A 56,372-nucleotide genomic window follows, 5' to 3' on the forward strand; every position below is an offset into this window, starting at 1 on the left:
CGGATGGGAGCGTAGCGCACTCCCGCTCAAGCAGGGTGTCAGGACTTCACCTAACGCCAACTCTCTTTCACCGCCCCACGTCGCCCACCCAGTATCAGCCGACCTATCCCCAACAACAGGCTTTCAACCACGAACGCCAGCACGAACCCGGCACCGACGCCCCAGCCGATGGCCTCAGGCGCCAGCAAAATCTGATAGCCGTAGCCGTTGAGCGTTTCTTCTCGCAGCCGCGGGTCGGCTTGCACCAGGACGTGCCAGGTACGCTGCGCCCATGAACCTTGCAGCGCTTGCCATTCGTCTTCAAGCAGCTGGTTGCGAATCATCAGGCTTTCGATGCTGTTGGCGTCACTGAGAAAGACCGGGTCGTCACTGCTGCGGTAGTGTCGCAACAAGGCTTGCAGATCGCCGTTGAAAAAGCGCTCGGCTGTCTGGCGGAAGCCGTCCAGCGCCTCGCGTGATTCAAACAGGTGCGCCTCCACGCGCTGGCTGTAATCCTTGACCAGCCCCGGGACCTGGATGCCGGCCAATAGCCCGAAGGTGAACAGCAGCAACCGCAGGTAACTTCTGAACATGCAGCATCCTTAGCTTTGTCCGTGCGCGGTGCACTCGCCGTGCCGCCACAGGGCCCACTGACCTGGCGCGTAGCGGTTCCAGGTTTCGTTCTCGGTCAAGGCCTCGGTGGCGATCACCGTGACCACGTCGTTGGGGGTGGTTTGGGTATGGAAATCGACGATCAGGTCGACATCCTTCAGCCGTGCCGCGCCAAACGGCGCGCGACGGGTAATGTGGACCAGTTTCGTCGAACAGAAGCAGAACAGCCAGTCACCATCGCTGAGCATGCAGTTGAACACGCCGCGGGCGCGATAACCGGCACAGGCTTCGACCAGCACCGGCAGTAACTGTTCCACCGGCACCGGCTCCGGGAAGGCGCCGCGGATGCGATTGAGCAGGTCACAGAAGGCCGCCTCGCTGTCGGTATCGCCAATAGGCTGGTAAAAGCTCGTGGAGCCGGTGAAGTCACCCAGCTGGCCGTTGTGGGCAAAGCACCAGTTGCGCCCCCACATCTCGCGCATGAAGGGGTGGGTGTTGGCCAGGCAGACCTTGCCCACATTGGCCTGACGGATGTGGCCGATCACTACTTCGCTCTTGATCGGGTAGCGCCTTACCAGGTTGGCCACCTCGGACTCGCTGCTGGCGGCCGGGTCCTGGAACAGGCGCAGGCCGCGCCCTTCGTAGAAGCCGATGCCCCAGCCGTCACGGTGCGGGCCGGTGCGACCGCCGCGCTGTATCAGGCCGGTGAAGCTGAAGACGATGTCGGTGGGGACGTTGGCACTCATGCCCAGCAGTTCGCACATGGCGGTGTCTCCGTTTACAGGCGGGGCTCGACCCGGCCGGCGCCAGCAGGCAGCACAGGCGGGTCGTCACGGTAACGATCGCTACGCTCGGCGGCCAAGGGCTCCCCCGGCGCCAGCGCCTGCGCTTCGGCGGCCTCGCGCTGGGCGGCGGCTTCGGCCCGCAGGCGGCGCTCGCGGGCGCGTTTCTCCAGCGGCCAACGCACTAGCACGAACAGGAAATACAGCACGAAGGCGATCATGCCGTACATGGCGAAGTCCGACACTGCGCGCCAGGCGTTGTTACCCACCTTGAAGGCGACGTCCAGCACCGTGATGGCAATGGCCGGAGCGAAGCTGTCCTTGACCGGGTCGACCACGGTCGGCGTAAACAGCAGCACCGCCAGCACGACGCACAGCGGTTCGCGCAGCCAGCGCCACATCCAGCCGGTGAGCTTGAAGCCCACCAGAAGGCAGCCCAGGGCGGCCACGGCGTAGAGGCCCCAGGCCAGGGTGTAGTCGTTCTCGATCATGGTAATCGTGCAAGCCAGGCAAAGAGGTGCCTATGATAAACACATTTCCTGGCGCACACAGTGTTTGCCTGTACCGGTGCGCCGCCGAAGCTGCCGGTAGCGCCCCTCAAGAACCGAGAGAAATTCGATGCCAAGCACCCACTTGCCGCCCCTGGCCAGAGCCGACGATGCGACCGACCCCTACGCGTGGTTGCAACAGCGTGACGATCCCCAGGTACTGGCTTACCTCGAAGCGGAAAATGCCTATCAGCAAGCCTGTCTGGCCGATCAGGCCCCCTTGCGCGAACAGTTGTTCGAGGAGATCAAAGGCCGCATCCAGGAAACCGATCTGTCCCTGCCATCGCCGTGGGGGCCCTACCTGTACTACACCCGCACCACCGCAGGCGACGAATACCCCCGCCATTACCGCTGCCCACGCCCTGCCGATGATTCCAACACGGTCGATGAAGGCCAGGAGCAACTGTTGCTCGACCCAAACGCCCTGGCAGGCGGCGGCTTTCTCTCGCTGGGGGCGTTCAACGTCAGTCCCGACCATCGCCTGTTGGCCTATAGCCTGGACACCAGCGGCGACGAAATCTACACCTTGTACGTCAAGGATCTGGCCACGGGCGCTGTAACGGCCCTGCCCTTCGACGACTGCGATGGCAGCCTGACCTGGGCCAATGACAGCCGCACGCTGTTCTTTGCCGAACTCGACGATACCCACCGCCCTTGGCGGCTGTACCGGCATACGTTGGGTCAGCACGGTGCCCAGCGGGTATTCGAGGAGCCCGATGGCCGGTTCTTCCTGCACTGTTACCGCACCAGCTCCGAACGCCAGTTGGTGCTGCTGCTCAACAGCAAGACCACCAGCGAAGCCTGGGTGCTGGACGCGGCCACGCCGCAAGCGCCGTTCACCTGCCTGGCACCGCGTGTGGAAGGCCATGAGTACTTCCCCGATCATGGCCTGCTCGATGGGCAGTGGCGGTGGTTCATCCGCACCAACCAGGACGGTATCAACTTCGCCCTGTATCACGCCCCGGTCGACCCCGTGCCAAGCCGTGCCCAGTGGCAACTGCTGGTCGCACATCGCGATGACATCATGCTCGAAGGACTGAGCCTCAATGCCAGCGCATTGACCCTGAGCCTGCGTGATGGCGGGTTGCCGATCATCGAAGTGCGCCCACAGGGTCTGTCGCCCTACCGGGTGGATTTACCCGACGCGGCCTACAGCCTGTACGTGCAGGACAGCCTGGAATTCGACAGCCCTCGGGTACGCTTGCGCTACGAAGCGCTGAACCGGCCGGCCCAGGTACGTCAGCTGGCGCTGGCCACTGGCGCGCAGGAGGTGCTCAAGCAGACGCCGGTGTTGGGGCCCTTTAATGCCGACGCCTATGTCAGCGAGCGCCTGTGGGCCACCGCGGCAGACGGTACCCAAGTGCCGATCAGCCTGGTGCGACGGCGCCAGGATGTGGGTCGCACCACACCGCTCTACCTATACGGGTACGGCGCCTATGGCGAGAGCCTGGACCCATGGTTCTCCCATGCGCGGCTGAGCCTGCTGGAACGTGGTGTAGCGTTTGCCATCGCCCATGTGCGCGGCGGTGGCGAGCTGGGCGAGGCCTGGTACCGTGCCGGCAAGCAGGAACACAAGCAAAATTCCTTCAGCGATTTCATCGCGTGCGCCGAACACCTGATCAACGCAGGCGTGACATCCTCTGCAACCCTGGCCATCAGTGGGGGCAGTGCCGGCGGGCTGCTGATCGGCGCCGTGTTGAACCTGCGTCCCGAGCTGTTTCGCTGCGCCATCGCCGAGGTGCCCTTCGTGGATGTGCTCAACACCATGCTCGACCCTGAGCTGCCGTTGACGGTGACCGAGTATGACGAATGGGGCAATCCCGCGGAGCCTGAGGTGTACGAGCGCATCAAGGCCTATGCGCCGTATGAGAACGTGAAAGCCCAGCCCTACCCGGCCATGCTGGTGGTGGCAGGCTACAACGACAGCCGGGTGCAGTACTGGGAAGCGGCCAAGTGGGTCGCCCGCCTGCGTACGCGCAAGACCGATGACAACCTGCTGCTGCTCAAGACCGAGATGGGTGCCGGGCATGGGGGTATGAGCGGGCGCTACCAGGGGTTGAAGGACGCGGCCTTGGAGTATGGGTTTGTGCTGGGTGAGCTGGGGGTTGTCTGAGGTGCCGGGCTGTTTTTTGCGCGCAGCGGCCCCAGCGATCTGGGTTCATGCATGACGGCAAGCCGCAAGGCGAGGTGTGGACAGCCGCCTTCGATCACTCCTGATCCCGCCCCGGCTTCTCTAGATCCTGCCGCAACCCTGGCAGTGGCTGGTCCTTGGGCGGGCCGGGCACTGGCATTGGCATTGGCGGTAGCAAGGGTGCCCCTTGGGAGGTGCCGGTGGCTTTGGGCGGGCTGCTTGGGGTGATCTGCGGATACGGCGTGGGTGTGGGTGTACCCGGCGCACCGGGTACAGGCGTGGTCAACCGCGGCGGCGTGCTGGCAGCGTGAGCCGCAGGCACGCCCGCCACCAAGACCACGGCGAGAATCGCAGCAAGCATCGGCAACCTCCTGTTCAGAATCTTCCTACAGGCTACGCCCATATGACATTTTTCGCCTGTGCGCCGATCATGCAGCCGCGCTAGACTCGACGGCATAACCGTCATTTGCCTGATCAGAACGAAGGAAACACCATGACCTCCTCTACTTCCGCCGCCACTGCGCGCCTGGACCGCATCCTCGCCGATGCCAAGCGCGACAAGGAAATGGGCTACCGCGACAAGGCCCTGAGGATGTACCCGCACGTGTGCGGGCGTTGTGCACGCGAGTTCGCCGGCAAGCGCCTGAGTGAGCTTACCGTGCACCACCGTGACCACAACCACGACAACAACCCCCAGGACGGCTCCAACTGGGAGCTGCTGTGCCTGTACTGCCATGACAACGAACACTCGCGCTACACCGATCAGCAATACTTCAGCGAAGGCTCCACCAGCACCCCAAGCATTGCCAAGGCCACCCACAACCCGTTCGCGGCACTGGCAGGCATGCTGAAGAAGGACTGACCAGCAGCCCCCCACCATGACCGGGCAACCCGTATAATCGCGTCTTTTTTGCGAAGGGCCCCGGTTCGTGGCTAACAAACGATACACTTGCATCGGCCTGTTCAACCCCAAGTCGGCCGAAAACGTAGGCTCGGTAATGCGTGCGGCTGGCTGCTACGGGGTCAACTCGGTGTTCTATACCGGCAAGCGCTACGAGCGCGCGCGGGACTTCGTGACCGACACCAAGCGCGTGCACTACGACATTCCACTGATCGGCATCGATGACCTGCAACGCATCATCCCGCTGGGCTGTACCCCGGTGGCCGTGGAACTGGTCGAAGGCGCCCGCCCCCTGCCCGACTACACCCACCCGGACCGCGCCATCTACATCTTCGGCCCCGAAGACGGCAGCCTCAGCCCTGAAGTGAGGGCCTGGTGCGAGGAAACCATCTACATTCCCACCACCGGCTGCATGAACCTGGCGGCCACGGTGAACGTGGTGCTGTACGACCGTCTGGCCAAGGGCCTGAATACCCGCTCGGGCCCAAAGTTCAAGTGATGCGTGCGCTGTCATGACCGCCAGGAGGTTCGCCCTCCACGTGGAGTGAACGTCGCCCCCCGCAGGCAGGTCAGCTGCTTACACATCACCAAGAGGGCTTACCAATGCTTGATAATCACTCTGATGCACCGTTGCAGGAAAAGAACGTCCATGGCATGGAACGCGCCACGTCGTTGGCCGGCGGTGCTTTGCTGGTGGGCAAAGGGCTGAGCCAGGGCGGTATCGTAGGGCTGTTCAAGATAGCCGTCGGTGGCCTGGCGCTGGTGCGCGGCTTCACTGGGCATTGCGCCACCAAGGCGTGGTTGCAGCACCACCGCGATCAGTACAACCAGCTGAAATCGGACCTCAAGCGTACTGGGGACGAGCTGACTGCACTGAAGGACAGTGCCAAAGCGGCCACCGAAGGCGTGACGGTGACCGGCAAGGATCCTGTCGCTGGAGTGTGATGCCCTGGACTGTATCCTGGTCTTGCCGTGGCGGCGTTGCGGCAAGGCGTACCCAGGACGTCCTGCGATATGGTTAATGTAGTCGTCACACGTTCGACTTGAGGACGGCCGGGGCGACGGATCTTCGCCGAGAGTCTGCGCCAGATTTTCAGGCGTTCAGCTTTGCAGCATCTATCACCGGGGCCGCTTCGCGCCCCATCGCGGCACGAGCACCGCTCCTGCAGGTTTACGCGGTTGATCCTGTAGGAGCGGTCCTCGTGCCGCGATGGGCCGCGCAGCAGACCCATAATCAAAAGTTGCGCAAAGCGTGGCTCCCACCGGGCATTGTGTAGCGCATCAATGCAGTACCTTGCTCTGCAACGCCTCCGACCGACGTCCGAGTACGTTTTCGCTGATCTGCACGAAGTCCTCGAGGCTGACGCTGGGCAGTCGCATGAGCCCGCGCGCCACGTCGTCGAGCGATTGCCGGGCCTGGGTATGAATGCGGATCTCCTTGTCCAGTGCCTGCAACAGCATTACCCCTCGCGCCACCTGGGCAGGCGTCGCCTGGTGCCCCTTGAGGTGCTTGACGCTTGCGCCCTGTTTGCTCAAGCGCGCCTGCCAGGCCTGATAACGATCATCACTCATGCCACCTGATCGGCGCAGCAGCTCGGTGGCGTAGTAGTCGGTCAAGCTCTCGATCAACCAGTCATTGCCCTCACGCCCACGCAGGTGAGTGAACAACTGGACCACTTCGCGCAGCAGCGGGCTGCTGCCGCTCTCGCTGACCATGGCCTGGCCACTGTGCAGGTAGAGCGAGCCGTGGGCTGCCATCGCCCCGCGCCACATGTGGTCGCGTGCGCCCACCACCAGCAGTTTGGGCGGGTTTCTCGGGAAGGTGGCCTGCAGTTGCGGCCAGATGTAGGTCAGCAAGGTCAGGTTGTCCAACCGGCGCATCCCTTCCCCAACCGGCGCCGCCACCGTCACGTCGGTTTCGCCCAAGCGCGCACGGCGGCTACCCAGGTTGCCAGCCAGCATCCAGCCCGTGGGGCGGTCGAACAGGCGCGAGACGTTGTCGATGCGGAACTTGTCCTTGCCAATACGTGGCCAGGCGGTCTCGACGCTTTTCCAGCCTTCGGGCAGGTCGAATGCCAGGCGGGCGACCAACTCGGTGCCGTCCTGCTGGTCCAGCCGTCCGGGTGGGACCAGTTGGTCGCCCATGAACAGTGCCCAGTGCGCTGTCATGCGGGTGTTGTACACCCCAGGCCCGTGGAGCTGGTTCAACTGCACGCGGTAGCTCAGGCTGGTCTTGCCGGGCGCTGGCTGCCATACCCCGCGCTGGCCGCGAAGCTGCCAGTGGCCATCTGCCTGGAAGCCGCTGTAGGCCCCCACCTTGCCCAGGTCGAAGTCCAAACTGCGCACAGCACTGCCATCGGCCAGCGTAAGGCGCACTTCGGCCTGCCCGGTCGCAGGCAACAGCCGAACCTGATAGTCAAGATCGACTTTCTTCGCCCAGGCCGGTGCCCCCGCCATCAACCCCAACACGGCCACCAGCACAGTCAAACGGCTACGCATACCGACACTCCTTGTTCACCAGCGGGTAAAGCGCCTGGTTAGCTGGCGCGAAAGATCAGGTGGTCTTCCCAGTCGTCCTCGTGCACGTCGCGCTCGCTGAGCATGCGCCCTGCCTGGGATATACGCTGCTCATGCACTTGCTGACGGTCACCGCATACCAGGTGGTGCCAGACCGGCAAGTCCTTGCCTTCGCTGACCAGGCGGTAACCGCAGGTCGCTGGCAACCAACGAAACTGGTCAGCCTTGCCCGGGGTGAGCTGAATGCAGTCGGGCACCTGGGCGAAGCGATTGGGATAGTCGCTGCACTGGCAAGTGTCGAGGTCCAGCAACTTGCAGGCGATGCGGGTGTAGTAGACGCTGTTGTCGTCCTCGTCCTCGAGCTTTTGCAAGCAGCACAGCCCGCAGCCGTCGCACAGCGACTCCCATTCCTGCGGGTTGAGTTGCTCTAGGGTCTTGCGCCGCCAGAACGGGGCGTTATCAGCGATCATGACGCGATTTCCTGCAAGGGATCAGCAGCGCGTGTCCGACATCGGGCCCGAGGCAGACAGCGCCTGAAACGGTTCGTTAAGGCGTGCAGCATGGAGCTGGTGGCCGTGGCGGCGCCAGTCTAGGGCCTGGCATGCAGCAATACCAGACCGCTTGTCAGCCATGGCCGAACTCAGGCCTATAGCAGGGCGATACGCCTGAAGGGCACCCCGAGGGCGCCACCTGCGGGCAATGCGCTCTGATACAGGCCGGTCGATCAATACCCGCGGTCGAAGTTCACCTCGCCACGCAGCGCCTGGTCGGCTTCGAACGCCTGCAGGTTGTCGAGGAACAACCGCACCATGGCCGCAGGCGTGGTGGGCGCTGCGCTGTGTCCGGTCAGCAACAGGCCCCAGGCGGTCCAGAATGGATGCTGCCTGGGCAGAGGTTCCTGGCGGCATACGTCGATCACCGCCCCGACCAGGTGCCCCTCCTTCAGCGCCTCCACCAGGTCGGCGTCGACGACGGCCACACCGCGCCCGGCATTGACGAACAACGCAGTGGGCTGGAAACGCCGGAACATCGCCGCGTCAAAGATATCGTGCGTGGCCGGCGTGTCGGGCAGCAGGTTCAGCACATAATCGACCTCGCCCACCAGGCGCGCGAGATCGTCCAGGGCTGCTACCTCGGCGAATGGCGGCTGTTCACGGGCCTGGCTGGCCACACCGTACAGCACCACCCCGAACGGGCGCAGGAACTCGGCCACGGCCTGGCCGATATCGCCGGTGCCGACGATCAATACCTTGCGGCCCTGCAGCGAGCAACCAGGGCGCTCATCCCAGCGCCGCTCCACCTGGCTGACCAGGCGCGACAGGACGTGCCGTTCATGGCCCAGCATGTAGGTGAGCATGTATTCGGCCATGACCTGGCCGAAAATGCCCACGGCGCGGGTCAGGCGATACGCGCGGGGCAGCCCCGTGGCCAGCAGGGGCGTGATGCCGGCCCAGGTCGACTGCATCCAGTGGGGGCGATGCCCCTGGCGCAACAAGCTGGCCAGCACGTCGGGCTGGCCGAGCCAGACTGGGCACTGCGGCGCCAGCCGGGCCAGTTGCGCGGAGTCGTCGCTGGTCAGGACTTCAAGGTGCGGTGCCGCCTGGTGCAACAGGTCGGCGTAGCGGGCGTGGTCATGCTCGGCAATCAGTACGCGCATGATCAGGCGGGATCGTTTCGGTGCAGCAACTCGTCGGGCAGGTGCTCGATGTACTCGTCATCCGGCGGCGGCATCTGCAGGTGATAACCCTGATTGTCGAGGTTCTCCAGCACCTTGGTGATGTCTTCGCGGGCCAGCTTGCGTTCGGGGCTGAGCACCAGGTCGAAGGCGTGCTGGGGCGTGCCGAAGAACGGCAGCAAGCCTTCGGGTACGCGTTGCAAGCCATCGGCCTTGAGCACATACAGGTACATTTCGTTCTTGCGGGGGCTCTTGTAGATCGAGCAGATGCGTTTCATTGAGGGTCTCCGGCACCGGCCAGGCTGTCCAGCAGTGCCTGGCCCATCCGCTCACGGCGCCAGCCGCGCAGCGAATCGGGCAAGGTGTAAGGGCCGTCGGGGTAACCGCTTTTAAGCAGGGCCTCGAGGGTTTTCTTGCGCAGCATCAGCTCGGGCGCGATGCCCAGTCGTTGCCCTTCGGCCTGACCGACAGCGCGCAGTTGCTTGAGAATGCCCGAGGCTTCGATCGGCAGCGGCTCAGGCAATGGCTCGGGCCATTGTTCGGCCGGAAGGCTAGCGGCGTGCTTGATCAGTTGCAGCAAGGTTTCGCCATCCTGGCGCAAGGTGCGCGGGTGCATGTCGTCGATGCGGGCCAAGGCCGCCAGGTTGGTCGGCTGGCTTTTGGCGATGGGCCACAGCGCATGCTCCTTGAGGATGCGGTTGCGCGGAACGTCACGCAGGCGGGCCTCGCGCTCGCGCCAGGCGCACAGGGCGCGCAGCACCGCCAACTGCTGGGGCGCCAGCTTCCACGCCAGCTTGACCTCACGGTACAGGCTGTCGGGCTGCACCTCGCGGCGCAACTGGGCCACCAGTTCAGCACCGTCTTCCAACACCCAGGCGTACTTGTCGTCGGACAGGCGCGCATGCAAGGCGCTGAACAGCTCGGCCAGGTGCACGGCGTCCTCGGCGGCATAGCTGACCTGGGTCTCGGACAGTGGGCGTTGCAACCAGTCGGAGCGGGTCTCGCCTTTGGGCAGGTCGATGCCCAGCACCTCCTGTACCAGCCGCGAATAGCCCATGGAGAAGCCAAGGTTGAGGTAGCCGGCAGCCAGCTGGGTGTCGAACAACGGCTGGGGCAGCTTGCCGGTCAGGCGCAGCAGCACCTCCAGGTCCTCGCTGCAGGCATGCAGCACCTTGACCACGTTACGGTCTTCGATCAGCTCGGCCAGCGGCTGCCAGTTGGCGATCAACAGCGGGTCGATCAGGAACGCGCACTTGCCATCGCCAATCTGGATCAGCCCTGCCTTGGGGTAGAAGGTATCGACGCGCATGAATTCGGTATCGACCGCGACAAACGGCAATTGGCGCCAGTCGCGGCAGTGTTCGGCCAGGCTCAGGTCGTCACGGATCCAGTGAATTTCGATGGCCACAAGGCTCTCCCACTAACATTGGCGCGCAGTATATACGGCGCGGGCACTGCTGGTGAAACCCGGGCCATCCTTGATGTCGATCAATGGTGCAATTTCATTGACTGTGCAACCAGGCCGGCGCCAAGCTCCAGACAATGTCCCCCCACTGCGCGTTGACGACGTTCGCCAGGCAAGCCCACCCTCGCCTGCTCAGCGCCTGGCGGTGAGCCAGGGCCGGCAGCTGGCGAACAGGTCCAGGGATCGCTCGTACACCTGGGTGTGAACCTGCAACAACCCCAGCATCGAGTGGAACAGGTTGTCCTGGGACAAAGGCGCATCGTTCAACTTGGCCAGGCAACCGGTATCGACACCGAAGTCCTGCTGATAGCTGTCGGAAAACCAGGCCAGCAGCGGTACATGCTTTTGCTGTTCCGGGGCGATGGCGTACGGCGTCCCGTGCAGGAACAGGTTGTACTCGCCCAGCGATTCGCCATGGTCGGACAGGTAGATCATGGCCGTATCGACCTTGTCCTGCCGGCTGCGCAGGGTGTCGATCAAGCTGGCCAGGACCCGGTCGGTGTAGGCCAGGGTATTGTCGTAGCCATTAGTGATCTGCTCCTGGCTGCACTGGTCCAGGGCATTGCTCTGGCACACCGGGGCAAAGCGCTGGTCGGCCTTGGGGTAGCGTTTGAAGTAATCGGGGCCGTGGCTGCCCATCTGGTGCAGCACCAGCACGGTGTCCTTGTCCAAGTGGTCGATCAGCTCGCCCAGGCCCTGCAGCAGGATTTCGTCGTGGCACTCGCCTTCGCCGCAGAACTGCGGGTCCTTGAGCTTGCTCATATTGATGAACTGCACGCGGTCGCAGGTGCCCTTGCACCCGGACTGATTGTCGCGCCACTGCACGTCCAGGCCCGCCCGCTTGAGAATATCGAGCAGCCCTTCGCGGTTCTTGGCGATGCGCGCATCGTAGGCTTTGCGGGGCATGCCGGAAAACATGCAGGGTACCGACACAGCCGTTTCAGTGCCGCAGGAATGAACGTCCGAGAACGCCAGCAACCCTTGCTCGGCGGCAAGCCTGGGGGTGGTATCGCGGTTGTAGCCCAGCACGCCGAAGTGATCGGCGCGCGCGCTTTCACCCACCACCAGCACCGTCAGGGACTTGCGCTGATGGTGCTGCCAGTCCGGGGTGCGGGCGGCATCTTCGCCATAGTGGGCAAAGGGGCGTGCACTGGTGACCACGCGCTCGCTCACGTACGCCATGGAGGCACCGACGATATTGCTGGGGGTCAGCATCAGGCGCAGTTCGTGGTGATTGCGAAACAGCGACGACAGACCCTGGTAATTGGCCAACCCCACCGAGCCCAGGCCTACCACACAGGCCGCCGTGACCACCAGCTTGCCGAACAGCTCGCGCTGCCACGGCCGATACACCACCGGCGCTCGCCACAGCAGTACCGAGGGCAATACCCCGAGGCCAAGCATGTACAAGCCGAACTTCAGCGACAGCAGGTCGCGCACTTCTGCCACGTTGGTTTCGGCGATGTTGGCGAACATGCCTGCATCGATCAGCACGCCATAGCGGTTCATGAAATACGCCACCGCCGCACCACTGACGAACAGCAGCACCAGCAAAGGCTTGAGCACATAGCGGAAGGCAATGAGGGTCAGGATGAGGTTGAAGGCGAACAACATCAGCACCGCAAATGCCAGGGTCAACCACAGGCCGGGCAAGCCGGGGGGCACTACCTGTTCCAGGTGCTCCCAAAGGAAGACATTCAAGCCGATCAACAGGTACAGGCTGGCCAGCAGCGTGACCCATTCGGTGCGCAGGGGTTTGATGTTGAGCATTCAGGTTCGCAACCAAGAGAAGTGACCACCAGCGCCGGATGGCACTGGGAGCAAGCTGGGCGAACTCTAGAAACCGAGCCATCAATTTTCTGTGAAAAATAACGTAACAATTTAGTGAAAGCGCTGATTTCGACGCCTACCCGTAAGTCGTTCAGCAGGGGTTCAGGATTCGCGGCCTCCCTCCCCGAGACAAACGCGGCTATCCTCAGAGGTCAGGACCTTAACCAATCCCCCTGACAGAGGTGAAGAAATGCCTGTTCCGCACGATCTGCTCGCTGACTTGCACGTTACCGCTGACGCATTCCAGGCACTCATTGACAAGGACCAGACGCTGCATGGCTTGCACAAGGAGTACAACGCCAAGGACAAGGAAGTGGTCGCTGCCGAGAAGAACGGCACCAACGACGAGGCCGTGACGCGCTTGCGCCGCGAGCGGCTGCTGATCAAGGACAAGATCGAGCGCATCATCCACCCGCCCAAATAATCACCGGCCTCTTTGCAAGCGCCAGCCCGTCATCGCTTCGCATGACGGGCTGGCGCTGAACCGCTCGCCGCTACAGCCCTGCCATCATTACCCGGCCAAAGCGCCCAGCGCCGTTTCCAGGTCATCGATCAGATCGGCGACCGCCTCGATACCCACCGACAGGCGCAACAGGTTCTCACTGATGCCCATTGCCCCTTTCTGCTCGGGGCTCATGGAGCAGTGGGACATGGTCCAGGAATGGTTGATCATGCTTTCGACCCCACCCAGCGAGTCGGCCAGCACGAAAATCTGCAGCGCTTCGACCAGCCGATTGAGCGCCGCCCGATCACCCTTGACCTTCATGGCAACCACCGCCCCGCCGCTGCGCATCTGACGCTTGCACAGTTCATGCTGCGGATGGCTTGGCAGCCCTGGGTAGTACACCTGCTCGACCTGCGGGTGGCCTTCGAGCCTGCGGGCCACTTCCAGCGCGTTGGCACACTGGCGCTCCATGCGCACGTCCAGGGTCTTGAGGCCGCGCAACGCCAGGTAGCAATCGAACGGCCCTTGCACCGCGCCGATGGCCATGCTGATGCGGCGCAGCTGTCGGTGCAGGTCTTCGCTGGCCGCCACCACCACCCCACCGGTGAGATCGGAATGGCCACCGATGTACTTGCTGGCCGAGTGCATGACCAGGTCCACGCCCAGGGTGATCGGGCGCTGGTTCCACGGTGAGCAGAAGGTATTGTCGATGCAGGTCAGGATGCCCCGGGTGCGGGCAAGGTCGCATACGGCCTTGATGTCGACCAGGTGCAGTAACGGGTTGGTCGGTGATTCGATCCAGATCAGCCGGGTTTCGGGCTTGATGGCAGCAGCCACGGCATCGAGGTCGTTGAGGTCGACGTACGTGGTGGTCAGGCCGGACGTGCGGCTGCGGTAGTCCTCCAGAATTCGGAAGGTGCCGCCGTATACACCGTTCATCACCACCACATGGGCGTCCTTGGGCAGCAGTTCGAGCACGGTGGCCGTGGCATTCACCCCTGACGCACAGGCCACCGCCCCTACGCCTTCCTCCAGGGCTGCAACACAGGTCTCGTAGGCGTGGCGGGTGGGGTTGCCTACACGGCTGTAGGAGTAGTCCGGCGTGTCGTCCAGGCCGCGTTTGATGAACGAACTGGCCGTGACGATGGCTGGAAAAATGGCATTATCGGCGACTTCGAACTGCTCGCCGGCATGAATGGTTCGGGTGGCGAAATGGCGCGGCTTGTCGGACATGGTCGGGCTCGTTGGCAGAGGTAAGGTTGCCACTATCGCACAACGCAAAAGCCCTGACCTTGGGGTACCCTGTGAAAACTTCTTCGCCACGGCCCACGCCCCCTATGGACAGCTTCGACCGACACATTCTGACCCTCTTGCAGCGCGATGCCGCGCTCTCGCTCAAGGCCTTGGCCGAGGCCGTCAACCTGTCCACCACCCCTTGCTGGAAGCGGGTCAAGCGCCTGGAAGACGAAGGCTATATCGTCGGTCGTGTGGCCCTGCTGGATCCTGGCCTGCTAGGGCTGGGCCTGACCGTGTTCGTGCAGGTCAAGACCCAGCGCCATGACAGTGCATGGCTGGAGCAGTTCGCCGCCACGGTCACGGCGTTCGAGGAGGTGATGGAGTGCTACCGCATGTCCGGCGACTGGGACTACATGCTGCGGGTGGTGGTGGGCGATATCGCGGCGTATGACCGGTTCTACAAGAAGCTGATTACCAGCACCGATGGGTTGTCCAACATTACCTCGAGCTTTGCCATGGAGCAGATGAAGTACACCACGGCCTTTCCAGTGAACCGCGGTTGACGCGGGTTTTGCACGGGCGGCCCTGTTGCACACTGAGGCTCAGTCGGTCGCCAGGGCCGCTGCAATGCGATTATCCGCCTTGGCCTTCTCGACCTTGATCGCCACGAACTTGGAGGTCGGGGTGTAGGTCCCTTCACCATAACTTTCCAGCGGCACCAGGGGGTTGGTTTCCGGGTAATAGGCGGCAGCCTGCCCCTGCGGCACGTCATAGGCCACCAGACGAAAACCCGACACCCGTCGCTCGACGCCGTCGTCCCACAGCGACACCAGGTCGACGTGTTCACCGGGCTCGAAGCCCATGCGCCGAATGTCGGCCTCGTTGACGAACACCACTTCGCGCAGCCCGAACACACCGCGGTAACGGTCATCCAGGCCATAGAGGGTGGTGTTGTACTGGTCATGGGAGCGCAGGGTTTGCAGGATCAGGTCCGGTTTGTCGCCACGGGCCAGCACCTGGGCGTTGACCAGTTCAGCGGGTAGCGCATTGGGGCTGAATTGCGCCTTGCCGGTAGCCGTGCGCCAGGTGCGGTCGGCAGCGTGGTTACCCAGGTGGAAGCCCCCGGGTTGCTGCAGGCGTTCGTTGAAATGTTCGAAGCCTGGAATCACGTCGGCAATCAGGCTGCGGATATGGGCGTAATCGGCCACGGCGTGCTCCCAATCGATGGGGTGCTTGCCCAGGGTGGCCTGGGCCATGCCGGCAATGATCCAGGGTTCGGAGCGCATGTGGGGCGAACGTGGCCGTAACTGGCCGTGGGAGATGTGCACCATGCTGAAGGTGTCTTCGACTGTTACACCTTGCGGCCCGCTGGCCTGCAGGTCGATTTCGGTGCGGCCCAGGCAGGGCAGGATCAAGGCATCGCTACCGGTCACCAGGTGCGAGCGGTTGAGTTTGGTGGAAATCTGCACGGTCAGTGCGCAGTTGCGCAGGGCGGCATGGGTGCGTGCGGTGTCTGGGGTGGCCTGGGCAAAATTGCCCCCAAGGCCGATGAACACCTTCGCCCGACCTTCTTCCATGGCCTTGATCGCCAGTACGGCGTTGTGCCCGTGGGTGCGCGGCACCTGGAACTCAAAGCGAGCTTGCAAGGCATCGAGCAAGGCGGTCTTGGGCTTCTCGTCGATGCCCATGGTCCGGTCACCCTGCACGTTGCTGTGCCCGCGCACCGGCGAGAGCCCCGCGCCGGGTTTGCCGACATTGCCACGCAGCAATTGCAGGTTGACGATTTCCTGGACGATGGCCACCGAATGACGATGCTGGGTAACGCCCATGGCCCAGCACATGATCACGCGTTCGGCCTTGCGGTACATGCGCGCGGCCTGTTCGATCTCGGCCTGGGTCAGCCCGGACTGCGCCACGAGGGCCGGCCAGGGTGTGGCATCCAAGGCCTGCAGGTAGGCCTCGATGCCGCTGGTGTGCTCGGCGATGAACGCATGATCGAACACCGCAGGTTCGCCCTTGGCCTTGGCTTCGCGTTCCCACTGCAGCAGGTACTTGGCGATGCCGCGCATGACCGCCATGTCCCCGCCCAGTGCCGGGCGGAAGTAGGCGGTATTGGTGGGCTCGGAGCCGTTGCTGAGCATCTCCAGGGGATGCTGCGGGTGCTGGAAGCGCTCAAGGCCCCGCTCCTTGAGGGGGTTGAAACACACCACCTGGGCACCGCGCTTCACGGCTTCGCGCAGCGGTTCGAGCATGCGCGGGTGGTTGGTGCCAGGGTTCTGGCCAATGACGAAGATGGCGTCGGCCAGCTCCAGGTCGTGAAAGACCACGGTGCCTTTGCCTACGCCCAGGGTCTGCGCCATCCCGACGCCGCTGGCCTCGTGACACATGTTCGAGCAGTCCGGGAAGTTGTTGGTGCCGTAGGCGCGCACGAACAACTGATAAAGGAAGGCCGCTTCGTTGCTGGCCCGGCCCGAGGTATAGAACTCGGCCTGATCGGGAGATTCCAGGGCGTGCAGGTGCTTGGCGATCAGCGCGAAGGCCTCTGCCCAGCTCGTCTCGACATAGTGGTCGGTGGCCGCGTCGTAGCGCATAGGATGAGTCAGGCGGCCCTGGAACTCGAGCCAGTAATCGGTCTGATCGGCCAGGGCACTGACGCTGTAGCGGGCAAAGAAGGCCGGATCGACCGAGCGCCCGGTGGCCTCCCAATTGACGGCCTTGGCGCCATTCTCGCAAAACTTGACCGTGTCGTTTTCCGGCGACTCGCCCCAGGCGCAACCGGGGCAGTCGAAGCCGCCATTCTGGTTGGTCTTGAGCATGGCGCGCAAATTCTTGAAGGCGTTGTCACTGCCCAGCCAGCTCTTGGTCACGCTCTTGAGCGCGCCCCAGCCGGCAGCGGCGCCTTTGTAGTCGCGGATGTGTGGGTCCTGGCTCATGGGTGAAATCCTCGCCCTGCTATGACTTTTGTCCAGCCTATGAAGCCTTGTGCAGAGCCGTCCAATCGAAAGATCCTACGAGGTGATAAGCGCCTTCGATGACCCCCGTAAACGCGGGGGCTGAGCAGTGATAGAGAGCATTTATCGGTCAGTCGGCCAAAGCCATTTGACGGCTCGGCCCGCCAGGCGCTAGCTTGGAGGCCATTCCCCTGATTCGAGCGCATACGTGGAACAGAGCAGCCGGGCACTGATCGACGGCTTCAACCGGAAAATCGACTACCTGCGGATGTCGGTCACAGACCGCTGCGACTTCCGTTGCGTGTACTGCATGGCCGAGGACATGCAGTTTCTGCCCCGCCAGCAGATCCTGAGCCTTGAAGAGCTGTTCCAGGTGGCCGAGCGTTTCGTGGCGCTGGGCACCCGCAAGATTCGCCTGACCGGGGGCGAGCCGCTGGTACGCCAAGGCATCGTCGACCTGTGCGGGCGCATCGCTGCCCTGCCAGGGCTGCGCGAGTTGTGCCTGACCAGCAACGGCTCGCAGTTGGGGCGCCTGGCGCAACCGCTCTTCGATGCGGGTGTGACGCGGCTGAACATCAGCCTCGACAGCCTGGATGCCGACCGTTTCAAGCAACTGACCCGTACCGGCGACCTGCACCAGGTAATCGCCGGCATCGACGCGGCACGTAAAGCCGGCTTTCGCCGTACCAAGCTCAACTGCGTGGTACTGAAGGGCCGCAATGACCATGAGCTGGTCGACCTGGTGCGCTTTGCGATCGATCGCGAACTGGACATCACCTTCATCGAGGAAATGCCGCTGGGGGAGATCAGCGAGCACGCCCGTGGAGAGTCGTTTTTCTCCAGCGACGAGGTCCGCGCGAGGCTGGCCGAGCAATTCAGCCTGATCGAGTCGACCGAGTCTTCCCAGGGCCCTGCGCGGTACTGGCGCCTGGCCGATGCCCCGCAAACCCGGGTGGGGTTCATTTCGCCCCACAGCCACAATTTCTGCGCCACCTGCAACCGCGTACGCCTCACCGTAGAGGGTCGCTTGTTGCTGTGCCTGGGCAATGAGCACTCGGTCGACCTCAAGCATGTGCTGCGGGCCCATCCCGGCAACGCTGAACGGCTGGAAAAAGCCATTCGCGACTCGTTACACCTCAAGCCATACCGCCATCACTTCGAGGTGGGCGGCGACGTTCAGATCCTGCGCTTCATGAACATGACCGGCGGCTGATCAGCCGTCTCTGGATTGCCATGATCGTTCATCCCACCCAGGGTGTGCTGCGAGTGCTGTTCACCCTCAAAGGGTCGATCATCAAGCAGATCGCCCTGCGCTGCCTGATGGTCACCTTGCTCGCGGCAGTCATCGTCCTGGTGGAACGGCATTACCCGGCATTCTTCTATCCGGTCAGCGCTACGCCGTTCACACTGCTCGGCTTGTCGCTGTCGATCTTCATGAGCTTTCGCAACAACGCGTGTTATGACCGTTGGTGGGAGGGGCGCAAGGCCTGGGGCCGGTTGATCGTCGAGATTCGGTCGTTCACTCGCGAAAGCGTGGTGATCGCCGATGCCGCGCTGCGCGCCGACATGCTGCGCAGCCTGTGCGGGTTCGCCCATGGGCTCAATGCCAGGCTGCGAGACGAGGACGACCTGGCCGCCGCGCGGCCCTGGCTGGGAAGTGCCGAAGCGATCAGCCCCCACAACGTGTGTAACGGCATCCTCTTGCACCTGGGCGAGCAGTGTTCGCGGCTGACCGAGCAGCAGGGCCTGTCCGAGTGGCGCTACAACCTCTTGGCGCAGCGGTTGGCGGGGCTTGGGGAGGTTCAGGCCACCTGCGAGCGGATCAAGGGGACACCGTTGCCCTTCCCCTATACCTTGCTGCTGCATCGCACCATCTACATCTTCTGCCTGTTGCTGCCTTTCGCCCTGGCCGAACCGCTAGGCTGGCTGGCGCCGCTGTTCACGACCATCGTTGGGTATACCTTCTTTGGGCTCGATGCCATTGGCAACGAGTTGGAAGACCCGTTCGGCCGCGACGAGAACGACCTGCCTACCGATGCCATGGTGCGAACGGTAGAGCGTGATGTATTGGCCGCCCTGGGGCAGACGCCGCTACCGCCAGCGCTGTTGCCGGTGGGGTATGTGTTGAGTTGAAGGCGCTGCGAAGCTCAAAGGAAGCGGTCACCCTCAATCGCTGAGACAGGTGCACGTGTTGAGATTCGCTGCAGTCAGGCTACCGAAGCCAGGCTTGCCTTGGCCTGGTTCAGGCCCTTTTCATGGAAATCTCCGCTCATGTTCAGGCCTTCGGCATGAATGAACGTCACGTCGTGAATGCCAATGAAGCCCAGCACCTGCCGCAGGTAGGGTTCCTGGTGGTCGCTGCCAGCCCCTGCATGGATGCCGCCGCGTGCGGTCAGTACAATGGCACGCTTGCCGTTCAACAGGCCCTGGGGGCCGGTGGGCGTGTATTTGAAGGTGATGCCGGCGCGCAGCACATGGTCCAGCCAGGCCTTGAGGGTACTTGGGATGGTGAAGTTGTACATGGGCGCTGCCAACACCAGCACATCGGCTGCCAGCAACTCGTCGGTCAGCACGTTGGAGCGGGCCAGGGCTTGGTGCTGGGCAGCACTGCGCTGGTCTTCAGGGTTCATCCAGCCGCCGAGCAGGTCGGCGTCCAGGTGCGGCACCGGGTTGGCCGCCACGTCACGCACCGTAATCTGGTCGGCCGGGTGGGCGGCGCGCCACTGCGCAGTGAAGTCCTGGGTCAGTTGGCGGGAAATCGAATCCTGCTGGCGTGCACTGCTTTCGACGATCAGAACATGGGACATGACGGCCTCCATCGGGCTGGGGTAGATGCGATGGAGGAAGGTTAACGCTTGACCTATCGATGAAAAAGCGTAAATAGTCGGTACGATTTATCGATTAATTAGTTTATTCAGCTGAGCAGCTTACGGTGATGCGCAGCTTGATGATCTGCCGGTTGAACTTGGCGGTAACATCGGCGCGCTTGCTGGCCGGTACATTTACCCGGCGCACCCGCGGGGCTTCAGGGCCGTTGCGAAAGGTCACCTTGCAGGCGGCGGGCACCTGGCCGTAGTTCTCGAGGGTAATCGCCCCCAGGTCATAGGCCGTGTCGTAGGCAGTGGCGTCTACCTTCACCCCGTCCATGTGTTTCTCCATGTCGATGGGATAGGCAAAAGCGGTCACCGGCAGGCATAGCAGCAATGCCGCACAATATTTCTTCATGGGGCGTTCTCCTTGTGTAGAGCGCAGCTTAGGCCAACAGGAGCAGGACATGAAAGCGCCACGCGTGACGCTGGATCAATGGCGGACCTTGCAAGCTGTAGTCGATCATGGCGGGTTTGCCCAAGCAGCCGAGGTGCTGCACCGCTCGCAATCGTCGGTCAGTTACACCGTGGCGCGCATGCAGGAACAGCTGGGTGTCCCGTTGCTACGCATCGACGGCCGCAAGGCGGTGCTGACCGAGGCAGGCAGTGTGCTGCTGCGCCGCTCGCGGCACCTGGTCAAGCAGGCCAGTCAACTCGAGGACCTGGCGCACCACATGGAACAGGGTTGGGAAGCCGAGGTGCGCCTTGTGGTCGATGCGGCCTACCCCAGCGCGCGCCTGGTGCGTGCCCTGGCCGCCTTCATGCCGCAAAGCCGCGGCTGCCGCGTGCGCCTGCGCGAGGAAGTGCTGTCCGGGGTCGAGGAAGTGATGCTCGATGGCATCGCCGACCTTGCCATCAGCAGCTACAACATTGGCGGCTACCTGGGCGCGGAGTTGAGCGCCGTGGAATTCGTGGCCGTGGCCCACCCTGACCACAGCCTGCACCGGCTGGGACGCGAACTGACTTTCCAGGACCTTGAAAGCCAGTTGCAGGTGGTGATTCGAGATTCGGGCCGCTCGCAGCCACGCGATGTGGGCTGGCTTGGCGCCGAACAGCGCTGGACGGTCGGCAGCCTGGGCACGGCTGCCACCTTCGTCAGCAGCGGGCTGGGCTTTGCGTGGTTGCCGCGGCACATGATCGAGCGCGAGCTGCGTGACGGTGTGCTCAAACCCCTGCCGCTGGACCAGGGCGGTAGCCGCCATCCACTGTTCTATCTTTACGCGAGCAAGGAGAAGTCCCTGGGCCCGGCCACGCAGATCCTCATCGACCTGCTGCGCAACTTCGACACGGCACCGTTGGATGTGCCCTTCGCAGCCCCGGCCCAGGTGTAAGTGTGATAGTCAGGGCTGGCTGCGAACGCGGGCCCCGGCTGGCCGTCCGAGCTGGGTGTCAAACCTCGCGATCAGGCCCTGACACAATTTCAAACGCTGCGCCTGTGCCTGGCCTACCACCTGTACTGGCAGCCGTCGAAAATTCACGGCACGCTATTACTCCTTGTACATTGCGATGTATCCACCGTACCGGCGGCCCTCGAAAGCAGCCGCCTCCACTTTGAAGGACCTTTGCGCCCATGCTGAAAAAATTGCTGCTTACCGCCTGTTCCGTCGCGTTCGCCACCAGCGTCATGGCTTCCGACAAGACGCCGCACGTTGTGCTGGACACCAGCTTCGGCCAGGTGGAAATCGAGCTCAATGCCGAGAAGGCACCCGTCAGCACCAAGAACTTCCTGCAGTACGTGGACAGCGGCTTCTACAACAACACCATCTTCCATCGAGTAATCCCGGGCTTCATGGTGCAAGGCGGCGGCTTCACCGAGCAGATGGTACAGAAGGACACCAAGGACCCGATCCGCAACGAAGCCAGCAATGGCCTGCAAAACACCCGCGGCACCCTGGCCATGGCCCGCACCTCGAACCCGAACTCGGCCACCAGCCAGTTCTTCATCAACGTGGCCGACAACGATTTCCTCAACCCAGGCCGTGACGCGGGTTATGCCGTGTTCGGCAAGGTGACCAAAGGCATGGAAGTGGTCGACCAGATCGTCAATTCGCCCACCACCGTCAAGAAAGGCATGCGTGACGTGCCCGCCGACCCTGTGTTCATCAAATCGGCTAAACGCATCGATTGATCGCGGGTCTCACAGGGACGTGACCCGATTACCGGTCGGTTGAACAGGAGTTTCAACGCTGATGCTGTACCGTCGTTTCGAGCAACTGATCGACATCTTCCGTGACGCCCCCAGCGAAGCGCCGCCCAGCGGCGTGTGGGCGTTCTATTTCTATTATCTGCGCCAGGTATGGCCAAGCTTTCTGGCTTTGCTGGTGGTTGGCCTGATCGCTTCGTTGATCGAAGTGGCCATGTTCAGCTTCCTGAGCCGCATCATCGACCTGGCCCAGGGCACGCCCAGCGCCAGTATTTTCAGCGAGCACAGCGGCGAGTTGATCTGGATGCTGGTGGTGGTGCTGTTGCTGCGTCCGTTGTTCTTCGGGCTGCATGACCTGCTGGTGCATCAGGCCATCAACCCAGGCATGACCAGCATGATCCGCTGGCAGAACCACAGCTATGTGCTCAAGCAAAGCCTGAACTTCTTCCAAAGCGACTTCGCCGGGCGCATCGCCCAGCGCATCATGCAGACCGGCAACTCGCTGCGCGACTCGGCGGTGCAGGCGGTGGATGCGTTATGGCATGTGCTGATCTACGCCATCACGTCGCTGGTGTTGTTTGCCGAGGCTGATTGGCGGTTGATGTTGCCCCTGGTGATCTGGATCGTGTGTTTCATTGCCGCCTTGGCGTATTTCGTGCCACGCGTCAAAGCGCGCTCGGTGGTGTCGTCCGATGCCCGCTCCAAGCTGATGGGCCGCATCGTCGATGGCTATACCAACATTGCCACGCTCAAGCTGTTTGCCCACACCGATCACGAACAGCAGTACGCCCGCGAGGCCATCAGCGAGCAGACCGAGAAAACCCAGCTGGCTTCGCGGGTGATCACCAGCATGGACGTGGTCATCACCACGTTGAACGGCTTGCTGGTGGTCGGCACCACCGGGCTTGCCCTGTGGCTGTGGAGCCAGTCGCTGATCACGGTGGGGGCCATTGCCTTGGCGACTGGTCTGGTCATCCGCATCGTGAACATGTCGGGGTGGATCATGTGGGTGGTCAACGGCATTTTCGAGAACATTGGCATGGTGCAGGATGGCCTGCAGACCATAGCCCAGCCCGTCACCGTCACCGACCGCCCTGCTGCCCCGGCCTTGAAGGTTACCCAGGGCGCCGTGCGGTTCGAGAACGTGCGCTTTCACTATGGTGAAGCGAGGAATGTGATCGAGGGGCTGAACCTGGCGATTCGGCCCGGGGAAAAGATCGGCCTGATCGGACCGTCTGGTGCCGGGAAGTCGACCTTGGTGAATTTGCTGTTGCGTCTGTACGACGTGCAAGGTGGGCAGATTCTGATCGATGACCAGGACATTGCGCAGGTGAGCCAGGCAAGCCTGCGTGCGCAGATCGGCATGATCACCCAGGACACCTCGCTGCTGCACCGCTCGATCCGCGAGAACCTGCTGTACGGCCGCCCGGAGGCGACTGACGCCCAGTTGCAGGAAGCAGTGCGCCGCGCCCGGGCTGATGAGTTCATCCCGCACCTGTCGGACGCCCAGGGCCGTACCGGTCTGGATGCGCATGTAGGTGAGCGTGGAGTGAAGCTGTCCGGCGGCCAGCGCCAGCGCATCGCGATTGCCCGGGTGCTGCTGAAGAATGCGCCGATTCTGATCATGGACGAGGCCACGTCGGCGCTGGATTCGGAGGTGGAGGCGGCGATCCAGGAGAGCCTGGAAACGCTGATGCAGGGCAAGACCGTGATCGCCATCGCCCACCGGCTGTCCACCATTGCCCGCATGGACCGGCTGGTGGTGCTGGACAAGGGCCGGGTCGTGGAGGTGGGTAGCCATACTGAGTTGCTGGAGCAGCGGGGGCTGTATGCGCGGCTTTGGCAGCATCAGACAGGTGGGTTTGTGGGGGTTGATTAGCTGAGGTCCAGGCTTTAAGAGGGGGATGAAATCTCGCGCCTGCTCAAAACCCGGAGCCGCTTTGCGGCCCAAGCCATAGGCTGTAAAACTATCTCTCTCAAAAGCCGGGGCCGCAAAGCGGCCCCAAGTCATAGGCTGTAAAACTGTCTTACTCTACTCACCTCAATGGCCAGCTACCCTTGCAATGACTACGCAAGGAGGTCGCCATGATAGGCCGAGGTTCTCACCGCTTACGTCTGGGCAGGTTCTCCGAGCCCGGGCGGTTATACCTACTGACCACCGCCACCCGAAACCGTACCCCACTTTTCACACACCTGCACTAGGCCAGGGCCGTGATCCAGCAGCTGCAACTCACTGCTACGCAACGACAGTGCCAGAGCCTCGCCTGGGTACTGATGCCCGATCACCTGCACTGGCTAATCACGCTAGGCCCCTGCAGCCTCGACGAGCTGATGCGTGAATTCAAATCACGCAGCAGTTGCGCGCTTTATACACGAGGCGCCGAGCACCAGCGAATCTGACAACCTGGCTTCCATGACCGCGCCCTTCGCCGTGACGAACAGGTACGCAGCGTCGCTCGCTACATCATCGCCAATCCAATCCGCGCCGGCCTGGTAACACGAGCGAGCGATTACCCGCATTGGGAATGTGTCTGGCTCAATGGCCCTCTTCCCGGCGATAAGGCAACATCTCCCGTGCCTGGGCGGCATACGCCATTACCCCTTCACGCTCCTGAAGCAGAAAATCGGCCACCGCCGTGCGCAACCCGGGATGCAGCAGGTAATGCCACGAGCGCGTGATCACCGGCTCGAACCCGCGAATCAACTTGTGCTCACCCTGGGCGCCAGCATCGAAACGTTGCAGCCCTTGGGCAATGGCCAAGTCCATGCCCTGATAGAAACACGTCTCGAAGTGCAGGCGATCGAACTCGGCCAGGCAGCCCCAGTAACGGCCAAACAGGCTGTCCCCACCTACCAGGCTCAGCGCCATTGCCACGTCCCGCCCGGCCTGGCGCGCCATTACCACGCGCAGAGCATGGGGCATGCGCTCGGCCAGCAAGCTGAAGAACTCACGCGTCAGGTAAGGCGCCCGGCCGCGCACGGCGTAGGTGTTGGCGTAACACAGGTAGACGAAATCCCACTGGGCTTGGTCCAGTTCGTCACCCCGGTACCAGCGAAAATCAATCCCCTGCCCCGCTACCTGCTCACGCTCCTTGCGCATCTGCTTGCGCTTGCGGGAGCTGAGGGTGTCGAGAAAATCCTGGAAATCGCGGTAGCCGCGGTTCTGCCAGTGAAACTGGCAACCCAGGCGCTCCATCCAGCCCGGCAGGCGCGCCAACTGTTCGTCCAGCGCAGGGTCGGTGAAGTTGATGTGGGCGCCAGACAGCCCGGCTTTGCTCAGGTACTCGGGCAAGGCCTGCAGTAACAAGTGCCCGGCTGCCGCATCGGCCGTCAGCAAGCGCGGGCCACTGACCGGGCTGAACGGCACGGCCCCCAGCAGCTTGGGATAGTAAGCGATGCCAGCTCGTTTACAGGCATCCGCCCAACCATGGTCGAACACGTACTCACCGTACGAATGCCACTTGCGGTAACCCGGCAGCAGCGCTTGCACCTTGCCCTCGTGCTCGAGCACCAGATGTTCGGCCGCCCACCCGTTGTTGCGCGCGACACTGCCGCTGTCTTCCATCGCACTGAGAAAGGCATGGCTGAGAAACGGCTGGCCTTCGGGCACCAGGGCGTCCCAGGTGGCGGCTGGCATATCACGCAAATGAGCAAGGCTATACAGACTGGTCACAGGGTCGGCTCGCGGCATCAAGGCCCCCAGTATCACCAAGCTGGGCGCCGGACTCAAATGACGATCGCCTGGCAGCTTTCACTTCACAGCAGTGACATCATTGCGACATTAATCTGTCACTCGCCCTCGCAATACTTGCGCCTGTTTTCTGGAACCGCAGAACCTGTCTATTCAGGCCCTTCCGGAGACATGTCAACACAGGGGCGGACGCTCGGCGTCCCCCATCTTATTCAGTAGGGAGAACCGTATGCGTCTTGTTTCTACACTTACCGGAGCAAGCCTGACCGGCATGGTGCTGGCCATGAGCACCACTCCGGCCAGTGCGGCCGTTGACGCCAAGCTGCTCGAAATGCTCCGCGCCAATGGCTCGATCAACCAGGCGCAATACAGCGAGCTGCAGGCTGACCTGGCCCAGGAAACCAAGGAAAAGGCCGCTCAGAAAGCCCAGTCCGAGCGCATGAGTTCGTTCGAGCAAAAAGTGGCCTGGGCGGCTAAGACTCAGATCAAAGGCGACGTGCGCCTGCGTTATGAAGACGTCAACGTGGACAACCCGATTTCCCGCAGCGGCAACCAGGACCGGGAGCGTGTGCGTGCCCGTGTCGGTTTCTACAGCGAGATCAACCCGCAAGTGGACGCCGGGGTGCGGGTCGCCACCGGCAGCAGCGCCGATGCGCGCTCGACCAACCAGAGCCTGGACAACTACTTCGAGAAGAAATCGTTGTGGGTGGACCTGGCCTACCTGGACTGGCACCCCACCGCCGTGCCGAACCTGCACCTGATCGGCGGCAAGATGATGCAGCCCTGGGTGAGCATGGGCGACATCATCTGGGACAGCGACATCAACCCCGAAGGCGTAGCCGCCACCTACAAGACCAACCTGGGCCCTGCCGAGGTGTTCGGCAGCATCGGCCACTACAACCTCAAGGACAACGTCGACGGCGACGGCGTGCAGTTCAAGCACGATGCACAGCTCTACGCGGCGCAGTTGGGGACCAAGTTCAACGCAGCCGACACCGTTAAGGTCACGGTGGGCGGCAGCGTGTACGGCTACGACAACGACAAGTCGTCTGCCGCGCTGCGCTCGCTGGGCAACACCACCGACGAATTCAACCTGGTGGAAGGCTTTGGCCAGGTGGACTTCACCGGCTTTGCCATCCCGCTGTCGGCCTATGGCCAATTCGTGAAGAACACCGAGAGCACCGATGGGCAGGACAAGGCTTGGCTGGCGGGTCTGAAGAGCAAGATCGGGGCCTGGAGCCTGGACTACAACTACCGCGACGTGCAGCGCAATGGCGTCGTGAGCCTGTTCACCGACTCGGACTTCGGCAACGGTTTCACCGGCTCGCGCGGCCACAAGTTCAAGGTTGGCTACGAGATCGACAAGAACTTCGCACTCGGTGCGGCCTATATGATGGCCAAGACCGACTACTCCAACCTGCCCAACAGCAACGCCGATGTGGATACGCTGCAGGTGGACCTGGAAGCCAAGTTCTAAGCACCGCCACCGCGCAAACGGCCGTCCCCATCCGGCCGTTTGCGCTTTTAGGCGGGCATCGCCAGCCTTGCCGGCTTAGCGTTTGCGCAAAATCACGCTGCCGATCGAATACCCCGCGCCAAACGAGCTGAGCACACCCAGCGCCCCTTGTGGCAGGTCATCCTGATACAGGTGCAAGGCAATGACCGAGCCTGCCGAGCTGGTGTTGGCATAGCGGTCCAGAATCACCGGCGCTTCCTGTTCACTCACTTCACGCCCCAGCAGCTTCTTGACGATCAGGTGGTTCATGCTGAGGTTGGCCTGGTGCAGCCAGAAGCGCGCCACATCGCTGGGTTGAAGGCCGTTTTCCTGCAAGTGCTCGCCCACCAGCTCCGCCACTTTCGGGCACACCTCGCGGAACACCTTGCGGCCTTCCTGGATGAACAGCTTGTCTGCGGCGCCTTCGCCCTCCTCCGCCGCGCGGTTGAGGAAGCCGAAGTTGTTGCGGATGTTATTGGAGAACTCGGTCCACAGCTTGCTGCTGACCACGTCGAACTGGTGCGCCGATGTGGCGTGATCGGCGCGTTCGAGCAGTACCGCGGTCGCCGCATCGCCAAAGATGAAGTGGCTGTCACGGTCGCGGAAGTTCAGGTGGCCGGTGCACACTTCAGGGTTGACCATGAGCACGGCCCGCGCCTGCCCCAGCGCCACGCTGTTGGCGGCGGTCTGGATGCCGAAGGTGGCGGACGAACACGCCACGTTCATGTCGAAGGCAAACCCCTGGATGCCCAGCGCCTGCTGCACTTCGATGGCAATGGCCGGGTAAGGGCGCTGCAAGTTGGAACAGGCGACGATGACCCCGTCCACGTCGGCAGCGCTGCGACCAGCGCGCTCCAGCGCCTGGCGCGCCGCCGCCACGGCCATTTCGCACAGCACCGACGGCTCGTCGTTGGAGCGTTCTGGCAGGCGCGGTTTCATGCGCTGCGGGTCGAGGATGCCGGCCTTGTCCATGACGAAGCGGCTCTTGATACCCGAGGCCTTTTCGATGAACGCCGCATCGGACAGCGGTGCGGCTTCGACCTCGCCACGCTCGATGGCCTGGGCGTTGTCCTGGTTGAACTGCTGCGACCAAGTATTGAAGGAGGCTACGAGTTCTTCGTTGGAGATGCTCTGGGCCGGGGTGTACAGGCCGGTGCCGCTGATCACGACATTATGCACGGTCGTTCCTCTGTTCTTGGGCCATCGCCACCCGGCGCTGGCTGGTAATACACTGATTTAGTGGCACTTTAGTACTAACTTTGCGACGAGGGCAGAGCCCACGCTTGACGGTAGCCCACCTCATGGATGCCATCACCCTGCAGGCGGTGAGTATGCAGGCGAAGCAGGGCTATGCGCAGTGGGCCGCCAAGCGGCCCGAAATTGTCTCAATAGTGCCACAACTGTGTGAGTTTAGCCTTCCACCTGGCTCCACTGCTTGCTCAATCGCTTATCGGAAATCGGCACCTTGGTGCCCAGCTGCTGGGCGAACAGCGACACGCGGTATTCCTCCAGCCACCAGCGGTACAGGGCCAGCTGCTCGTCGCGCTTGCCTTCCTGGGCATGCTTGTCGGCACGGGCCTTGTACTGCGCCCACAAGTTGGCCAGTTCGCCACTCCATACCCGGTCCTTCTGCACCTGCGAACCCAGCTTCTCCAGGCGCAGCTCGATGGCCTTGAGGTAGCGTGGCAGCTCCTTGAACCACAGCGCCGGCGTTTCACGCACAAAGCCCGGGTACACCAGGTTGCCCAACTGCTGCTTGATATCGTTCAGGGCCACGGCCTGGCTCAGGTCGATCTTGCCCTTGAAGCGTTTCTGCAACCCGTGCCACAGCTTCAGCACCTCGAGGGTCTGCCGCGCCAGGCGCTCGGCATGCTCGGCCCAGCTGCCCCGCTTGCGTTCGGCCAGCGCCGCCAGGGCCGCGCCTTCACGGGGCAGCACCGGCTCACCGTCGAGAATGCAACTGTCCAGGCTTGCCAGCAGAATGTCTTCGACCAGCGCGTCGACCCGGCCCATGTCGCGGTACAGCAGCCCCAGCTCGGTCAGCCCAGGCAGCTTGCCACGCAGGAACTTGGCCGGCTCGGCCAGCTGTTGCAGCAGCAGGCGCTGCAAGGCGCGGCGGTGCTGGAAGTCGGCTTCGGCCTGGGTCGAGAAGCGGCCTTCACGCACCGTGCCATTGTCCTCGACCAAGGCCGGGTAAACCGTCATCGACAGCCCCGCGATCTTTTGCTGTGCCGTGGGTTTCACTTCGCTGAAGGCCTTGGCCTGCACCGGCTGCTCGCTTTTGGCATCGCGTGGCACCGCCAGCGCTGCCTGGCTGGCGGCGGCGAACCGCGCGGTCAGCTCAGCCAGGTCACGCCCTTCGCCCAGGAATTTGCCCTGCCCGTCGACCACTTCGATGTTCATGCGCAGGTGGCCTTCGACCAGGCTGACCGATTCGTCCCAGGCCTCGTCGGGCACCCGCGCACCGGTCATGCGCAGCAGTTCATGGCCCAGGGCCTGGGGCAACGCGCCTTGACCGAAGGACATGCGGGCCAAGGCAGCCTTGACGAAGTCCGGCACCGGCACGAAGTTCTTGCGCAGGGCCTTGGGCAAGTTGCGAACCAGCGCCACGCACTTGGCTTCGAGCAGGCCGGGCACCAGCCACTCCAGGCGCTCGCCTGGCAGGCTCGGCAACAGGGGTGCCGGCACCCGAACGGTCACACCGTCACGGGGGTGATTGGGCTCGAAGTGGTAGGTCAAGGGCAGGCGCAGTTCGCCCACCTGCAAACTGTCGGGGTACTGCGCGGCAGTCACCTCGCTGGCCTCGCGTGCCAGCACGTCTTCCTCGCGCATGATCAGCAGGTTGGGGTCTTTCTGGCTGCCCATGCGGTACCAGCTGTCGAAAGTGGCCGTCTGGTGGATCTCGGCCGGCAGGCGCGCTTCGTAGAACGCATAGAGCGTTTCTTCGTCGGCCAGGATGTCGCGACGGCGGGCCTTGGCCTCGAGGGCGTCGAGCGCTTCGAGCAGGCGCTTGTTGGCCGTCAGGCACTTGGCCCGCGACTGGATCTCACCACCCACCAGGGCCTCACGAATGAACAGCTCGCGGGAGGTGGCCGGGTCGATAGGGCCAAAATGCACCGGCCTGCGGCCGACCAGGATCAACCCATACAGGGTGATCTGCTCATAGGCCACGACCTGCCCGCGCTTCTTCTCCCAATGGGGCTCAAAGTGGTTCTTCTTGATCAGGTGGCCGGCCAGCGGCTCGATCCAGTCCGGTTCGATACGCGCGACCACGCGGGCATAGAGCTTGGTGGTTTCCACCAGCTCGGCTGCCATGACCCACTGCGGGCGCTTGCGCCCGATACCCGATGACGGGTGCACCCAGAACCTGCGCTGCCGTGCGCCCTGGTAATCGCCATCTTCGGTCTTGTGGCCGATCTGGCTGAGCAGGCCGCTGAGCACGGCTTTGTGCAGCTTGGGGTAGTCGCACGGTTCCTTGTTGACCGTCAGTTGCAGCTCGCGGCAGATCAGCGCCAACTGGCGATGGGCGTCGCGCCACTCACGCAGGCGCAAGTAATTGAGGAACTGCTTGCGGCACCAGTTGCGCAAGGGGTTGGCCGTCAACGCCTGGCGCTGTTCCTCGAAACCTCGCCACAGGTTGACCAGTGCAGCGAAGTCCGAATCCACGTCCTTCCACTGCGCGTGGGCCTGGTCGGCGGCCTGCTGGCGCTCAGGGGGGCGTTCGCGTGGGTCCTGCACCGACAGGGCGCTGGTGACGATCAGCACTTCCTGCAGGCTGCCCAGGCGCGCGCCTTCGAGCAGCATACGGCCCAGGCGCGGGTCGATGGGCAGCCGAGCCAGCTGACGCCCGACCGGGGTCAGCTGATTTTCACGGTTGACCGCCGAGAGCTCTTGCAGCAGGTTGAAGCCGTCGCTGATCGCCTTGCCGTCTGGCGGCTCGATGAAGGGGAACGCGTCGATGGCGCCCAGGCGCAGGTGCAGCATTTGCAGGATGACGGCCGCCAGGTTGGTGCGCAGGATCTCGGGGTCGGTGAAAGCCGGTCGGCTGTTGAAGTCTTCTTCGCTGTACAGACGCACGCAGATGCCCGGCTCCACCCGTCCACAGCGGCCCTTGCGCTGGTTGGCGCTGGCCTGGGACACGGCTTCGATGGGCAGGCGCTGCACCTTGGCGCGGTAGCTGTAGCGGCTGATGCGCGCCGTGCCGGTATCGATCACATAGCGTATGCCGGGGACCGTCAGCGATGTTTCGGCCACGTTGGTGGCCAGCACCACGCGCCGCCCGGCATGGGGCTGGAATATCCGCTGCTGCTCAGCCGGCGACAGGCGCGCGTACAAGGGCAGGATTTCGGTATGGCGCAGCTGCGCCTTGCGCAGAATCTCGGCGGCATCGCGAATTTCGCGCTCACCGGGCAGGAAGATCAGCACATCGCCCGGGCCCTTGCCCTGGCCGCGCTCGTGCTGGGCCAATTCGTCGAGGGTGGCAAGGATAGCCTGATCGACGGTGAGGTCGTCCTCGATCGGGTTGCCTTCCTCGTCCTGTTCGCTGGTCAGCGGGCGGTACCAGGTTTCCACGGGGAAGGTACGGCCGGACACCTCGATGATGGGCGCATTGTCGAAATGCTTGGAAAACCGCTCCAGGTCGATGGTGGCCGAGGTGATGATGAGCTTGAGGTCGGGCCGCCGGTGCAACAGGGTCTTGAGGTAGCCGAGCAGGAAGTCGATGTTCAGGCTGCGTTCGTGTGCTTCGTCGACGATGATGGTGTCGTAGCGTTCCAGAAAGCGGTCGTGCTGGGTCTCGGCCAGCAGGATGCCGTCGGTCATGAGTTTGACCAGTGTGTTGGTATCGCTCTGGTCTTCGAAGCGCACCTGATAACCCACCAGGCCGCCCAGCGGTGTGCCAAGTTCCTCAGCCACCCGGGCGGCGACACTGCGCGCGGCGATCCGGCGTGGCTGGGTGTGGGCAATCAGGCCATGGCTGCCGCGGCCCAGTTCCAGGCAGATCTTGGGCAGCTGGGTGGTCTTGCCCGAGCCGGTTTCGCCGGCGATGACCAGCACCTGGTGTTCGGCCAGGGCTTTTTTGATCTCGTCGCGCTTGGCGGCGATGGGCAGGCTATCGTCGTAGCGCACCAATGGCACGCTCTGCTGGCGGGCGGTGACCTGGGCGCAGGACGCCTGCACCCGCTCTGCCCACTGCGCCAGCTTTGTCTCGTCGGGGCGCTTGCGCAGTTCATGCAACTGGCGCCGCAGACGGTGGCGGTCGGCGATCATGGCGTGGTCGAGGTTTTGCAGCAGTTTGTCGATGGCGTGGTCAGTCATTGGGCTTTTCGGTGATGCAGGTGGGCCTGCGGTGTAATCGGCATTCGAAAGAGGTGTGATTGTCGCAGATTTGGTTATTGCTTGCTGGGGGTGCTTGAAAGGTTGGGCTGGCGGGTCGGTTTGAGGGTTCAGTTTCTCTCGGCGGGGCTGGAGCAGGCGGGTGCGCAGGTGATGGGCGGCGACTTGGGTGGGGGCAGGGATTTGCGAACTGGCTGAGGTCGCCTGAACCGCTTTGCGCCCATCGCGGCGAGCGTGTCAGTGTTGTTGTGTGCGGGCCGGTAGCGGCCTGTCGTCAGGCAGGCCCTCATTTTCACCACGTTGGCCGGGTGAGCCGACCCCCGAACAAAACCGCTCGAACGCTTAAGGCTCGAACGGCTTCATTGCAGGGATCACCGCACAGGCAATTTACTTGCCCGTCCACTCCTTCACTCGCTCTGGGTGCTTGGCCACCCAGTCCTTGGCGGCCGCCTCGGGCTTGGCGCCTTCCTGGATAGCCAGCATCACCTCGCCGATCTCATCCTTGGACTGCCAGCTGAACTTCTTCAGGAACTCGGCCACTTCCGGGGCCTTGGTGGCCAGCTCCTTGCTGCCGATGCTGTTGACGGTCTCAGCAGCGCCATACACGCCTTTGGGGTCTTCGAGGAACTTGAGTTTCCATTTGGCGAACATCCAGTGCGGGACCCAGCCAGTCACGGCGATGGACTGCTGCTTGGCGTAGGCACGGCCCAGCTCGGCGGTCATCGCAGCACCGGAACTTGCCTGCAGCTTGTAGCCGGTCAGGTCGTAGTCCTTGATCGCCTGATCGGTCTTGATCATGACACCGGAACCCGCATCGATGCCGACGATTTTCTGCTTGAACGAGGAATCGGTCTTCAGGTCAGCGATGCTCACCGCCTTGACGTACTCAGGCACGATCAGGCCAATCTTGGCATCCTTGAAGTTAGCGCCGTAGTCGACCACGTTGTCCTTGTTCTTGGCCCAGTACTCACCATGGGTCACCGGCAGCCATGCCGACAGCATGGCATCGAGCTTACCGGTGGCCACGCCCTGCCACATGATGCCCGTGGCCACGGCTTGCAGCTTCACATCGTAGCCAAGCTTCTGCTTGATCACCTCGGCGGCCACGTTGGTGGTAGCCACACTGTCTGCCCACCCATCCACGTAACCAATGCTGACTTCTTTGGCCATGGCCTGTGCGCCGCTCAAGGCCAGTGCCAGGGCGGTACCCACGCCCAGGAAACGACGCATTTTTGTTGAAGTAGCCATCAAAGCATTCCCTCGTCAGGTCTCGGAGATTCCATCATCTGCCTGCAACCAAGCCAGACCTGATCCAAGTACGACGCCCAGGCGCTCATACGCGACAGCACTGTGCCATTAGCGGCAGCGGCAGGGACCTGCCTGCGCGATCCTTGCATGCCAAAGGTTTGGCGCCGGGCTACTATTGACCCTTTTGCCCCCGACGATGGACCGCCCGATGCCCAGTTCCCCCCGCCTGCTGACATGTCTATATACCCTTGCCTGCCTGATCGGTCTGCTCGGGCTCGGTGGGCTCTGGTACGGGCTGGGCAGACCGGTGGACCTGCCCGACGCCGCCAATGCCACGCACAAGCTGCAGTGCGCATCCTATACCCCGTTCGACAAAGACCAGTCGCCCTACGACCAACCCATGCAACTGCGCCCGGCGCGCATGGACGCCGACCTGGCCCTGCTCGCTGAGCGATTCCGGTGCATCCGCACCTATTCCATGAGCGGTCTTGAGGCTATCCCGGCGCTGGCGCGCAAGCATGGCCTGAAGGTGATGCTCGGGGCCTGGGTCAATGCCCACCCGGCCGATACCGACCGGGAAGTCGCGCTGCTGATCGCCGCCGCCAACGCCAACCCCGATGTGGTCAGCGCCGTCATCGTGGGTAACGAGACCTTGCTGCGCAAGGAAGTCACCGGCAAACGACTGGCCGAATTGATTACGCGGGTCAAGCGTCAGGTAAGCGTGCCGGTCACCTATGCCGATGTGTGGGAGTTCTGGCTGCAGCACCCTGAGATCGCGCCTGAAGTGGACTTTCTTACCATTCACTTGCTGCCGTATTGGGAAGACGAGCCACGGGGCATCGACGATGCGCTGGCCCATGTCGCCGACATACGCCGGCAGTTCGGCGAGCGCTTCGCGCCCAAGGACATCCTGATCGGTGAAACCGGCTGGCCCAGCGAAGGCCGACAGCGTGAAACCGCCCTGCCCAGCCGGGTCAACGAGGCGCGCTTCATTCGCGGCTTCGTCGCCATGGCCGAGCACAATGGATGGCGCTATAACCTGATCGAAGCTTTCGACCAGCCCTGGAAACGCGCCAACGAAGGTGCCGTGGGTGGGTATTGGGGCCTATACGATGCCGATCGACAGGACAAGGGCATCCTCGAAGGGCCCGTCAGCAACTTGCCCGACTGGCCCACTTGGTGGCTGGGGTGCGCAGCGCTGGCAGCGCTGATGCTGTGCATGGCCGGGCGACCCCGCACACGCACAGGCGCGTGGGCCATGCCGCTGCTGGCCATGTTCGGTGCGGCGTGTCTGGGCCTGTGGGGCGAGTTGATGCGCAGCCACGCCCGTTTCGCCCCGGAGTGGGTGTGGGCAGGGCTGTTGGCGGGGTTGAACGTGCTGGTACTGGCCCGGGCACTGCTGCATCTGGCCCAGCCGCCAGGCGTGCGCGGGCGCTGGTCTGACTGGCTGCAAAAGCGGGCCGGCGGGTTGCTGCTGCTGGCCGGCTTTGCAGGCGCCGTGAGCACATTGGCAATGGTGTTCGACCCCCGCTACCGCAGTTTTCCCAGCGCAGCGTTGGCCTTGCCAGCCCTAGTGTTCGTGCTGTGGCCCGTGCTGACACGGCGGCGGGAGGCTACCTTGCTGGCAGGCATCATCGGCCTTGGCATGCTGCCGCAGCTATTCATCGAAGGGCTGAACAGCGGACAGGCCTGGCGCTGGGCAGCCGTGAGCGCGCTGATGACTGCTGCCCTGTGGCGCAGCCTGAGACTCGGCCGCGCCTGATACCTCTTTCTGTCAGCGTCACGGAGCGCCCCCTGGCGGGCGCTCATTTACCTGACCACACGCAGCCCCGCCAGCACCAATGCGAATACGGCGATGCTCGCGGTATACAGCACCAATGCTGGCACTGCGAACAGCAGGGCAATGCCGGCCAGCCATGTACCGGTCCGCCCCTGTAGCAGCCAGCCGAGCGCTGCCAGTGCCAGCCCGGTCCAGGCCAGGACCTGGTGGTGAATACCCAACCCCAGCACTGCCCGTACCTCGCACTGCCAATAGGCGGCTGGCTCCGTGCACAACCCCACCCACTGCCCGTCCTCCATCAGTCCGTAGCGCACGCCATAGCTGGCAGCGAGCCAGAGCCCGACGAACATCAGCAACAAAGCGCCAGGCAGCCTGCGATTCATTGACTTTTCCCACTTGATCGATCGAAAAATCAATAATCGCTTACATCACGGTCTAAGGCAAAATACCTGCCTGCAACTGGTTTCAGATAACAGGCACACCAAAGGCCATCACGCCCGGCAACTTTGCCACGGCCATCGTGGTCTTAGCTTGCACACGCGCCACCTTGCGTTCTTTTGGGGGATTACATGCTTCTTTCTTTGCGCCTCGCTGCCGTTCTTGGCAGCCTGCTCATGGCTGTGGCCGCTTCTGCGCGGGATATCGACGCCGCGAGCTATGGCTACCCCCTGACCAACCCGTTCGAGGCGACCATCGCCACGACGCCGCCGGACCAGCGCCCGATGCTGCCCAGCGATGACGAGATCGACCAGTCCGACTACAGCCTCACCTTGCGCCCCGAGCGTGAATTCACGCTGCCGGACAACTTCTGGGCGGTCAAGAAACTCAAGTACCGCATGGCCCAGCAGGACCACGCCGCCCCGTTGATCTTCATCATTGCCGGCACCGGTGCCTCCTATAGCAGCAGCATCAACGAATACCTGAAAAAGCTGTACTACAAGGCCGGCTTCCACGTGGTGCAGCTGTCCTCGCCCACCAGCTACGATTTCATCAGCGCAGCGTCGCGCTTCGCCACACCCGGCATCAGCCAGGATGACGCCGAAGACATGTACCGGGTCATGCAATCGGTCCGCGCCCAGCACCCTCGCCTGCCCGTGACCGAGTTCTACCTGACCGGCTATAGCCTGGGCGCCCTCGATGCGGCCTTCGTCAGCCACCTGGATGAAACCCGGCGCAGCTTCAACTTCAAGCGTGTGCTGCTGCTCAACCCACCCGTGAACCTCTACACCTCGATCAACAACCTGGACAAGCTGGTGCAGACCCAGGTCAAGGGGATCGACCGGAGCACCACGTTCTATGAGCTGATGCTGGAAAAACTCACGCGCTACTTCCAGGAAAAGGGCTTCATCGACCTCAACGAAGCGCTCTTGTACGATTTCCAGCAGTCGCGCCAGCACTTGTCCAACGAACAGATGGCCATGCTCATCGGCACCTCGTTCCGTTTCTCGGCCGCCGATATCGCCTTCACTTCCGATCTGATCAACCGTCGCGGCCTGATCACCCCACCGAAGGTGAAGATCACCGAAGGCACGAGCCTGACGCCCTACTTCAAGCGTGCCTTGCAGTGCGATTTCGATTGCTACATGACCGAACAGGTCATCCCGATGTGGCGTGCCCGCACCGGTGGGGGCACCATCCTGGAGCTGACCAATCAGGTGAGCCTGTACGCGCTGGCCGACTACTTGCAAAACAGCCCCAAGATCGCCGTGATGCACAATGCCGACGACGTTATTCTCGGCCCAGGCGATATCGGGTTCCTGCGCAAGGTGTTCGGTGATCGCCTGACCCTTTATCCCCATGGTGGCCATTGCGGCAACATCAACTACCGCGTCAACAGTGACGCCATGCTGGAGTTCTTCCGTGGTTAACAAACTGCTCTTTGCCACGGCCCTGCTTGCCGCAGGCCATACCCTGGCCGCCGAGACCGCACCCAGAGCCAGCGTCGTCGAGGCTGATCCGCAGGTGATCGGCACCGCCCCGCTGGCCCCGGAAGCCGACGGCTTCCTCGACCCGTTGCGCGAGTTGAAATTCAACCCGGGCCTGGACCAACGTGAATTCGAGCGCTCTACCCTCGAAGCGCTGAACGTCTACGACCCGCTCGAGTCGATGAATCGCCGCATCTATCATTTCAACTACCGCCTGGACCAATGGGTGCTGCTGCCGCTGGTCAATGGCTACCAGTACGTCACCCCGCGTTTTCTGCGCAGTGGGGTGACCAACTTCTTCAACAACCTGGGGGATGTGCCCAACCTGTTCAACAGCGTGCTGCAGCTCAAGGCCAAACGCTCGGCCGAGATCACGGCACGGCTGATGTTCAACACGATCATCGGGGTAGGCGGTTTATGGGACCCGGCGACCAAGATGGGCCTGCCGCGCCAGAGCGAGGATTTCGGCCAGACCCTGGGCTTCTATGGCGTGCCGGCAGGCCCTTACCTGATGCTGCCGCTGTTAGGCCCTTCGAACCTGCGCGACACCGCGGGGCTGGTGGTGGATTATTCCGGCGAGCAGGCGATCAATTACCTGGACATGGCCAAGGTCAGCCGCGAGCATCCGGAATTCTTCGGCCTGCGGGTCATCGACAAGCGCTACACCACCAACTTCCGCTACGGGCAGATGAACTCACCGTTCGAGTATGAAAAGGTGCGCTACGTCTATACCCAGTCGCGCAAGCTGCAGATCGCCGAGTAATCTGGCAGCGCCACTGCCGTCACGGCAGCGGCGCGGTCGCTTTCAACGCCTTTTCTTTTCGTACAGCCTTGGGGCCCCGTCCGGTCGGGACTTGAACCGGCGGTGGGCCCACAGGTACTGCTCGGGGCATTCGCGCAGCACCTGCTCTACCCACTGATTGATCCGCAGGCAATCAGCCTCTTCGCTCTCACCGGGGAAATCGCTCAACGGGGGATGAATCACCAACCGATAGCCGCTGCCGTCTTCGAGTCGCTTCTGCGTGAACGGAATGACCTGGGCGCGGCCCAAGCGCGCAAACTTGGTGGTGGCCGTGACCGTGGCTGCCGGGATCCCGAACAAAGGCACGAACAGGCTTTGCTTGGCGCCGTAGTCCTGGTCGGGCGCGTACCAGATCGCGCGGCCGGCGCGCAGCAGCTTGAGCATGCCCCTGACATCCTCGCGCTCGACGGCCAGTGAGTCCAGGTTGTGCCGTTCGCGTCCGCTGCGCTGGATGAAATCGAACAGGGCATTGCCATGCTCGCGGTACATGCCGTCGATGGTGTGACGCTGGCCGAGCAAGGCCGCGCCGATTTCCAGGGTAGTGAAGTGCACCGCCATCAGGATCGCCCCCTGCCCCGCCTGCTGGGCGGCCTGCAAGTGCTCGAGCCCCTCGACATGCGCCAGGCGCGCCAACCGCGCCTTGGGCCACCACCAGCTAATGGCCATTTCGAAGAAGGCGATGCCAGTCGAGGCGAAGTTGGCCTTGAGCAGGCGCTGCCGTTCGTCCGCCGACCGTTCGGGGAAGCACAGTTCCAGGTTGCGCGCGGCGATACGCCTGCGCTCACCTGCAAAGCGGTACATGATCGCGCCTAACGCCGCACCCAGTTTGAGCAGTACACGGTAGGGCAACTGCACCACCAGCCACAGCAGCCCCAGACCCAGCCACAGGCCCCAGAACTTGGGATGAAGGAAATAGGGACGAAAACGCGGGCGATCCATTGAAGCTTCCAGCAAGACATGGGCCGCGCATTCTACAACGGATCGGCTCATGTTGCGGGCAACCGGTCTTATCGTTATAAGTCAGGGCACTTTTTCCGCAACAAGCCGTCTATGCAGACCATGAGCCCAAACCACACCTCCGACACCCCCTCCGTGTTCCAGCTCAAGGGCAGCATGCTTGCCATTACCGTTCTGGAACTGGCGCGCAATGACCTTGAAGCCCTTGATCGCCAGTTGGCGGCCAAAGTGGCCCAGGCGCCGAACTTCTTCAGCAATACGCCGTTGGTGCTGGCGCTGGACAAGCTGCCGGCCGGCGAAGGTGCGATCGACCTGCCTGGCTTGATGCGCATTTGCCGCCACCATGGCCTGCGGACCCTGGCCATCCGCGCCAACCGCATCGAAGACATAGCCGCGGCCATCGCCATCGATCTGCCGGTGCTGCCCCCGTCCGGCGCCCGCGAGCGGCCACTGGAACCCGAGCCCGAGGCCAAGAAGCCCGAGCCGGCCCCTGCTCCGCCACCGGTGCTCGAACCCGAGGTACGCGCCACGCGCATCATCACCGCCCCGGTACGTGGCGGCCAGCAGATCTACGCCCAAGGGGGGGACCTGGTGGTCACCGCTTCGGTCAGCCCGGGTGCGGAACTTCTTGCCGATGGCAACATCCATGTGTACGGCGCCATGCGCGGCCGTGCCCTGGCAGGTATCAAGGGTAATACCAAGGCGCGTATCTTCTGCCAGCAGATGACCGCTGAAATGGTCTCCATTGCCGGCCAGTACAAAGTGTGCGAGGACTTGCGCCGCGATCCGTTATGGGGCGCGGGCGTACAAGTCAGCCTGTCTGGCGACGTGTTGAACATCACCCGTCTTTAACGGATACTTGCCAGCATTTTTAGAGCAACTTTTTTATCGTTGCCGTTATTTCAGTTATTTGCAGGGACTTGCGTCCCGATCATTTTAGGGGTGAAACACCTTGGCCAAGATTCTCGTGGTTACTTCCGGCAAAGGGGGTGTGGGCAAGACCACCACCAGCGCCGCCATCGGTACCGGCCTCGCACTGCGTGGCCACAAGACGGTCATCGTCGACTTCGACGTGGGCCTGCGTAACCTCGACCTGATCATGGGCTGCGAACGCCGCGTGGTGTACGACTTCGTCAACGTGGTCAATGGCGAAGCCAACCTGCAACAAGCCCTGATCAAGGACAAGCGCCTGGAAAACCTGTACGTGCTGGCGGCCAGCCAGACCCGTGACAAGGACGCCCTCACCCAGGAAGGCGTCGAGAAGGTCCTGATGGACCTGAAGGAGCAGTTCGAATACGTGATCTGCGACTCGCCGGCCGGTATCGAGAAAGGTGCCCACCTGGCCATGTACTTCGCCGACGAGGCCATCGTGGTCACCAACCCCGAAGTGTCTTCGGTTCGTGACTCCGACCGCATGCTCGGCATTCTGTCGAGCAAGTCGCGCCGCTCGGAAAACGGCGAAGAGCCGATCAGGGAGCACCTGCTGATCACCCGCTACCACCCCGAGCGCGTCGTCAAGGGCGAAATGCTGAGCGTGGCCGACGTGGAAGAGATTCTCTCAATCAAGCTCAAGGGCGTGATTCCCGAATCGCAGGCGGTGCTCAAGGCATCCAACCAGGGTATCCCGGTCATTCTCGATGACCAGAGCGATGCCGGCCAGGCGTACAGTGACGCAGTCGACCGCCTGCTGGGCAAAGAGAAGCCGATGCGCTTCATCGATGTACAGAAGAAGGGATTCTTCGAGCGCATTTTCGGGAGCAAATAAACCATGAACCTTTTTGACTTCTTTCGTGGCAGACAGAAACAGACCAGCGCGTCGGTGGCGAAAGAGCGTCTACAGATCATCGTGGCGCACGAGCGCGGACAACGCAGCGAACCGGACTATCTGCCCGAGTTGCAGAAGGAACTGCTGGAAGTGATTCGCAAGTATGTGAACATCGGCAATGACGATGTGCACATCGAGCTGGAAAACCAGGGCAGCTGCTCCATTCTTGAGCTGAACATCACCCTGCCGGATCGCTGATCTGGCACAGAGCCGGGGCTGCGCTGCAGCCCATTCGCGGCACCAGGCCGCTCCGACAAGGGATCGCACTCCCCTGTCGGAGCGGCCTTGCCGCATATGGGGTGCAGCACCGCCCCGCTTTTTCTCCTGATTCAACAGAGACCACGCAATGCCGCTGTCGACCATTCAGATCCTTCACGAAGACGCCGCCATCCTGGTGATCAACAAGCCGACGCTGCTGCTGTCGGTCCCTGGCCGGGCTGAAGACAACAAGGATTGCCTGATCACCCGTCTCCAGGAAAACGGCTATCCCGACGCGCTGATCGTGCATCGTCTGGACTGGGAGACGTCGGGCATCATCCTGCTGGCCCGTGATGCCGACAGCCACCGCGAGCTGTCGCGCCAGTTCCATGACCGGGAAACCGAGAAGGCCTACACCGCCCTGTGTTGGGGGCAGCCGGCACTGGACAGCGGCAGCATCGACCTGCCACTGCGGTATGACCCACCCACCAAGCCACGCCACGTCGTGGACCATGAACAAGGCAAGCATGCGCTGACGTTCTGGCGGGTGGTGGAACGTTGCGGCGAGTACTGCCGTGTGGAGCTGACGCCCATCACAGGGCGCTCGCATCAACTGCGTGTGCACATGTTATCGATCGGCCACCCACTGCTGGGTGATCGGCTGTATGCCAACCCTCAGGCCTTGGCCGCCCACGAGCGGCTGTGCCTGCATGCATCGATGCTCAGCTTTACCCACCCGGTGTCCGGTGAACGCCTCAAATTCGAGTGCCCGGCGCCGTTTTGATCGGGCATGGCTGTGTCTTCACAGTCCATTAAGGCTGTCGGCGCTGCCCTGACAAGCTGTGTTGCGGGCTGAGGCGCTGGGGCCGGTGTGCGGCCTGTAGCCATCCAGCCAAGTGCGCAACCCACAGCCCGACACCGCTCGGCGACTCAATACGCTAAACTCGCGCCACTGCTGTCTGGAGTGAACTATGCGCGATGTACTCAATGCAGGCCTGATCGATTTTCTCAAGGCCTCCCCTACTCCCTTCCACGCCACCGCCAGCCTGGCCCTGCGCCTGGAGGCCGCTGGCTACCAGCGCCTGGACGAGCGCGAGAGCTGGTCCGTCGTGTCGGGCGGGCGCTATTACGTCACCCGTAACGATTCCTCGATCATCGCGATCAAGATGGGCAGGCAGGCACCGCTGCTCAACGGCATCCGCATGGTCGGCGCCCACACCGACAGCCCCTGCCTGCGGGTCAAGCCGCAACCGGAACTGCAGCGCCAGGGCTTCTTGCAGCTGGGCGTGGAGGTGTATGGCGGGGCCCTGCTGGCGCCGTGGTTCGACCGCGACCTGTCGCTGGCGGGCCGGGTCACCTACCGCCGTGACGGCAAGGTGGAAAGCCAGCTTGTCGACTTCAAGCTGCCGATCGCGGTCATCCCCAACCTGGCCATCCACCTCAACCGTACCGCCAACGATGGCTGGCATATCAACCCGCAGACCGAACTGCCACCGATCCTGGCGCAAGTGGCCGGTGACGAGCGCATCGACTTTCGCGCCCTGCTGACCGAACAACTGGCGCGCGAGCACCAACTCAACGCCGACGTGGTGCTGGACTACGAGCTGAGCTTCTACGATACCCAGGACGCTGCGCAGATCGGGCTCAATGGCGACTTCATTGCCGGTGCCCGCCTGGACAACCTGCTGTCGTGCTACGCCGGGCTGCAAGCCCTGCTGGCCGCCGACAGCGATGAAACCTGCATCCTGGTGTGCAATGACCACGAGGAAGTCGGCAGCAGCTCGGCCTGCGGCGCAGACGGGCCGATGCTCGAGCAGACCCTGCAGCGCCTGTTGCCCGACGGCGACGCCTACGTGCGCACCATCCAGCGCTCGTTGATGGTTTCGGCCGACAATGCCCATGGCGTGCACCCGAACTACGCCGACAAGCACGACGGCAACCATGGCCCGAAACTCAACGCAGGGCCGGTGATCAAGGTGAACAACAACCAGCGCTACGCCACCAACAGCGAAACCGCCGGCTTCTTCCGCCACTTGTGCATGGCCGAGGAAGTACCGGTGCAGAGCTTCGTGGTACGCAGCGACATGGGTTGCGGCTCGACCATCGGGCCCATTGCGGCCAGCCACCTTGGCGTGCGGACGGTCGACATCGGGCTGCCGACCTTTGCCATGCACTCCATTCGCGAGCTGTGCGGCAGCCATGACCTGGCGCACCTGGTGAAGGTCCTGACAGCGTTCTACCGCAGTCACGACCTGCCGTGAGCCACGCAGAGCGCCGGGGTGCTACACACCCGGCGCCAACAGACCGCACTGCTGCACATGGCCGACACGTTCGCCTCAGGCAGGCCGGGCCGGGGGTTAGCGACTATGCTAATGGCATGTCTCACTGCAAAGGACTGTCGCCATGTCACCCTTCCTGGCCCTGCTGATTCCCGTCTGCACATCCCTGCTGCTGCTCACCCTCGGGTTCGGGCTGCGCGAGCGCGATGTTGGCGTGCTGATGATGTGGGCAGGCACCCTGGGCATCTTCGGCCTGACCTGCTGGAAGATCCTGGAGAAACTGCCGTCATAAACCTCTACACTCGGGCAATCGTTTGACCTGAGGTAGATCTGCCCGTGCCTGCCCTTCTGCGTTACCTGCTTGTCCTGCTGTTGCTGTCCATCGGCCCTGTACACGCAGCAGGCCTGCCCGGCCTTCTCGGTTCCAGTGCCCCCGCCCAGCCCGAGGCTTCCGAGCCGCTGGGCAAATCACTGGACGAGGTGATCAAGAGCCTTGAGAACGACCAGCAGCGTGCCAAGCTCCTGGCCGACTTGAAAAAGCTGCGCGACGCCACGCAGAAGTCACAACCGAGCGTTGAGCAAGGTGTGCTCGGCTTGATCGGTGGCGCCCTGCACGATTTCGAAAAGCAGTTCACCGGCGAGGCCAACCCGTTCCAGCGCTGGGGCATGGAAATCGACCAGGCCCAGGAAGAACTGGCGGCCTTGATGGTGCCGGTTCACCAATGGCCCGCGATCCTGTTCGGCTTTGCAGCAGTGATTGCGGTGTGGAGCGTGCTGGCATTCGCCTTCAACTGGGTGGGCCATCGGGTTCGCCTGCGGTTCGGCCTGAGCGAAGAACTGCCCCAACATCCCCGCACCTGGGACTTGGTCCGCTTCGCCCTGCGCAAGCTAGGCCCGTGGTTGGTTGCGCTGGTGTTCACGGTGTACCTGAGCTTCGTACTGCCCCCGTCGCTGGGTAAATCGCTGGCCATGGTGCTGGCGTATGCCCTGGTGGTGGGCACCTGCTTCTCGGCCATCTGCGTGATCGCGTTTTCCCTGCTGGACGGCCCACACCGCCACCGGGCATTGCACATACTGCGCCACCGTGCATTCCGGCCCCTGTGGCTGATCGGCAGCTTTGCCGCCTTCGGCGAGGCTATGAGCGACCCGCGCCTCACCGCTGCGCTGGGCATACACTTGGCCCATGGGGTGGCCACCTTGGCCAACGTCGTCGCCGCGGTGTGCACTGGCCTGTTCATCCTGCGTTTTCGCCGGCCCATCGCCCACCTGATCCGCAACCAACCCCTGTCGCGCCGCCTGACCCGACGAACCCTGAGCGACACCATCGAGATCCTGGGCAGTTTCTGGTTCATTCCGGCGCTGATTCTGGTGGCCATCTCCCTATTCGCCACTTTCGTCTCGGCCGGTGACACCAGTACCGCGCTTCGCCAGTCACTGATGTGCACGGTGCTGGTCGTGGTGTGCATGGTGCTCAATGGCCTGGTGCGCCGCCACGCCGCCAACCCCAAGCGCGCCGGCAAACGCCATGCGGTGTATGCCGAGCGGCTGCGCAACTTTGGCTACTTGCTGGTGCACCTGTTCATCTGGCTGGTGTTCATCGAACTGGGTCTTCGGGTATGGGGGCTGTCGATGATCAGCTTCGCCGAAGGCGACGGGCATGACATCAGCCTGCGCCTGATGGGCCTGGCAGGCACGCTGATCGTCGCCTGGCTGGTATGGATCCTGGCCGACACGGCGGTGCACCATGCGCTGGTCCGCTCGCGCCGCGGCATGGCCAACGCCCGGGCGCAGACCATGATGCCGTTGATCCGCAACGTGATGTTCGTGTTCATCTTCATCATCGCGGTGATCGTGGCCCTGGCCAACATGGGCATGAACGTGACGCCGCTGCTGGCCGGTGCCGGTGTCATCGGCCTGGCGATCGGCTTCGGTGCCCAGTCACTGGTGGCCGACCTGATCACCGGGCTGTTCATCATCATCGAGGACTCCCTGGCCATCGACGACTACGTGGATGTGGGCGGCCACCTGGGTACGGTGGAAGGCCTGACCATCCGCACCGTGCGCCTGCGGGACATCGATGGCATCGTGCACACCATTCCATTCAGCGAAATCAAGAGCATCAAGAACTACTCCCGCGAATTCGGCTATGCGATCTTCCGCGTGGCGATCCCCTACAACATGAACATCGACCAGGCGATCACGCTGGTGCGCGAGGTCGGTCAGAAGCTGCGCAGCGATCCGCTGATGCGGCGCAACATCTGGTCGCCACTGGAGCTGCAAGGGGTGGAGAGCTTCGAGTCGGGGTCAGCAGTGTTGCGCGCCCGCTTCAAGACGGCGCCGATCAAGCAGTGGGAAGTGTCGCGGGCTTTCAACCTGGCACTCAAGCGCCAGCTCGACGAAGCCGGCTTGGACCTGGCAACGCCCAGGCTGTCGGTGCAAGTGGTAACGGCCGGCGCAGGCGCCCTGACACAAGCCGAGGCGTCCAGTTGAAGTCGATTGGCCACGGATCGTGGCCACGCCGGCGCCCCCCGGGAGGCCGCCCGGCTAGCCCGCCTGTGCCCTGATACAAATGGCGTCATGGCGCCAGTATTCCAGGTCGCAGTCGATCAGCTGCCCATGCTGGTCGCTGTTGACGCGGGTGATCTGCAGCCCCGGGCTGCCCGCTGACACCCTCAACGCTCCGGCCGCCTGCACGGGCAATGCGGTGGGCAAGATCTCGAAGCACACCTGCCCGTAGTGCAGACCGTATTGGCGCTCATAGATTTCAGTCAATGACTGCGCCAGGTCGTGTTCGAGGATGGCCGGGAAGTAACGCGGGTTGAGGTAGTGCTCGGCGTACAGCACCGCCCTGCCGTCGATACGCCTGAGCCTGCAGATGCGCACCACACTGGACAACGCCGGTAGTTGCAGCCGCGCGCAGATGGCCGCCGAAGCCGGCTGCAGCCGAGCCGACAGCAGCTCGGTACTGGCGGCTCGCCCCTGCTCACGCACCATTGCATGGAAGTGGCTGCGCGCGATGAGGTCATAGCTCAAGCGCTCGGGGGCGACGAACCAGCCACGCCGCTCTTCGCGATAGATCAAGCCCCTTGCCTCCAACTGCACCAACGCCTCGCGCAGGGTGATGCGCGTGGTGGCGAAGAGTTCGCTGAGCCGGCGCTCGGCGGGCAGCTTGCCGCCCGGCGCCAACAGGCCGTGCTCGATCTGCTCCTCAAGGGCGTTACAGATGGCTGTTACCGCGCGCGGTGGCATTGGCTGCATCAAAGGTTACCTATCTGGACTAGGCCAGCCCCACGACAGGGCACCGGGCACTGGGTGCAAGCCTAGGCAGGGCTGATGAACATCCCGTGACAAGCCTGCCCGGCTAGCGCTGCCAGAAACGGGCCAGGCCTTGTGAGGACAGGCTCGCAGGTGGTCTACGCTGTATTGCCAGAAGCCGCGATCAGGCAGCAAAACCTGGGGCTACATCAAATTGTCACGCTACCGGCCTACCTTGGCTCAAGGTTTGCTGACCTAGACCAAGGCTGCAGACAACGGCTTCATACATAACAGCGTTCGGTCGATGCACCCACCCAAGGAGCTACGGATGAAAAAGTTGTTCATGGCGTTACTGCTCGGTTCGGCAATCGCGTTCTGCACGTCGGCCATGGCCGCCGATGACCTCAAGGCACTGGAGGATGCCGCCCGCAAGGAAGGCACGGTCAATAGCGTGGGCATGCCCGATGCCTGGGCCAACTGGAAGGACACCTGGCAGGACCTGGCCAGCAAATATGGGCTCAAGCACAGTGACACCGACATGAGTTCGGCCCAGGAAATCGCCAAGTTCGAGGCGGAAAAAGACAATGCCAGTGCCGACATCGGCGACGTGGGCGCAGCGTTCGGGCCCATTGCCATTGCCAAGGGCGTAAGCCAGCCGTACAAGCCAAGCACCTGGGACCAGGTGCCAGAGTGGGCCAAGGACAAGGATGGCCATTGGGCGCTGGCCTACACCGGCACCATCGCGTTCATCATCAATAAGGATCTGGTCAAGGAATCAGAGCGGCCCAAGACCTGGCACGACCTGGAACGCGGCAAGTACAAGGTGGCCATCGGTGATGTCGGCACCGCCGCCCAGGCCGCCAACGGCGTGCTGGCCGCCGCCATCGCCTACAAGGGCGATGAGAGCAACGTGGCCCCAGGCCTGCAACTGTTCACCAAGCTGGCCCAGCAAAAACGCCTATCCCTGGCCAACCCGACCATCCAGACCCTGGAAAAGGGCGAGGTGGAAGTGGGCGTGGTCTGGGACTTCAATGGCTTGAGCTACCGCGATCAGATCGACCCCAAGCGCTTTGAAGTGCTGATCCCATCGGACGGCTCGATCACCTCGGGCTACACCACCATCATCAACAAGTACGCCAAGCACCCCAATGCAGCGAAGCTGACGCGTGAATACATCTTCAGCGATGCCGGGCAGATCAACCTGGCCAAGGGGCACGCACGCCCGATTCGCGCCGAGCACCTGAAGTTGCCAGAGGATGTGCAGGCCAAATTGCTGCCCAACGAGCAATACGCGCCTGCGCAACCGATCAAGAATGCCGAAGTGTGGGAAGCGACCTCCAAGAAGCTGCCGCAGATGTGGCAAGAGCAGGTAATCATCGAAATGGAATGAAGCAGGCAGGTTGGCCTGCCAACTGCCACGCGGGTCGTCCTGCCTGCGTGGCAGCCCTAGCGAGCCGGCGTCGCGCCAGCAGTAACCCCCTGGCGCGGCGCCGCGTACTGCAAGCGCCCTCTCCCCGATGTTTTTGCGGAGTCATCAATGAGCCACAACGTCATCCTGGTGCTGTTGGACGGGCTGAACTATCAGGTTGCCCACCACGCCATGGGCCATTTGCACGCCTATGTCGAGGCCGACCGCGCCGCGCTTTACCGCATGGAGTGCGAACTGCCGTCGCTGTCCCGCCCGCTGTACGAGTGCATTCTTACAGGTGTTCCCCCTATCGACAGCGGCATCGTGCATAACAACGTCAACCGGCTTTCCAACCAGCGCAGCGTGTTCCACTACGCCCGCGAGGCCAACCTGGGCACGGCAGCCGCGGCCTATCACTGGATGAGCGAGCTGTACAACCGCTCGCCTTTCGACCCCCAGCGTGACCGGCATACCCACGCCCCCAAGTTGCCCATCCAGCATGGGTTGTTCTACTGGGACGATCGCTACCCCGATTCACACCTGCTGGCCGACGGCGAATACCTGCGCCGGCGCCATGCGCCCAATTTTCTGCTGGTGCACCCGATGAGCATCGACGATGTGGGCCACCACCATGGGCTGGACAGCAGCCAATACCGCAACGCTGCCCGCAGCGCAGATATCCTGCTGGCCGACTACCTGCCCAAGTGGCTCGACGAGGGCTACCAGGTGCTGGTGACCGCCGACCATGGCATGAACAACGACCGCTCGCACAACGGGCTGCTGGCCGAAGAGCGCGAAGTGCCCTTGTTCGTGTTCGGCGCAGCCTTCAGCCTCGACCCTTCGGCCAAGCCGCTGCAGACCGACCTGTGCGGGACCATCTGCGAGTTGCTCGGCGCCGCTCACGACAAATCGGTCTGCCGGGAGTTGCTCAAATGAGCCAGTCGCCCCGTGGTCGGTACCTGGCGTTGTTGTGCCTGGTGCCCTTCGCTGTCGTTTTCGTGGTCTTCCAGATTGCCCCGCTGGCCTGGGTGGCGCTGAGCAGCCTGCAGTCGGAGGCAGGTTGGGGCATGGACAATTTCAGCAAGGTGTTCGCCTCCAAGTTCTACCTGCAAGCCCTGCAACGCAGCCTGGAGATCAGCTTCTGGTCCAGCCTGTTCGGCATCATCATCGCGACCCTGGGCGCCTATTCGCTGCGTCAGGTGGACTCACGGCTGCGCGACTTCGTCAGCGCCTTTGCCAACATGACCAGCAATTTTGCCGGCGTGCCGCTGGCGTTCGCGTTCATCATCCTGCTCGGTTTCAACGGCGCATTGACCCTGTTGCTCAAGCAGATGGGCCTGCTGGAAGACTTCAGCATCTACTCCAAGAGCGGGCTGATCCTGGTTTACACCTATTTCCAGATCCCACTGGGTGTCCTGCTGCTGTACCCGGCCTTCGACGCGCTGCGCGAAGACTGGCGCGAGTCGGCTGCGCTGCTGGGTGCTAACCACTGGCAGTTCTGGCGGCACATCGGGCTGCCGGTGCTAGCCCCGGCGCTGCTGGGCACCTTCGTCATCCTGCTGGCCAACGCCCTGGGCGCCTATGCCACGGTCTATGCCCTGACCACCGGCAACTTCAACGTACTGCCCATTCGCATCGCGGGCCTGGTGGCCGGCGACATCAGCCTCGATCCGAACCTTGCCAGTGCCCTGGCAATGGTGCTGGTCGGGCTGATGACAGTGGTCACCGTGGTGCATCAATGGTTGTTGAAAAGGAGCTACCATGCGCGCTGATTCCCGTAGCGGCGGCTGGTACCACCGCGCCGTGGTCTACCTGCTGTTTCTCATTCTGCTGATGCCACTGGCCGGCACCCTGCTCTACTCCGTGGCCACCAGTTGGTCGGCCACTCTACTACCCAGCGGCCTGACCCTTAAGTGGTACGTGGCGTTGTGGAGCGAGCCGCGCTTTCTGGCAGCGTTCGGCCAGTCGTTGCTGGTGTGCGTTGGTGCGTTGCTGCTATCGGTGGTGCTGATCCTGCCGCTGCTGTTCGTGGTGCATTATCACTTCCCCCGGCTCGACGCATTGATGAATGTCCTGATCCTGCTGCCGTTTGCCGTGCCACCTGTGGTGTCGTCGGTGGGGTTGCTGCAACTGTATGGCAGTGGGCCGATGGCCATGGTGGGGACACCGTGGATCCTGATCGGCTGCTACTTCACCATTGCCCTGCCCTTCATGTACCGGGCCATCACCAACAACTTGCAGGCCATCAACCTGCGCGACCTGATGGACGCGGCGCAATTGCTGGGCGCCAGCACCTGGCAGGCGGCTCTGCTGGTGGTACTCCCCAACCTGCGCAAAGGCCTGATGGTGGCCCTGTTGCTGTCGTTCTCGTTCCTGTTCGGGGAGTTCGTGTTCGCCAACCTGCTGGTGGGCACGCGCTACGAAACCCTGCAGGTCTACCTCAACAACATGCGCAACAGCAGCGGCCACTTCAACAGTGCGCTGGTGATTTCCTATTTCGCCTTCGTGCTGATTTTGACGTGGGTCGCCAACCGCCTGAACAAGGACAAGACCTGAGATGAGCTACGTTAGCGTACGCAACCTGCAAAAAAGCTACGCCGGTAGCCCGGTATTCAGCCAGATCGACTGCCAGATCGAACGGGGCGAGTTCATCACCCTGCTCGGCCCTTCAGGGTGCGGCAAGTCCACGCTGCTGCGCTGCATCGCCGGGCTCACGCCGGTCGACAGCGGGCAGATCCTGCTCGACGGCATTGACATCGTGCCACAGAGCCCGCAAAAGCGTGGCATCGGTATGGTGTTCCAGAGTTATGCGCTGTTTCCCAACATGACGGTGGAGCAGAACGTTGCCTTCGGGCTGCGCATGCAGAAGGTCAGGGGTGATGAGAGCCAGGCAAGGGTGCGAGAGGCATTGCAGCTGGTGGAATTGAATGACTTCGCCGCACGTTACCCTCATCAGTTGTCTGGCGGGCAATGCCAGCGCGTCGCCCTGGCCCGCTCCCTGGTCACCCGGCCCCGACTGCTGTTGCTCGACGAGCCGCTTTCGGCGCTCGATGCGCGCATTCGCAAACATCTGCGTGAGCAGATTCGCGCCATCCAGAGGGAACTGGGCTTGACCACGATCTTCGTTACCCATGACCAGGAAGAAGCCTTGACGCTGTCGGACCGCATTTTCCTGATGAATCAGGGCCGCATCGTGCAAAGCGGCGATGCAGAGACCCTCTACACGGCCCCGGTGGACCTGTTTGCCGCCGGCTTCATCGGCAATTACAACCTGCTCGATGCCGACAGTGCCAGCCGCCTGTTGCAGCGCCCTGTCTCCGGGCGCCTGGCCATACGCCCCGAATCCATCACGCTGGGCCTGCACGGCGAACTCGACGCCCAGGTGCGCAGTCACAGCCTGCTGGGCAACGTGATACGTTATCGGGTGCAGGTGCGTGAGGTAGAGCTGGTAGTGGATGTGCTCAACCGCTCGCCGGCCGACTTGCATGCCGACGGTCAGCGGGTCAGCGTGTCGATAGACCCCAGTGCGCTACGGGAAGTGGCTTAAGGAGATGCATGTATGGCGCTAGCCATTTTCGATCTGGACGAAACCCTGATCCACGGCGACTGCGCGTCACTGTGGAGCGAACACATGGCACGGCTGGGATGGGTGGATGGCGAGACGTTCTTGCGCCGTGACCACGCGCTGATGGAGGCCTACGGCAAAGGCGAACTGGCGATGGAAGACTACATGGCATTCAGCCTGGAGCCGATTGCCGGGCGGACCCTGGAAGAAGTCGCACACCTGGTCGAGCCGTGGGTGGAAGAGGTCATCGAACCGATCATTTTCGGCGATGCCTGCCGCTGCATTGCCGAGCATCGCAAGCGCGGGGACCGGGTGCTGATCATCTCGGCGTCAGGCGTACACCTGGTTGGGCCGATTGCTGCGCGCCTGGGCGTGGACGAATACCTGGCCATCGATCTGGACGCACACAACGGCGTCTATACCGGCCGGACCCACGGCGTACTCACTTACCGGGAAGGCAAGATCACCCGCTTGCTGGCCTGGCTGGACCAGGAGCAGGAAAACCTGGAGGGCGCGAGCTTCTATTCGGACTCGCGCAATGACCTGCCCCTGTTGCTGAAGGTGGATCACCCTTGTGCCGTGAACCCGGACCCGGTGTTGCGCGAGCATGCGCAAGCTCACGGTTGGCCTATCTTGAGCTGGCACTGAACCCGCGCTCGCTGTTCAGTGCCAAACGCTTGCCCTGCCTCCCCTCAAGCCTGCGGTCAGGCAGGCCCAAGGGCCCATCAGGGCGCCATGACGCCAGTGCGCGAGTAGGCAAACGGGTCCGGCACTAGGCCAGGCTTGGGTCGATGATCATGACCAGCTTGCCGGACACCTGGTTGGTCTCGAGTTCGGCGTAGGCTGCCTGGGCGAACCCCACCGGATAGGTATCGACCAACTGCGGTGACAACCGGCCTTCGGCGAACAGCGGCCAGACTTGCTGGCGCAAGTCACTCAACAGTTCTGCCTTGAACGCATCGTCACGGTTGCGCAAGGTCGAACCTGTAATCTGCGCCCGCTTGGCCATGACCTGGGCAAGATCCAGTTCGAACTTGCGTCCACCCATCACGCCAATGATCACCCAGCGCCCGTCGCGGGCCAGCAGCTTGAGGTTGAGCTCGCCATAGCTGGCGCCGACCGGGTCGAGAATCACATTGAATGGGCCGATGGCTTCCAGGTCATCGAGGTTCTGGTTGCGCACAACGCCCCCTGCCGCGCCCAAGGCCTGGCAATACGCCAGTCGCTCGGCTGAACCGACGCTGACCCACACGCTGTTGCCGAACGCTTTGCACAGCTGAATGGCAGCCGACCCCACGCCACTGGCACCGGCGTGCACCAGCACCTTCTCCCCGGCCTTGACGCCACCCAGCTGGAAGATGTTCAGCCACGCCGTGGCGTAGACTTCCGGCAGGGCCGCCGCTTCATGCAGGCTGAGCCCTTCGGGCACGGGCAGCACGTGCCGCGCATCAACGATCACTTCCTCGGCCATGGCACCGCTGGCCAGCAGTGCGCACACCCTGTCGCCCACCTGCCAGGCTGTCCCGGCCCCCACTTCTGCGATCACACCGGCACATTCCAGGCCCATGTAGGGGCTGGCGCCGGGCGGCGGCGGATAGAGCCCTTTCATCTGCAGCAAATCGGCACGGTTCAACCCCGCAGCCGCGACCCGGATGCGTACTTGTCCTGCATCACACGCAGGACGTTCGGCTTCGACCCAGGTGACATGTCCGTCAACGCCTTGCAATGCCTTCACAGTGCCTCCATAGTTGAATCATATGACCGAGCCTGGGCACCCGTGCCCAGGCTTTTTGCAGTATGCGCCCGGTTTTTATGGAACCGGCGAACGGAAAAGACGGCCTACTATGCGTGATCAATTGCCCCCACGTCGAATCAGCATGAAGCATTTCCTACCCAGCACCGCCCTGGCACTGATGATCGGCCTTGGCAGCCTTACGCTCGGCGGCAATGCGGCGGCCGCCAACAAGTGGGACAGCCTGCAACCGGACCGCGACGAAATCGTCGCCAGCCTCAACGTGGTGGAGCTGCTCAAGCGCCATCACTACAGCAAGCCGCCATTGGATGACGCCCGTTCGGTCATCATCTACGACAGCTACATCAAGCTGTTGGACCCGGCACGCAGCTATTTCACCGCCGCCGACATCGCCGAGTTCGACAAATGGAAGACGCAATTCGACGACTTCCTCAAAAGCGGCAACCTCGACCCTGGCTTCACCATCTACAAGCGCTACCTGGACCGGGTCAAGCAGCGCCTGGACTTCGCCTTGGCCGAGCTCAACAAGGGCGTGGACAAGATCGACTTCACCGTCAACGAGACCTTGCTGATCGACCGCAAGGACGCGCCTTGGCTCAAGGACCAGGCTGCCCTGGACGAGTTGTGGCGTAAACGCGTCAAGGACGAGGTGCTGCGCCAGAAGATCGCTGGCAAAGAGCCCAAGCAGATTCAGGAAACCCTGATCAAGCGCTACAAGAATCAGCTGGCACGTCTGGATCAGACCCGGGCTGAAGACATCTTCCAGGCGTACATCAATACCTTTGCCCAGTCGTACGATCCGCACACCAACTACTTGTCGCCTGACAACGCCGAAAACTTCGACATCAACATGAGCCTGTCGCTTGAAGGGATCGGCGCGGTACTGCAAAGCGACAACGATCAGGTCAAAATCGTGCGCCTGGTGCCCGCCGGTCCTGCGGCCAAGACCAAGCAGGTCGCGCCGGCTGACAAGATCATCGGCGTAGCCCAGGGCAACAAGGAAATGGTCGACGTCGTCGGCTGGCGCCTGGACGAAGTGGTCAAGCTGATTCGCGGCCCCAAAGGCTCGGTGGTACGCCTGGAAATCATCCCGGCGAGCAACGCCCCCAGCGACCAGACCAGCAAGATCGTGTCGATCACGCGTGAAGCGGTCAAGCTTGAAGAGCAGGCGGCCAAGAAGTCCGTGCTCAAGCTCAAGCAGGGCGGGCGTGACTACAAACTCGGCATCATCGAGATCCCGGCGTTCTACCTGGACTTCAAGGCCTATCGCGCAGGTGACCCGGAGTACAAGAGCACCACGCGTGACGTGAAGAAGCTGCTGACCGAGCTGCAGAAAGAGAAAGTCGACGGCGTGGTCATCGATTTGCGCAACAACGGTGGTGGCTCGCTGCAGGAAGCGACCGAGCTGACCAGCCTGTTCATCGAAAAAGGCCCCACTGTACTGGTACGCAACAGCGATGGCCGTGTCGATGTGCTTGAAGATGAAAACCCAGGTGCCTTCTACAAGGGGCCGCTGGCTTTGCTGGTCAACCGCTTGTCCGCCTCGGCATCGGAGATTTTCGCCGGCGCCATGCAGGATTATCACCGCGCGTTGATCATTGGCGGCCAGACCTTCGGCAAGGGTACCGTGCAGACCATCCAGCCACTCAACCATGGCGAGCTCAAGCTGACCCTGGCCAAGTTCTACCGTGTTTCCGGGCAGAGCACCCAGCACCAGGGTGTATTGCCGGACATCGACTACCCGTCGATCATCGACACCAAGGAAATCGGCGAAAGCGCCCTGCCCGAAGCAATGCCGTGGGACACCATCCGTCCGGTCGTCAAGCCTGCGGTCGACCCCTTCAAGCCTTACCTGGCCCAGCTCAAGGCTCAACACCAGGCGCGCAGCGACAAGGATGCCGAGTTCATCTACATCCGCGACCGTCTGGCATTGACCCAGAAACTGATGACCGAGAAGACCGTCAGCCTCAACGAGCAGGCACGCCGGGCGCGTCACGATGAGGTCGAGGCCAAGCAACTGGCCCTGGAAAACATCCGTCGCAAAGCCAAGGGCGAGGAACCGCTCAAGGAGCTGAAGAAAGAAGACGAGGATGCACTGCCGGCCGAGGATGACAACACCAAGCCGGAGGACGACGCCTACCTGTCGGAAACCGGGCGCATCCTGATCGATTACCTCAGCGCCAGCACCAAGGTGGCTAAAAAGTAGCGGCAGACCCTGGGGAGGGACGAATCATACGCCACCCTCCCTGATGTGTAATCAAAAGCCGGGCTCATTGATGCCCGGCTTTTCTTTTGGGTCATTGAATTGATAGGTGCGGCTGGCCAATGACTGGATGGCACAGCGCCGATGAACGCACGCTGTGCCTGGTCAGGCGGAGTCGGGGTACGTGTATTCGAATACGCGCGCGACCTCAGAGGCATGCCAGGACGCGGCCTCCATGCCATCGACAGGCCCTGTGAAGCGCCCCAGCCGCTCCACGCACTCAAAGAAGCCCGTGCGCGGCAAACGGCTGGCACCCTGGCTGATCACCAGTGAACTGCGCAGGGGTTGTTCGGCACGCGCATCCAGCACCGCCAGGTACTCAAGCGCCGCGGTCAGGGTCTGCATGGCAGGGCTTGGCAGTTGCAGGCGTTCGATGAGCGCTCGGTAAGTCAGCAAATGACGTTGGCGTCGGGCCAGATCCAGCTCGCCCAGCAGGTTTTCCCAATGCTGGCGGCTGATCCTGACCTGACTCATGAAGCCTCGCTCCAGCCAGGCACACCCAGGTGCCAGGC

53 protein-coding genes and 1 pseudogene (1 of these 54 running past the window's edge) are annotated in these 56,372 nt (G+C 62.8%); 30 read left to right on the forward strand and 24 right to left on the reverse strand.

The genetic code is table 11. From position 1 onward, the window contains the following. Window positions 1-50: 50 nt before the first annotated feature. Genes ACK59L_RS07105 through ACK59L_RS07115 form a run of 3 tightly spaced genes read right to left on the reverse strand, consistent with a single transcriptional unit; the run spans window position 51 to window position 1,864 of the window. Window positions 51-572 (reverse strand): DUF2937 family protein, encoded by a 522-nt coding sequence (locus ACK59L_RS07105; protein ID WP_058604214.1) that lies wholly within the window; start codon window positions 570-572, stop codon window positions 51-53. Window positions 573-581: 9 nt separating this feature from the next. Further along, on the reverse strand, window positions 582-1,355 hold the full coding sequence (locus ACK59L_RS07110; RefSeq protein WP_023534887.1) for a class II glutamine amidotransferase: 774 nt from the start codon (window positions 1,353-1,355) through the stop codon (window positions 582-584). 14 nt (window positions 1,356-1,369) lie between these two features. Beyond that, on the reverse strand, window positions 1,370-1,864 hold the full coding sequence (locus ACK59L_RS07115) for an MFS transporter (protein WP_409272642.1): 495 nt from the start codon (window positions 1,862-1,864) through the stop codon (window positions 1,370-1,372). A 127-nt stretch (window positions 1,865-1,991) separates the two neighbouring features. On the opposite strand from ACK59L_RS07115, the gene ACK59L_RS07120 reads away from it, so the two are divergent. Next, a complete protein-coding gene (locus ACK59L_RS07120; protein WP_409272644.1) occupies window positions 1,992-4,034 on the forward strand; it encodes a S9 family peptidase in 2,043 nt (680 codons plus the stop codon). A 94-nt stretch (window positions 4,035-4,128) separates the two neighbouring features. On the opposite strand, the gene ACK59L_RS07125 is transcribed toward ACK59L_RS07120, so the two are convergent. Beyond that, entirely contained in the window at window positions 4,129-4,413 is a 285-nt protein-coding gene (locus ACK59L_RS07125) for a hypothetical protein (RefSeq protein WP_409272646.1), read from the reverse strand. Between the two features lie 132 nt (window positions 4,414-4,545). Here ACK59L_RS07125 and ACK59L_RS07130 point away from each other — a divergent pair, with 132 nt between their 5' ends. From ACK59L_RS07130 to ACK59L_RS07140, 3 genes are all read left to right on the forward strand, one after another. Continuing rightward, window positions 4,546-4,914 carry a YajD family HNH nuclease gene (locus tag ACK59L_RS07130; protein ID WP_023534919.1) on the forward strand — a complete coding sequence of 123 codons (369 nt, stop codon included), beginning with the start codon at window positions 4,546-4,548 and terminating at the stop codon, window positions 4,912-4,914. A 67-nt stretch (window positions 4,915-4,981) separates the two neighbouring features. Beyond that, entirely contained in the window at window positions 4,982-5,452 is a 471-nt protein-coding gene (locus tag ACK59L_RS07135; protein WP_409272649.1) for an RNA methyltransferase, read from the forward strand. Between the two features lie 104 nt (window positions 5,453-5,556). Further along, a complete protein-coding gene (locus tag ACK59L_RS07140; protein WP_058638054.1) occupies window positions 5,557-5,898 on the forward strand; it encodes a DUF2892 domain-containing protein in 342 nt (113 codons plus the stop codon). A gap of 336 nt (window positions 5,899-6,234) precedes the next feature. Here ACK59L_RS07140 and ACK59L_RS07145 read toward each other — a convergent pair whose 3' ends face one another. From ACK59L_RS07145 to ACK59L_RS07170, 6 genes are all read right to left on the reverse strand, one after another. Continuing rightward, the gene (locus tag ACK59L_RS07145) at window positions 6,235-7,452 is read right to left on the reverse strand and encodes a hypothetical protein (protein WP_409272651.1); all 1,218 of its coding nucleotides are present in this window, start codon (window positions 7,450-7,452) and stop codon (window positions 6,235-6,237) included. Between the two features lie 38 nt (window positions 7,453-7,490). Beyond that, entirely contained in the window at window positions 7,491-7,940 is a 450-nt protein-coding gene (locus tag ACK59L_RS07150) for a YcgN family cysteine cluster protein (protein WP_058604209.1), read from the reverse strand. Window positions 7,941-8,194: 254 nt separating this feature from the next. Further along, a complete protein-coding gene (locus ACK59L_RS07155) occupies window positions 8,195-9,127 on the reverse strand; it encodes a D-2-hydroxyacid dehydrogenase (protein WP_409272654.1) in 933 nt (310 codons plus the stop codon). Between the two features lie 2 nt (window positions 9,128-9,129). Further along, on the reverse strand, window positions 9,130-9,423 hold the full coding sequence (locus tag ACK59L_RS07160; protein WP_023534892.1) for a YcgL domain-containing protein: 294 nt from the start codon (window positions 9,421-9,423) through the stop codon (window positions 9,130-9,132). Then, window positions 9,420-10,553 carry a ribonuclease D gene (gene rnd / locus ACK59L_RS07165; protein ID WP_409272656.1) on the reverse strand — a complete coding sequence of 378 codons (1,134 nt, stop codon included), beginning with the start codon at window positions 10,551-10,553 and terminating at the stop codon, window positions 9,420-9,422. Before rnd ends, ACK59L_RS07160 begins: the two co-directional genes overlap by 4 nt. Window positions 10,554-10,742: 189 nt before the next feature. Beyond that, on the reverse strand, window positions 10,743-12,380 hold the full coding sequence (locus ACK59L_RS07170) for a phosphoethanolamine transferase (protein ID WP_409272658.1): 1,638 nt from the start codon (window positions 12,378-12,380) through the stop codon (window positions 10,743-10,745). A 250-nt stretch (window positions 12,381-12,630) separates the two neighbouring features. Between ACK59L_RS07170 and ACK59L_RS07175 the strand changes: the two genes are divergently transcribed. Continuing rightward, window positions 12,631-12,864, forward strand: a complete 234-nt coding sequence (locus ACK59L_RS07175) for a YdcH family protein (RefSeq protein WP_058604205.1) — start codon at window positions 12,631-12,633, stop codon at window positions 12,862-12,864. A gap of 87 nt (window positions 12,865-12,951) precedes the next feature. On the opposite strand, the gene ACK59L_RS07180 is transcribed toward ACK59L_RS07175, so the two are convergent. Next, on the reverse strand, window positions 12,952-14,118 hold the full coding sequence (locus tag ACK59L_RS07180) for a PLP-dependent aspartate aminotransferase family protein (protein ID WP_196136968.1): 1,167 nt from the start codon (window positions 14,116-14,118) through the stop codon (window positions 12,952-12,954). A 104-nt stretch (window positions 14,119-14,222) separates the two neighbouring features. On the opposite strand from ACK59L_RS07180, the gene ACK59L_RS07185 reads away from it, so the two are divergent. Then, entirely contained in the window at window positions 14,223-14,684 is a 462-nt protein-coding gene (locus tag ACK59L_RS07185; RefSeq protein ID WP_023534914.1) for an Lrp/AsnC family transcriptional regulator, read from the forward strand. Window positions 14,685-14,723: 39 nt separating this feature from the next. Here the strand turns inward: ACK59L_RS07185 and ACK59L_RS07190 are convergent, their stop codons facing one another. After that, window positions 14,724-17,054: an FdhF/YdeP family oxidoreductase gene (locus ACK59L_RS07190; protein WP_409272661.1), complete on the reverse strand. Its 2,331-nt coding sequence runs from the start codon at window positions 17,052-17,054 to the stop codon at window positions 14,724-14,726. A gap of 226 nt (window positions 17,055-17,280) precedes the next feature. Here ACK59L_RS07190 and moaA point away from each other — a divergent pair, with 226 nt between their 5' ends. After that, entirely contained in the window at window positions 17,281-18,285 is a 1,005-nt protein-coding gene (gene moaA, locus ACK59L_RS07195) for a GTP 3',8-cyclase MoaA (protein ID WP_144966847.1), read from the forward strand. 20 nt (window positions 18,286-18,305) lie between these two features. Further along, a complete protein-coding gene (locus ACK59L_RS07200) occupies window positions 18,306-19,205 on the forward strand; it encodes a bestrophin family protein (RefSeq protein WP_409272663.1) in 900 nt (299 codons plus the stop codon). A 74-nt stretch (window positions 19,206-19,279) separates the two neighbouring features. On the opposite strand, the gene ACK59L_RS07205 is transcribed toward ACK59L_RS07200, so the two are convergent. Both ACK59L_RS07205 and ACK59L_RS07210 read right to left on the reverse strand, forming a co-directional pair. Then, window positions 19,280-19,879: an FMN-dependent NADH-azoreductase gene (locus ACK59L_RS07205; RefSeq protein WP_058604201.1), complete on the reverse strand. Its 600-nt coding sequence runs from the start codon at window positions 19,877-19,879 to the stop codon at window positions 19,280-19,282. Between the two features lie 103 nt (window positions 19,880-19,982). After that, entirely contained in the window at window positions 19,983-20,297 is a 315-nt protein-coding gene (locus ACK59L_RS07210; protein ID WP_409272665.1) for a 3-phosphoglycerate kinase, read from the reverse strand. A gap of 49 nt (window positions 20,298-20,346) precedes the next feature. Between ACK59L_RS07210 and ACK59L_RS07215 the strand changes: the two genes are divergently transcribed. The 4 genes and pseudogenes from ACK59L_RS07215 to ACK59L_RS07230 form a co-directional block, all read left to right on the forward strand. Then, window positions 20,347-21,270, forward strand: coding sequence for a LysR family transcriptional regulator (locus ACK59L_RS07215; RefSeq protein ID WP_058604199.1), 924 nt, complete (start codon window positions 20,347-20,349; stop codon window positions 21,268-21,270). Window positions 21,271-21,509: 239 nt separating this feature from the next. Further along, the gene (locus ACK59L_RS07220) at window positions 21,510-22,067 is read left to right on the forward strand and encodes a peptidylprolyl isomerase (RefSeq protein WP_023534925.1); all 558 of its coding nucleotides are present in this window, start codon (window positions 21,510-21,512) and stop codon (window positions 22,065-22,067) included. A 61-nt stretch (window positions 22,068-22,128) separates the two neighbouring features. Further along, window positions 22,129-23,961 carry an ABC transporter ATP-binding protein gene (locus ACK59L_RS07225; RefSeq protein ID WP_409272668.1) on the forward strand — a complete coding sequence of 611 codons (1,833 nt, stop codon included), beginning with the start codon at window positions 22,129-22,131 and terminating at the stop codon, window positions 23,959-23,961. A 206-nt stretch (window positions 23,962-24,167) separates the two neighbouring features. Then, a pseudogene (locus ACK59L_RS07230) lies at window positions 24,168-24,620 on the forward strand (REP-associated tyrosine transposase); the annotation flags it as partial. Here the strand turns inward: ACK59L_RS07230 and ACK59L_RS07235 are convergent. Next, a complete protein-coding gene (locus ACK59L_RS07235) occupies window positions 24,619-25,773 on the reverse strand; it encodes a GNAT family N-acetyltransferase (RefSeq protein WP_409272670.1) in 1,155 nt (384 codons plus the stop codon). The pseudogene ACK59L_RS07230 and the gene ACK59L_RS07235 overlap by 2 nt on opposite strands. A 229-nt stretch (window positions 25,774-26,002) precedes the next feature. Between ACK59L_RS07235 and ACK59L_RS07240 the strand changes: the two genes are divergently transcribed. After that, entirely contained in the window at window positions 26,003-27,250 is a 1,248-nt protein-coding gene (locus ACK59L_RS07240) for a putative porin (RefSeq protein ID WP_027915803.1), read from the forward strand. 75 nt (window positions 27,251-27,325) lie between these two features. Here the strand turns inward: ACK59L_RS07240 and ACK59L_RS07245 are convergent, their stop codons facing one another. From ACK59L_RS07245 to ACK59L_RS07255, 3 genes are all read right to left on the reverse strand, one after another. Beyond that, window positions 27,326-28,447: a beta-ketoacyl-ACP synthase III gene (locus ACK59L_RS07245; RefSeq protein ID WP_058604195.1), complete on the reverse strand. Its 1,122-nt coding sequence runs from the start codon at window positions 28,445-28,447 to the stop codon at window positions 27,326-27,328. Window positions 28,448-28,678: 231 nt separating this feature from the next. Then, on the reverse strand, window positions 28,679-32,584 hold the full coding sequence (hrpA, locus tag ACK59L_RS07250) for an ATP-dependent RNA helicase HrpA (protein WP_409272673.1): 3,906 nt from the start codon (window positions 32,582-32,584) through the stop codon (window positions 28,679-28,681). Between the two features lie 405 nt (window positions 32,585-32,989). Next, window positions 32,990-33,850, reverse strand: coding sequence for a glycine betaine ABC transporter substrate-binding protein (locus ACK59L_RS07255; protein WP_058604193.1), 861 nt, complete (start codon window positions 33,848-33,850; stop codon window positions 32,990-32,992). A 196-nt stretch (window positions 33,851-34,046) separates the two neighbouring features. Here ACK59L_RS07255 and ACK59L_RS07260 point away from each other — a divergent pair, with 196 nt between their 5' ends. Then, the gene (locus tag ACK59L_RS07260) at window positions 34,047-35,612 is read left to right on the forward strand and encodes a beta (1-6) glucans synthase (RefSeq protein WP_409272675.1); all 1,566 of its coding nucleotides are present in this window, start codon (window positions 34,047-34,049) and stop codon (window positions 35,610-35,612) included. A gap of 47 nt (window positions 35,613-35,659) precedes the next feature. Here the strand turns inward: ACK59L_RS07260 and ACK59L_RS07265 are convergent, their stop codons facing one another. Beyond that, window positions 35,660-36,013 carry a hypothetical protein gene (locus tag ACK59L_RS07265; RefSeq protein ID WP_196136824.1) on the reverse strand — a complete coding sequence of 118 codons (354 nt, stop codon included), beginning with the start codon at window positions 36,011-36,013 and terminating at the stop codon, window positions 35,660-35,662. Between the two features lie 186 nt (window positions 36,014-36,199). Here ACK59L_RS07265 and ACK59L_RS07270 point away from each other — a divergent pair, with 186 nt between their 5' ends. Together ACK59L_RS07270 and ACK59L_RS07275 are read left to right on the forward strand one after the other, a co-directional pair. Then, window positions 36,200-37,498 carry a serine/threonine protein kinase gene (locus ACK59L_RS07270; RefSeq protein ID WP_409272677.1) on the forward strand — a complete coding sequence of 433 codons (1,299 nt, stop codon included), beginning with the start codon at window positions 36,200-36,202 and terminating at the stop codon, window positions 37,496-37,498. Continuing rightward, window positions 37,491-38,318 carry a VacJ family lipoprotein gene (locus ACK59L_RS07275; RefSeq protein ID WP_058604189.1) on the forward strand — a complete coding sequence of 276 codons (828 nt, stop codon included), beginning with the start codon at window positions 37,491-37,493 and terminating at the stop codon, window positions 38,316-38,318. Before ACK59L_RS07270 ends, ACK59L_RS07275 begins: the two co-directional genes overlap by 8 nt. A 42-nt stretch (window positions 38,319-38,360) precedes the next feature. Here ACK59L_RS07275 and ACK59L_RS07280 read toward each other — a convergent pair whose 3' ends face one another. After that, on the reverse strand, window positions 38,361-39,296 hold the full coding sequence (locus ACK59L_RS07280) for a lipid A biosynthesis lauroyl acyltransferase (protein ID WP_409272679.1): 936 nt from the start codon (window positions 39,294-39,296) through the stop codon (window positions 38,361-38,363). Between the two features lie 111 nt (window positions 39,297-39,407). On the opposite strand from ACK59L_RS07280, the gene minC reads away from it, so the two are divergent. The 7 genes from minC (at window position 39,408) to ACK59L_RS07315 (ending at window position 46,106) form a co-directional block, all read left to right on the forward strand. After that, window positions 39,408-40,166 (forward strand): septum site-determining protein MinC, encoded by a 759-nt coding sequence (minC, locus tag ACK59L_RS07285; protein WP_058604187.1) that lies wholly within the window; start codon window positions 39,408-39,410, stop codon window positions 40,164-40,166. A gap of 100 nt (window positions 40,167-40,266) precedes the next feature. Next, window positions 40,267-41,079, forward strand: a complete 813-nt coding sequence (gene minD, locus ACK59L_RS07290) for a septum site-determining protein MinD (protein ID WP_409272682.1) — start codon at window positions 40,267-40,269, stop codon at window positions 41,077-41,079. 3 nt (window positions 41,080-41,082) lie between these two features. Then, window positions 41,083-41,337, forward strand: a complete 255-nt coding sequence (minE, locus tag ACK59L_RS07295; RefSeq protein ID WP_009682849.1) for a cell division topological specificity factor MinE — start codon at window positions 41,083-41,085, stop codon at window positions 41,335-41,337. 148 nt (window positions 41,338-41,485) lie between these two features. Next, window positions 41,486-42,121, forward strand: coding sequence for an RluA family pseudouridine synthase (locus tag ACK59L_RS07300; RefSeq protein WP_100852067.1), 636 nt, complete (start codon window positions 41,486-41,488; stop codon window positions 42,119-42,121). A gap of 187 nt (window positions 42,122-42,308) precedes the next feature. Continuing rightward, window positions 42,309-43,598 carry a M18 family aminopeptidase gene (locus ACK59L_RS07305; protein WP_058604185.1) on the forward strand — a complete coding sequence of 430 codons (1,290 nt, stop codon included), beginning with the start codon at window positions 42,309-42,311 and terminating at the stop codon, window positions 43,596-43,598. A 142-nt stretch (window positions 43,599-43,740) separates the two neighbouring features. After that, on the forward strand, window positions 43,741-43,908 hold the full coding sequence (locus ACK59L_RS07310) for a hypothetical protein (protein ID WP_196136823.1): 168 nt from the start codon (window positions 43,741-43,743) through the stop codon (window positions 43,906-43,908). A 44-nt stretch (window positions 43,909-43,952) separates the two neighbouring features. Next, a complete protein-coding gene (locus ACK59L_RS07315; protein ID WP_058604184.1) occupies window positions 43,953-46,106 on the forward strand; it encodes a mechanosensitive ion channel family protein in 2,154 nt (717 codons plus the stop codon). Between the two features lie 54 nt (window positions 46,107-46,160). Here the strand turns inward: ACK59L_RS07315 and ACK59L_RS07320 are convergent, their stop codons facing one another. Continuing rightward, complete coding sequence (locus tag ACK59L_RS07320; RefSeq protein WP_058604183.1) at window positions 46,161-46,874, reverse strand: UTRA domain-containing protein; 714 nt, start codon at window positions 46,872-46,874, stop codon at window positions 46,161-46,163. A 325-nt stretch (window positions 46,875-47,199) separates the two neighbouring features. Between ACK59L_RS07320 and ACK59L_RS07325 the strand changes: the two genes are divergently transcribed. From ACK59L_RS07325 to ACK59L_RS07350, 6 genes are all read left to right on the forward strand, one after another. Beyond that, on the forward strand, window positions 47,200-48,261 hold the full coding sequence (locus ACK59L_RS07325; protein ID WP_409272686.1) for an ABC transporter substrate-binding protein: 1,062 nt from the start codon (window positions 47,200-47,202) through the stop codon (window positions 48,259-48,261). Between the two features lie 147 nt (window positions 48,262-48,408). Then, a complete protein-coding gene (locus ACK59L_RS07330; protein ID WP_058604181.1) occupies window positions 48,409-49,215 on the forward strand; it encodes an alkaline phosphatase family protein in 807 nt (268 codons plus the stop codon). Beyond that, window positions 49,212-50,051, forward strand: a complete 840-nt coding sequence (locus tag ACK59L_RS07335) for an ABC transporter permease subunit (protein ID WP_058604180.1) — start codon at window positions 49,212-49,214, stop codon at window positions 50,049-50,051. The genes ACK59L_RS07330 and ACK59L_RS07335 overlap by 4 nt, the downstream gene beginning before the upstream one ends. Beyond that, window positions 50,041-50,835 carry an ABC transporter permease gene (locus ACK59L_RS07340; RefSeq protein ID WP_409272689.1) on the forward strand — a complete coding sequence of 265 codons (795 nt, stop codon included), beginning with the start codon at window positions 50,041-50,043 and terminating at the stop codon, window positions 50,833-50,835. Before ACK59L_RS07335 ends, ACK59L_RS07340 begins: the two co-directional genes overlap by 11 nt. Window position 50,836: 1 nt before the next feature. After that, on the forward strand, window positions 50,837-51,826 hold the full coding sequence (locus ACK59L_RS07345; RefSeq protein ID WP_058604178.1) for an ABC transporter ATP-binding protein: 990 nt from the start codon (window positions 50,837-50,839) through the stop codon (window positions 51,824-51,826). A gap of 12 nt (window positions 51,827-51,838) precedes the next feature. Next, the gene (locus ACK59L_RS07350) at window positions 51,839-52,492 is read left to right on the forward strand and encodes an HAD family phosphatase (RefSeq protein WP_058604177.1); all 654 of its coding nucleotides are present in this window, start codon (window positions 51,839-51,841) and stop codon (window positions 52,490-52,492) included. Between the two features lie 124 nt (window positions 52,493-52,616). Here ACK59L_RS07350 and ACK59L_RS07355 read toward each other — a convergent pair whose 3' ends face one another. Next, window positions 52,617-53,579: an NAD(P)H-quinone oxidoreductase gene (locus tag ACK59L_RS07355; RefSeq protein WP_409272691.1), complete on the reverse strand. Its 963-nt coding sequence runs from the start codon at window positions 53,577-53,579 to the stop codon at window positions 52,617-52,619. Window positions 53,580-53,721: 142 nt separating this feature from the next. On the opposite strand from ACK59L_RS07355, the gene ACK59L_RS07360 reads away from it, so the two are divergent. After that, on the forward strand, window positions 53,722-55,803 hold the full coding sequence (locus tag ACK59L_RS07360; protein ID WP_409272693.1) for a carboxy terminal-processing peptidase: 2,082 nt from the start codon (window positions 53,722-53,724) through the stop codon (window positions 55,801-55,803). A 162-nt stretch (window positions 55,804-55,965) separates the two neighbouring features. Here the strand turns inward: ACK59L_RS07360 and ACK59L_RS07365 are convergent, their stop codons facing one another. Together ACK59L_RS07365 and ACK59L_RS07370 are read right to left on the reverse strand one after the other, a co-directional pair. After that, a complete protein-coding gene (locus ACK59L_RS07365; protein WP_409272695.1) occupies window positions 55,966-56,334 on the reverse strand; it encodes a hypothetical protein in 369 nt (122 codons plus the stop codon). Next, window positions 56,331-56,372, reverse strand: the 3' portion of a protein-coding gene (locus tag ACK59L_RS07370; RefSeq protein WP_196136818.1) for a helix-turn-helix domain-containing protein. The gene runs 300 nt beyond the window's last position; 42 of the gene's 342 nt are visible here — the last part of the coding sequence; its start codon lies off the right edge, out of view — the gene reads right to left on this strand; its stop codon occupies window positions 56,331-56,333. Before ACK59L_RS07370 ends, ACK59L_RS07365 begins: the two co-directional genes overlap by 4 nt.

The sequence above is a fragment of the Pseudomonas sp. KCJK9111 genome (assembly GCF_046231935.1).
Lineage (GTDB): Bacteria > Pseudomonadota > Gammaproteobacteria > Pseudomonadales > Pseudomonadaceae > Aquipseudomonas > Aquipseudomonas parafulva_B.

Coding starts and splice junctions, on each gene's coding strand:
- ACK59L_RS07105 (WP_058604214.1), bottom strand. CDS start 572: ATGTTCAGAAGTTACCTGCGGTTGCTGCTGTTCACCTTCGGGCTATTG.
- ACK59L_RS07110 (WP_023534887.1), bottom strand. CDS start 1,355: ATGTGCGAACTGCTGGGCATGAGTGCCAACGTCCCCACCGACATCGTC.
- ACK59L_RS07115 (WP_409272642.1), bottom strand. CDS start 1,864: ATGATCGAGAACGACTACACCCTGGCCTGGGGCCTCTACGCCGTGGCC.
- ACK59L_RS07120 (WP_409272644.1), top strand. CDS start 1,992: ATGCCAAGCACCCACTTGCCGCCCCTGGCCAGAGCCGACGATGCGACC.
- ACK59L_RS07125 (WP_409272646.1), bottom strand. CDS start 4,413: ATGCTTGCTGCGATTCTCGCCGTGGTCTTGGTGGCGGGCGTGCCTGCG.
- ACK59L_RS07130 (WP_023534919.1), top strand. CDS start 4,546: ATGACCTCCTCTACTTCCGCCGCCACTGCGCGCCTGGACCGCATCCTC.
- ACK59L_RS07140 (WP_058638054.1), top strand. CDS start 5,557: ATGCTTGATAATCACTCTGATGCACCGTTGCAGGAAAAGAACGTCCAT.
- ACK59L_RS07145 (WP_409272651.1), bottom strand. CDS start 7,452: ATGCGTAGCCGTTTGACTGTGCTGGTGGCCGTGTTGGGGTTGATGGCG.
- ACK59L_RS07150 (WP_058604209.1), bottom strand. CDS start 7,940: ATGATCGCTGATAACGCCCCGTTCTGGCGGCGCAAGACCCTAGAGCAA.
- ACK59L_RS07155 (WP_409272654.1), bottom strand. CDS start 9,127: ATGCGCGTACTGATTGCCGAGCATGACCACGCCCGCTACGCCGACCTG.
- ACK59L_RS07160 (WP_023534892.1), bottom strand. CDS start 9,423: ATGAAACGCATCTGCTCGATCTACAAGAGCCCCCGCAAGAACGAAATG.
- ACK59L_RS07170 (WP_409272658.1), bottom strand. CDS start 12,380: ATGCTCAACATCAAACCCCTGCGCACCGAATGGGTCACGCTGCTGGCC.
- ACK59L_RS07175 (WP_058604205.1), top strand. CDS start 12,631: ATGCCTGTTCCGCACGATCTGCTCGCTGACTTGCACGTTACCGCTGAC.
- ACK59L_RS07180 (WP_196136968.1), bottom strand. CDS start 14,118: ATGTCCGACAAGCCGCGCCATTTCGCCACCCGAACCATTCATGCCGGC.
- ACK59L_RS07185 (WP_023534914.1), top strand. CDS start 14,223: ATGGACAGCTTCGACCGACACATTCTGACCCTCTTGCAGCGCGATGCC.
- ACK59L_RS07190 (WP_409272661.1), bottom strand. CDS start 17,054: ATGAGCCAGGACCCACACATCCGCGACTACAAAGGCGCCGCTGCCGGC.
- ACK59L_RS07200 (WP_409272663.1), top strand. CDS start 18,306: ATGATCGTTCATCCCACCCAGGGTGTGCTGCGAGTGCTGTTCACCCTC.
- ACK59L_RS07205 (WP_058604201.1), bottom strand. CDS start 19,879: ATGTCCCATGTTCTGATCGTCGAAAGCAGTGCACGCCAGCAGGATTCG.
- ACK59L_RS07210 (WP_409272665.1), bottom strand. CDS start 20,297: ATGAAGAAATATTGTGCGGCATTGCTGCTATGCCTGCCGGTGACCGCT.
- ACK59L_RS07215 (WP_058604199.1), top strand. CDS start 20,347: ATGAAAGCGCCACGCGTGACGCTGGATCAATGGCGGACCTTGCAAGCT.
- ACK59L_RS07220 (WP_023534925.1), top strand. CDS start 21,510: ATGCTGAAAAAATTGCTGCTTACCGCCTGTTCCGTCGCGTTCGCCACC.
- ACK59L_RS07225 (WP_409272668.1), top strand. CDS start 22,129: ATGCTGTACCGTCGTTTCGAGCAACTGATCGACATCTTCCGTGACGCC.
- ACK59L_RS07235 (WP_409272670.1), bottom strand. CDS start 25,773: ATGCCGCGAGCCGACCCTGTGACCAGTCTGTATAGCCTTGCTCATTTG.
- ACK59L_RS07240 (WP_027915803.1), top strand. CDS start 26,003: ATGCGTCTTGTTTCTACACTTACCGGAGCAAGCCTGACCGGCATGGTG.
- hrpA (WP_409272673.1), bottom strand. CDS start 32,584: ATGACTGACCACGCCATCGACAAACTGCTGCAAAACCTCGACCACGCC.
- ACK59L_RS07255 (WP_058604193.1), bottom strand. CDS start 33,850: ATGGCTACTTCAACAAAAATGCGTCGTTTCCTGGGCGTGGGTACCGCC.
- ACK59L_RS07260 (WP_409272675.1), top strand. CDS start 34,047: ATGGACCGCCCGATGCCCAGTTCCCCCCGCCTGCTGACATGTCTATAT.
- ACK59L_RS07265 (WP_196136824.1), bottom strand. CDS start 36,013: ATGAATCGCAGGCTGCCTGGCGCTTTGTTGCTGATGTTCGTCGGGCTC.
- ACK59L_RS07270 (WP_409272677.1), top strand. CDS start 36,200: ATGCTTCTTTCTTTGCGCCTCGCTGCCGTTCTTGGCAGCCTGCTCATG.
- ACK59L_RS07280 (WP_409272679.1), bottom strand. CDS start 39,296: ATGGATCGCCCGCGTTTTCGTCCCTATTTCCTTCATCCCAAGTTCTGG.
- minC (WP_058604187.1), top strand. CDS start 39,408: ATGCAGACCATGAGCCCAAACCACACCTCCGACACCCCCTCCGTGTTC.
- minE (WP_009682849.1), top strand. CDS start 41,083: ATGAACCTTTTTGACTTCTTTCGTGGCAGACAGAAACAGACCAGCGCG.
- ACK59L_RS07300 (WP_100852067.1), top strand. CDS start 41,486: ATGCCGCTGTCGACCATTCAGATCCTTCACGAAGACGCCGCCATCCTG.
- ACK59L_RS07305 (WP_058604185.1), top strand. CDS start 42,309: ATGCGCGATGTACTCAATGCAGGCCTGATCGATTTTCTCAAGGCCTCC.
- ACK59L_RS07310 (WP_196136823.1), top strand. CDS start 43,741: ATGTCACCCTTCCTGGCCCTGCTGATTCCCGTCTGCACATCCCTGCTG.
- ACK59L_RS07320 (WP_058604183.1), bottom strand. CDS start 46,874: ATGCAGCCAATGCCACCGCGCGCGGTAACAGCCATCTGTAACGCCCTT.
- ACK59L_RS07325 (WP_409272686.1), top strand. CDS start 47,200: ATGAAAAAGTTGTTCATGGCGTTACTGCTCGGTTCGGCAATCGCGTTC.
- ACK59L_RS07330 (WP_058604181.1), top strand. CDS start 48,409: ATGAGCCACAACGTCATCCTGGTGCTGTTGGACGGGCTGAACTATCAG.
- ACK59L_RS07335 (WP_058604180.1), top strand. CDS start 49,212: ATGAGCCAGTCGCCCCGTGGTCGGTACCTGGCGTTGTTGTGCCTGGTG.
- ACK59L_RS07340 (WP_409272689.1), top strand. CDS start 50,041: ATGCGCGCTGATTCCCGTAGCGGCGGCTGGTACCACCGCGCCGTGGTC.
- ACK59L_RS07345 (WP_058604178.1), top strand. CDS start 50,837: ATGAGCTACGTTAGCGTACGCAACCTGCAAAAAAGCTACGCCGGTAGC.
- ACK59L_RS07350 (WP_058604177.1), top strand. CDS start 51,839: ATGGCGCTAGCCATTTTCGATCTGGACGAAACCCTGATCCACGGCGAC.
- ACK59L_RS07360 (WP_409272693.1), top strand. CDS start 53,722: ATGAAGCATTTCCTACCCAGCACCGCCCTGGCACTGATGATCGGCCTT.
- ACK59L_RS07365 (WP_409272695.1), bottom strand. CDS start 56,334: ATGAGTCAGGTCAGGATCAGCCGCCAGCATTGGGAAAACCTGCTGGGC.